The 57,671-nt window shown below is 33.4% G+C and carries 49 protein-coding genes, 1 pseudogene and 1 riboswitch (1 of these 51 cut by a window edge); of the genes and pseudogenes, 5 read left to right on the plus strand and 45 right to left on the minus strand.

The genetic code is table 11. The features are described 5' to 3' along the window. Positions 1–162 precede the first annotated feature (162 nt). The 15 genes from HMPREF2864_RS10190 to HMPREF2864_RS10255 form a co-directional block, all read right to left on the minus strand. On the minus strand, positions 163–1,455 hold the full coding sequence (locus HMPREF2864_RS10190) for an anaerobic C4-dicarboxylate transporter family protein (protein WP_037543327.1): 1,293 nt from the start codon (positions 1,453–1,455) through the stop codon (positions 163–165). A gap of 168 nt (positions 1,456–1,623) precedes the next feature. Further along, positions 1,624–1,746: a hypothetical protein gene (locus HMPREF2864_RS12350; protein WP_002460586.1), complete on the minus strand. Its 123-nt coding sequence runs from the start codon at positions 1,744–1,746 to the stop codon at positions 1,624–1,626. A gap of 65 nt (positions 1,747–1,811) precedes the next feature. Continuing rightward, complete coding sequence (gene nrdG, locus HMPREF2864_RS10195; protein ID WP_002478539.1) at positions 1,812–2,348, minus strand: anaerobic ribonucleoside-triphosphate reductase activating protein; 537 nt, start codon at positions 2,346–2,348, stop codon at positions 1,812–1,814. Position 2,349: 1 nt separating this feature from the next. Further along, a complete protein-coding gene (nrdD, locus tag HMPREF2864_RS10200; protein ID WP_002492375.1) occupies positions 2,350–4,197 on the minus strand; it encodes an anaerobic ribonucleoside-triphosphate reductase in 1,848 nt (615 codons plus the stop codon). Between the two features lie 197 nt (positions 4,198–4,394). After that, a complete protein-coding gene (locus HMPREF2864_RS10205; RefSeq protein WP_002478537.1) occupies positions 4,395–5,165 on the minus strand; it encodes a CHAP domain-containing protein in 771 nt (256 codons plus the stop codon). Between the two features lie 387 nt (positions 5,166–5,552). Beyond that, the gene (locus HMPREF2864_RS10210) at positions 5,553–6,773 is read right to left on the minus strand and encodes an ArgE/DapE family deacylase (RefSeq protein ID WP_070545601.1); all 1,221 of its coding nucleotides are present in this window, start codon (positions 6,771–6,773) and stop codon (positions 5,553–5,555) included. A gap of 304 nt (positions 6,774–7,077) precedes the next feature. Then, positions 7,078–7,677, minus strand: coding sequence for an adenylyl-sulfate kinase (cysC, locus tag HMPREF2864_RS10215; RefSeq protein ID WP_037545793.1), 600 nt, complete (start codon positions 7,675–7,677; stop codon positions 7,078–7,080). 14 nt (positions 7,678–7,691) lie between these two features. Continuing rightward, positions 7,692–8,870: a sulfate adenylyltransferase gene (sat, locus tag HMPREF2864_RS10220; protein ID WP_037545796.1), complete on the minus strand. Its 1,179-nt coding sequence runs from the start codon at positions 8,868–8,870 to the stop codon at positions 7,692–7,694. Between the two features lie 22 nt (positions 8,871–8,892). Then, the gene (locus tag HMPREF2864_RS10225) at positions 8,893–9,792 is read right to left on the minus strand and encodes a sulfite exporter TauE/SafE family protein (protein ID WP_002460596.1); all 900 of its coding nucleotides are present in this window, start codon (positions 9,790–9,792) and stop codon (positions 8,893–8,895) included. A gap of 17 nt (positions 9,793–9,809) precedes the next feature. Next, positions 9,810–10,421 carry an NAD(P)-binding protein gene (locus HMPREF2864_RS10230; protein WP_070545604.1) on the minus strand — a complete coding sequence of 204 codons (612 nt, stop codon included), beginning with the start codon at positions 10,419–10,421 and terminating at the stop codon, positions 9,810–9,812. Positions 10,422–10,441: 20 nt separating this feature from the next. Next, complete coding sequence (gene cobA, locus HMPREF2864_RS10235) at positions 10,442–11,221, minus strand: uroporphyrinogen-III C-methyltransferase (RefSeq protein ID WP_002460598.1); 780 nt, start codon at positions 11,219–11,221, stop codon at positions 10,442–10,444. 23 nt (positions 11,222–11,244) lie between these two features. Further along, positions 11,245–12,963: an assimilatory sulfite reductase (NADPH) hemoprotein subunit gene (gene cysI / locus HMPREF2864_RS10240; RefSeq protein ID WP_012990699.1), complete on the minus strand. Its 1,719-nt coding sequence runs from the start codon at positions 12,961–12,963 to the stop codon at positions 11,245–11,247. Positions 12,964–12,983: 20 nt separating this feature from the next. Continuing rightward, entirely contained in the window at positions 12,984–14,828 is a 1,845-nt protein-coding gene (locus HMPREF2864_RS10245; RefSeq protein WP_070545606.1) for an assimilatory sulfite reductase (NADPH) flavoprotein subunit, read from the minus strand. Positions 14,829–14,960: 132 nt separating this feature from the next. Further along, positions 14,961–15,692, minus strand: coding sequence for a phosphoadenylyl-sulfate reductase (locus HMPREF2864_RS10250; RefSeq protein ID WP_002460603.1), 732 nt, complete (start codon positions 15,690–15,692; stop codon positions 14,961–14,963). Between the two features lie 314 nt (positions 15,693–16,006). Then, a complete protein-coding gene (locus HMPREF2864_RS10255) occupies positions 16,007–22,453 on the minus strand; it encodes an SdrD B-like domain-containing protein (protein ID WP_070572216.1) in 6,447 nt (2,148 codons plus the stop codon). Positions 22,454–22,948: 495 nt separating this feature from the next. After that, positions 22,949–23,051: riboswitch (TPP riboswitch) on the plus strand. 122 nt (positions 23,052–23,173) lie between these two features. Here HMPREF2864_RS10255 and HMPREF2864_RS10260 point away from each other — a divergent pair. Both HMPREF2864_RS10260 and HMPREF2864_RS10265 read left to right on the plus strand, forming a co-directional pair. Beyond that, on the plus strand, positions 23,174–23,923 hold the full coding sequence (locus HMPREF2864_RS10260) for a 3-oxoacyl-ACP reductase (protein WP_002460605.1): 750 nt from the start codon (positions 23,174–23,176) through the stop codon (positions 23,921–23,923). Positions 23,924–24,014: 91 nt separating this feature from the next. Then, the gene (locus HMPREF2864_RS10265; protein WP_070545620.1) at positions 24,015–25,325 is read left to right on the plus strand and encodes an LLM class flavin-dependent oxidoreductase; all 1,311 of its coding nucleotides are present in this window, start codon (positions 24,015–24,017) and stop codon (positions 25,323–25,325) included. A gap of 96 nt (positions 25,326–25,421) precedes the next feature. Here the strand turns inward: HMPREF2864_RS10265 and HMPREF2864_RS10270 are convergent, their stop codons facing one another. The 8 genes and pseudogenes from HMPREF2864_RS10270 to HMPREF2864_RS12355 all read right to left on the minus strand — a co-directional run. Continuing rightward, on the minus strand, positions 25,422–26,096 hold the full coding sequence (locus HMPREF2864_RS10270) for a DUF4064 domain-containing protein (RefSeq protein ID WP_070545623.1): 675 nt from the start codon (positions 26,094–26,096) through the stop codon (positions 25,422–25,424). A gap of 272 nt (positions 26,097–26,368) precedes the next feature. Continuing rightward, positions 26,369–26,848, minus strand: coding sequence for a DUF4064 domain-containing protein (locus tag HMPREF2864_RS10275; RefSeq protein ID WP_070545626.1), 480 nt, complete (start codon positions 26,846–26,848; stop codon positions 26,369–26,371). An 86-nt stretch (positions 26,849–26,934) separates the two neighbouring features. Then, a complete protein-coding gene (locus tag HMPREF2864_RS10280; protein WP_002460612.1) occupies positions 26,935–27,384 on the minus strand; it encodes a membrane protein in 450 nt (149 codons plus the stop codon). Between the two features lie 41 nt (positions 27,385–27,425). After that, the gene (locus tag HMPREF2864_RS10285; protein WP_237449015.1) at positions 27,426–29,387 is read right to left on the minus strand and encodes an FtsX-like permease family protein; all 1,962 of its coding nucleotides are present in this window, start codon (positions 29,385–29,387) and stop codon (positions 27,426–27,428) included. Positions 29,388–29,409: 22 nt separating this feature from the next. Continuing rightward, positions 29,410–30,159 (minus strand): ABC transporter ATP-binding protein, encoded by a 750-nt coding sequence (locus HMPREF2864_RS10290; protein ID WP_002478514.1) that lies wholly within the window; start codon positions 30,157–30,159, stop codon positions 29,410–29,412. Positions 30,160–30,264: 105 nt separating this feature from the next. Further along, positions 30,265–31,173 (minus strand): sensor histidine kinase, encoded by a 909-nt coding sequence (locus HMPREF2864_RS10295; protein ID WP_037545648.1) that lies wholly within the window; start codon positions 31,171–31,173, stop codon positions 30,265–30,267. Between the two features lie 5 nt (positions 31,174–31,178). Continuing rightward, a complete protein-coding gene (locus HMPREF2864_RS10300; protein ID WP_070545632.1) occupies positions 31,179–31,844 on the minus strand; it encodes a response regulator transcription factor in 666 nt (221 codons plus the stop codon). A gap of 212 nt (positions 31,845–32,056) precedes the next feature. Then, a pseudogene (locus tag HMPREF2864_RS12355) lies at positions 32,057–32,164 on the minus strand (hypothetical protein); the annotation flags it as partial. A gap of 218 nt (positions 32,165–32,382) precedes the next feature. On the opposite strand from HMPREF2864_RS12355, the gene HMPREF2864_RS10310 reads away from it, so the two are divergent. Next, positions 32,383–33,831 (plus strand): alkaline phosphatase, encoded by a 1,449-nt coding sequence (locus HMPREF2864_RS10310; protein WP_002478511.1) that lies wholly within the window; start codon positions 32,383–32,385, stop codon positions 33,829–33,831. 185 nt (positions 33,832–34,016) lie between these two features. Here HMPREF2864_RS10310 and wecB (HMPREF2864_RS10315) read toward each other — a convergent pair whose 3' ends face one another. From wecB (HMPREF2864_RS10315) to HMPREF2864_RS11955, 17 genes are all read right to left on the minus strand, one after another. After that, positions 34,017–35,156, minus strand: a complete 1,140-nt coding sequence (gene wecB, locus HMPREF2864_RS10315) for a non-hydrolyzing UDP-N-acetylglucosamine 2-epimerase (protein WP_002460620.1) — start codon at positions 35,154–35,156, stop codon at positions 34,017–34,019. Between the two features lie 42 nt (positions 35,157–35,198). Beyond that, positions 35,199–36,470 (minus strand): nucleotide sugar dehydrogenase, encoded by a 1,272-nt coding sequence (locus tag HMPREF2864_RS10320; protein ID WP_002478509.1) that lies wholly within the window; start codon positions 36,468–36,470, stop codon positions 35,199–35,201. Positions 36,471–36,531: 61 nt separating this feature from the next. Next, positions 36,532–37,401, minus strand: a complete 870-nt coding sequence (locus HMPREF2864_RS10325) for an NAD-dependent epimerase/dehydratase family protein (protein WP_002460622.1) — start codon at positions 37,399–37,401, stop codon at positions 36,532–36,534. Next, positions 37,401–37,958 (minus strand): sugar transferase, encoded by a 558-nt coding sequence (locus HMPREF2864_RS10330; RefSeq protein ID WP_002478507.1) that lies wholly within the window; start codon positions 37,956–37,958, stop codon positions 37,401–37,403. The genes HMPREF2864_RS10325 and HMPREF2864_RS10330 overlap by 1 nt, the downstream gene beginning before the upstream one ends. Position 37,959: 1 nt before the next feature. Then, positions 37,960–39,168: a glycosyltransferase family 4 protein gene (locus tag HMPREF2864_RS10335; RefSeq protein WP_070545637.1), complete on the minus strand. Its 1,209-nt coding sequence runs from the start codon at positions 39,166–39,168 to the stop codon at positions 37,960–37,962. Positions 39,169–39,205: 37 nt separating this feature from the next. Continuing rightward, positions 39,206–40,441, minus strand: a complete 1,236-nt coding sequence (locus tag HMPREF2864_RS10340; RefSeq protein WP_070545640.1) for a lipopolysaccharide biosynthesis protein — start codon at positions 40,439–40,441, stop codon at positions 39,206–39,208. 3 nt (positions 40,442–40,444) lie between these two features. Then, positions 40,445–41,002 (minus strand): acyltransferase, encoded by a 558-nt coding sequence (locus HMPREF2864_RS10345; RefSeq protein ID WP_002492526.1) that lies wholly within the window; start codon positions 41,000–41,002, stop codon positions 40,445–40,447. Next, a complete protein-coding gene (cap8I, locus tag HMPREF2864_RS10350) occupies positions 40,999–42,399 on the minus strand; it encodes a type 8 capsular polysaccharide synthesis protein Cap8I (RefSeq protein WP_070545643.1) in 1,401 nt (466 codons plus the stop codon). Before cap8I ends, HMPREF2864_RS10345 begins: the two co-directional genes overlap by 4 nt. Beyond that, positions 42,392–43,471 (minus strand): glycosyltransferase family protein, encoded by a 1,080-nt coding sequence (locus HMPREF2864_RS10355; RefSeq protein WP_070545645.1) that lies wholly within the window; start codon positions 43,469–43,471, stop codon positions 42,392–42,394. Before HMPREF2864_RS10355 ends, cap8I begins: the two co-directional genes overlap by 8 nt. Positions 43,472–43,473: 2 nt before the next feature. Next, positions 43,474–44,598, minus strand: coding sequence for a non-hydrolyzing UDP-N-acetylglucosamine 2-epimerase (gene wecB / locus HMPREF2864_RS10360; protein WP_070545648.1), 1,125 nt, complete (start codon positions 44,596–44,598; stop codon positions 43,474–43,476). A gap of 4 nt (positions 44,599–44,602) precedes the next feature. Further along, positions 44,603–45,712 carry a polysaccharide biosynthesis C-terminal domain-containing protein gene (locus tag HMPREF2864_RS10365; protein WP_002460631.1) on the minus strand — a complete coding sequence of 370 codons (1,110 nt, stop codon included), beginning with the start codon at positions 45,710–45,712 and terminating at the stop codon, positions 44,603–44,605. Between the two features lie 11 nt (positions 45,713–45,723). Continuing rightward, positions 45,724–46,746: a nucleoside-diphosphate sugar epimerase/dehydratase gene (locus HMPREF2864_RS10370; protein WP_002492483.1), complete on the minus strand. Its 1,023-nt coding sequence runs from the start codon at positions 46,744–46,746 to the stop codon at positions 45,724–45,726. 10 nt (positions 46,747–46,756) lie between these two features. After that, positions 46,757–48,556, minus strand: coding sequence for a polysaccharide biosynthesis protein (locus HMPREF2864_RS10375; protein WP_070545651.1), 1,800 nt, complete (start codon positions 48,554–48,556; stop codon positions 46,757–46,759). 34 nt (positions 48,557–48,590) lie between these two features. Then, the gene (locus tag HMPREF2864_RS10380) at positions 48,591–49,358 is read right to left on the minus strand and encodes a tyrosine-protein phosphatase (RefSeq protein WP_002460634.1); all 768 of its coding nucleotides are present in this window, start codon (positions 49,356–49,358) and stop codon (positions 48,591–48,593) included. Further along, entirely contained in the window at positions 49,359–50,054 is a 696-nt protein-coding gene (locus tag HMPREF2864_RS10385; RefSeq protein ID WP_070545654.1) for a polysaccharide biosynthesis tyrosine autokinase, read from the minus strand. Positions 50,055–50,065: 11 nt separating this feature from the next. After that, positions 50,066–50,728, minus strand: a complete 663-nt coding sequence (locus tag HMPREF2864_RS10390) for a Wzz/FepE/Etk N-terminal domain-containing protein (RefSeq protein WP_070545658.1) — start codon at positions 50,726–50,728, stop codon at positions 50,066–50,068. 266 nt (positions 50,729–50,994) lie between these two features. Then, a complete protein-coding gene (locus HMPREF2864_RS11955; RefSeq protein ID WP_002478498.1) occupies positions 50,995–51,096 on the minus strand; it encodes an SE2200 family small protein in 102 nt (33 codons plus the stop codon). A 243-nt stretch (positions 51,097–51,339) separates the two neighbouring features. Between HMPREF2864_RS11955 and HMPREF2864_RS10395 the strand changes: the two genes are divergently transcribed. Further along, positions 51,340–51,966: an FMN-dependent NADH-azoreductase gene (locus HMPREF2864_RS10395; protein WP_002492456.1), complete on the plus strand. Its 627-nt coding sequence runs from the start codon at positions 51,340–51,342 to the stop codon at positions 51,964–51,966. A 31-nt stretch (positions 51,967–51,997) separates the two neighbouring features. Here HMPREF2864_RS10395 and HMPREF2864_RS10400 read toward each other — a convergent pair whose 3' ends face one another. The 4 genes from HMPREF2864_RS10400 to arcA form a co-directional block, all read right to left on the minus strand. After that, positions 51,998–52,840 (minus strand): poly-gamma-glutamate hydrolase family protein, encoded by an 843-nt coding sequence (locus HMPREF2864_RS10400; RefSeq protein WP_002478496.1) that lies wholly within the window; start codon positions 52,838–52,840, stop codon positions 51,998–52,000. A gap of 174 nt (positions 52,841–53,014) precedes the next feature. Beyond that, positions 53,015–54,154, minus strand: a complete 1,140-nt coding sequence (locus HMPREF2864_RS10405) for a CapA family protein (RefSeq protein WP_070545662.1) — start codon at positions 54,152–54,154, stop codon at positions 53,015–53,017. 369 nt (positions 54,155–54,523) lie between these two features. Beyond that, a complete protein-coding gene (locus HMPREF2864_RS10410; RefSeq protein ID WP_002478494.1) occupies positions 54,524–55,285 on the minus strand; it encodes an alpha/beta hydrolase in 762 nt (253 codons plus the stop codon). A gap of 294 nt (positions 55,286–55,579) precedes the next feature. Then, complete coding sequence (gene arcA, locus HMPREF2864_RS10415; protein WP_002492452.1) at positions 55,580–56,818, minus strand: arginine deiminase; 1,239 nt, start codon at positions 56,816–56,818, stop codon at positions 55,580–55,582. Between the two features lie 173 nt (positions 56,819–56,991). Between arcA and HMPREF2864_RS10420 the strand changes: the two genes are divergently transcribed. Beyond that, positions 56,992–57,390, plus strand: coding sequence for a YolD-like family protein (locus tag HMPREF2864_RS10420; RefSeq protein ID WP_070545665.1), 399 nt, complete (start codon positions 56,992–56,994; stop codon positions 57,388–57,390). Between the two features lie 69 nt (positions 57,391–57,459). On the opposite strand, the gene HMPREF2864_RS10425 is transcribed toward HMPREF2864_RS10420, so the two are convergent. Then, positions 57,460–57,671: the 3' portion of a hypothetical protein gene (locus tag HMPREF2864_RS10425; protein WP_062078204.1), read on the minus strand. 103 nt of this gene lie beyond the right edge of the window; only the last 212 of its 315 coding nucleotides appear in the window; its start codon lies beyond the right edge, outside the window — the gene reads right to left on this strand; the stop codon is at positions 57,460–57,462.

The raw sequence follows: 57,671 nt of genomic DNA on the forward strand, positions 1-57,671 counted from the left end.
TATATTGGCAGTAGTTGACTGGATTGAAAATACGTTTATACCAAGCTTTTTTCAATCCCAGTCAACCTTGCCAGGGCGAGACTAGGAATTCATCATGAATTCTGTCTCGCCCCCTATTTTTCCTAGGAATGATGTTCTAGATTCGTAAATAATTTACTACTATTAATAACCTAATATTGCTTTAATTGAAAAACCAATAAGCACTGACACCGTAATCATAAAGAATCCAGGAATAATAAAGCTGGTCACTTTAGTGCGCTTCGTTTCATCTAAATCAACTGCAAAGAGTAAAGTAGGTTGTGCTGGGATGACAAAGTTCACATTTATCGTTTGCACCATAGCGACAAAAAACATTGGTGGGATACCTATACTAAGAACAATAGGAAACATAATCGAAGCTGTTGCAGTCTGTGATATAACAACTATCGCTACAATAGAGACTAAAAGAATAACTAACCATGGTGCTACTTGAATCACAGCACCTACATCTTCCTTTAAAATTTTTAAATTTTGAGGTGCATTAAATACCGTGGCACCTAACCATCCAGGTCCAAGAACCGCAAATAAAGCACCTATAGCTGATTGTGTAATGTGTGATGATAAGATATCCGTCGTATCAATTTTATTTAATAATAGATTGATCGCAGCAGCTAAATACATAAAGAATTGAACAATTTCAGTCATCGTTACTTCTACTGACTTACCATCTATATTAAAGCTTGGCATCAATTGCGGAAAAATTCCAAATGTTAATATCCCGACTACACATAATAAGAAACTAGCCACACCAATTTTTACTTTTGATGGAAACGTGGTTGGTACTTTGACTTCTAAATCTTTCAATTCAAAACGTTGTGCTTGTTCTTTTTTGCGTCCAGCCAAAGTACAAAATACACTTAATAGCAACATTGTCAAAATTGCTGTAGGAAAAACAACACTTAAATATTTGCCCATACTAATGTCATAACCTGCTAACACCGAGATGATATAAGCTGTAGCTGCAGCTGCAGGACTACATAGTAATGCTAAGTTTGCTGTCAATACAGAGGCAATCAAAGGGCGTCTAGGTTGAATACCTGCTTTCATTGCTGTTTTCGCAATAATCGGTTCTAATGATAAAGCAATATTCGCAGTACCAATACCAAAAACAAAGATAAAGACAATAATCGGTGAAATAAAAATAATAGATTTTGGATATTTTTCAATCACTTTAGAAGCTAAATATACTAAATAATCTATACCGCCTGTTGACTGGAGTGTACCCCCAGCAATACCAATAGAAAGAATAATTAAGACTGCTGTAACTGGAGCAGATCCAGGGGGTAATTGAAAAACAAATATCATAATGAGTTGCGCCACAATTGCGAAAATACCACAACCTAAAGCGCCTGCAGTTCGTAATCCTAATAAAATAGCTGCAATCATAATTCCTATTTCTATGGCAAAAAGAATCATAATCTTAACTCCTAACACAATTTCTTTGTGATATTTTTAACATTAAATATTTTATCACTATAGAATGCAAAAAGTATACAAAAATGTATATATATTTGTCTTATAATAACTTAAATTGTGACAAAAATAAAAGAGATGCGTCACTTCGACGCTATCCCTCTTAAATATTTATTTATTTTGTGATGATTGTTTTTTCTGGCGCTGTTTGCGATAGTGACGTTCTTCTAATATTGAACCAACAATCAAACCAATAGCTATGAGCCATTGCCCGATGATGATGATTAACTTCATATACATCACTCCTATGCACCTTAAGTCATGCACTTATACTATTTGTATTCCCTATTACTTTATGTTTAATCTTCTACATAAATGACTGGGGTTCCTTTTTTTAAGGATGCTGGAACATTAATGACACGTTGATTTAATGAACCTTTATAAGCTAAATTAGGCTGAAATAGCGCTTGTATAAATGGACCGTCTACTAAGACATCAATCAAAGATAATAGTTGATGTCTTATTCCTGCATCATGACTTAAATATTCATACAAAAATCCTGTCCATACCCACAATGATTTGCGGTGTCCAAACTTTTGACGAAAGGCACGAGCAACTTTCAAGGTAATATCAACATTACAAAATGGTTCACCACCGAGTATACTCAATCCAGCAATATAGTCCGGTTCACAGTAGTGCAAAATTGCTTCAAGCGTTTCATCATTAAAGGGTTCGCCGTAAGTAAAACGTTGAGCAGCTACATTGTAACATCCTTCGCATAGAAAGGGACAACCTGATACATACATGCTGACGCGAACGCCTTCACCATCAACAAAACTATGTTGTTCAATTTTGGCAATATAACCACGACCTTCTGTAACGTCAAGTACACTCATTTTATTTTGGTTCCTTCATATGTTTAACTCTTGCGCAAATTTCTTTTTGACGTCCTTCAATCACAGGTCGTTGTACTGGATTTCCTAAATAACCACATGTTCGTTTGACCACATCTACTGTTTTAGGATCATGATTACCACAATGTGGACATGTATATCCTTGAGCAGTTGTTTCAAAATCTCCTTCATAGCCACATTCATAACAACGATCAATTGGTATATTTGTTCCTAAATAACCAACTTTATCGTAGGCATAGTCCCAAACCGCTTCAAGCGCCTTTAAATTATGATTTAATTTTGGATATTCGCAATAGTGAATAAATCCACCGCTTGCGTAGTATGGATAATCCTTTTCGAAATCTATTTTTTCAAAAGGTGTAACATCTTTTCGCACATCATAATGAAATGAATTTTGATAGTACCCTTTATCCGTAATATCTGGTATAGAGCCAAATCGTTCATAATCTAAGCGGCAAAAACGGTCTGTCAATGATTCGCTCGGTGTACTATAAATACTGAACCAAACGTCCGTCTCTTCCGTCCATTCTAATTGATAATCCTTCATTTCTTTTAATATATCTAATGTAAAGGCCTTGGCATCTGGATTTGTTTCCCAGTTTGGACCATAAAATACAGTAGCTGCTTCGTATAACCCAATATAACCCATAGAAATCGTAGCACGGCGATGTTTAAATAAATCTGTAACATCTTCACCTTCTTGTAATTTATATTTAAAGGCGCCACTTTTATACAAAATCGGAGCATTTTCAGGAACCGCTTGTGCAACACGCTCAATACGATAAAGTAAGGCTTCATGTAAAATATCCATACGCTCATGGAAAAGTCGCCAAAACGTTAACTTATCGCCTTGAGACTCAATCGCAATACGCGGAATATTTAATGTTACGACACCTAAATTACATCGACCACTATTCTCAAATTGTCCTTGAGCATCACGCCAAGCTGGTAAAAATGAACGACAACCCATAGGTGCTTTAAAATCACCTAAAATATCAACCAGTGTATCGTAGTTTAAAACATCTGGGTACATGCGTTTCGTTGAGCATTTTAAAGCGAGTTGCTTAACATCATAATTAGGGTCTTCTTCGCTAAAATTAACGCCTTTTTTTATCGTAAAGACTAATTTTGGAAAGATTGCAGTAATTCTATTTTTACCTAGTCCTTTGATACGTGTGTTCAAAATTGCCTGTTGAATTTTTCGACTTAGTTTATCTGTTCCTAAACCAAATCCAAGTGTTACAAATGGCGTTTGACCGTTTGATGTGTACAATGTGTTTATTTCATACTCTAAACTTTCTATAGCATCATTAACATCTTTAGTTACTTGTTGATCTACATAATCTTCTATAGCATCTGCTCTAACAAATGTTTCAGCAACTTTGCGGTGATGTGCTTCATTATGTCGTGCATATGTACTAAGTAATTCATCAACACGGTCGACCGTGCAGCCACCATATTGGCTACTAGAAACATTGGCAATAATTTGTACAAGTTGTGCGGACGCCGTTTGAATTGATTTCGGTGTAGTGACATTGGCGTTCCCAATCTCAAACCCATGCTGTAACATTGATGTTGCATCAATTAAGCAGCAGTTTGTTAAAGGTTGGAATGGGTGATAATCTAAATCATGAAAATGTATATCTCCATTCTTATGTGCTTGTGCGACTCTTTTAGGTAATAAATGTTGTAATGCATATGACTTTGAAACGACACCTGCTGTTAAATCACGCATCGTTGAAAATGTATTGCTATCTTTATTGGCATTCTCATTTACAATTGCTGGATCTTTGGTAATGAGACCTTGTAATTCAGCTTCAAGTTGTTTCATAAAAATCATTCCATTTCTATATATAGTACTTATATTAAACTTATAACACTATATATAGTATTTCAAATAAAAACCCACATGTTAACATAACTGTCAAAGAGTTGTTAATAATCCTTGAACTTTGAGCAGCAGACAATAAAAAATCCTACAATATTGTTGAAGCACAATATTGTAGGATGAACCGTTCAAATAGTTGATTATGAGATGTAATTGTAAGAGCTTGCTTGACTTGCTGAAATTGTACGTGTAGAGACAACGCCAGGTCCGCCATTGTAATTCATTTCTGATACTTTAACTGAACCATCACTATTGACTTTTTCAACATAAGCGACATGACCATATGCACCTTGAGATGTTTGCATTACCGCACCTTGTTTTGGTGAATTGCTAACATTATAGCCTTCTGATGCAGCTGCGCTAGCCCAGTTACTTGCGTTGCCCCATGTAGAGCCAATTTTTCCGCCTACTTTATCAAAAACGTAATACGTACATTGACCTGCTGTGTATAGGTTCGAGCTTGATCCTGATTTACCTGAAAATGCTGAACCACCACTAGTATTTGAAGCATGACTTGATGGTGCTTGTGTAGTTGTTACTTTAACATTTCTATCAGAAGTTGAATAGCTAGCACCTAATCCGCCACCATTGTTTGCGTGATATGCTTGAGTTTGTGGCTGATAGTTTTGACTATATTGCGTATTGTAGTTGTAGTTTTGAGTGCCTGCTGTGTTTGTATAATTATATGAATAGTATTGACCTTGTTGTGCTTGGTTTGGACTCCAATTACCTTGCCAAGTGTAGTGATAATTACCTTGTTGGTCAATTGTATATGAATAGCTATAAGAATATGGATCATTTGGATTATAACCATTATTGTTTTGTTCAGCAGCGTGTGCGTCATGACCTCCTGCGAGTGCAATTGTTGCAAATCCTGCTGTTGCGATTGTAGCTGTAGCGATCTTTTTCATAATTAAATATCCTCCTAAATTCATTTAAATAATGATTTCTTTATCTCGTGGCTACCTTCAAGTTACAAAACATGATTAATTTTTTCTCGTTGTTTCAACGACAAATCACACTCTATCAGAAAAATAAGCTGCTGTGTGCGTTGTTAATATTTTGTAAAAGAATCATAATAAACAGTCGTTCGATGTAAAACTCATAGCTATTTTGTAACAATCTCTAACAACGATGATGTTGGGAATGATAGACATCATAATCAACAGATTATTACATTTGTTGTAATAAAACTGATAATTGATTTCACGTTAATGACATCAAAAACAATTAAATTTATTCATAAAAAAACTATGAAGACATTTATTATCAAATGTTTCTTCATAGTTAAGTTTCTTTTAATTACTCTTTTTGTTTAAATAATCAACAATGACATGTTGATACAAATCAATAAAATCTAAATAATGCTGTTTATCTATATATTCATTCGCTCGATGTGCTTGTCGCATAAAACCAGGACCGATAATGGTTAAGTCTACATTATCTATACCTTTTAATAATTCTGATGCATCTGTCGCACCGACAAGCGCTGTAACTGTTAAATCATCTTTATATTCAGTAAATGACTTCACTAACAAATTATCTTTGTTGCTATAAACAGGGGCATGATTCGTAGTGATTTCCATTGATAATTGTGCCTGATCCACTTCATACAAAGTTTCTTCAAACAATTGTATGATTGCTTCATTATCATATTCTGGAATTGTACGTATATTAAATTCTGCATATGCACTTTCAGGTACTGTATTAAACTGTTCCCCACCATAAATAATTGAGTTAACTATAACTAAACCCTCAGCAACATTTTCTAATTTTCTAAGCTCCTTATCATTAAACTTATCACCAAAGTAATCTTTAATTAGCGGTGATACGTCTAATGAATGTTTATTATCATTATTTTTAATATCTTCATATTTTTCTTTGATTTTTTGTATATATCTAATTATGTCATCTATTGCATTATGTCCTAAATTAGGTAACGAACTATGCGCGGCAACACCCTTAGCTTTAATTTTAATACCCATTGAACCTTTGTTAGCATAGTTTATATAATGATCACTTGGTTCACCAATAATCAATCCATCCAAATCATCAACGTAACCTTTATCACGAAATAACATTGATCCTGACATTTCTTTTTCTTCAGCTGCTGTTGCTAAAAGACGGATGGTACCTTGTTGTAACAAATTAGAAGCTTTTATTTCTATCATAGCAATGACTAACGCAGCAAGGCCACCCTTCATATCAGATGTACCACGCCCATATAATTTCCCATCTTGTTCATGTAATTCAAACGGGGGGTACATCCATTGCGCTTCATCACCTGCGTCTACAACATCCATATGTCCAGATATACCAATGACAGGTCTACCTGACCCAATTTCAGCTACTAAATTTGAACGTTTACCTTCAATTTCAATTATTTTTGATTCAATATCATAACGTTGTAGTAATTCTTTCAAATAATAGCAAATCTCGATTTCATTATTATTCTCTGTATTGATATTAACGATGTCTGCTAAAATATCTATTCTTTCCTGTTCAGACAAAACAGTCATTCATATCGCCTCTTCTAACTTTAATTTAACGTTTCTTAAATTATTCACACTATACTTTTTTTCTAAACATTTTTCATGTGCGTCTCACTTATATGACAACACGTTTTGCAACAATCTTATTTCTATAATTCATTATCTTTGTAATTTACAGATTTTCAATTTCATCACATGTTCAGCAATAATGCATTTTTAAACACGTTAGTACAAATGAATCCATCAGTAAATGATAATACTTTATGTGTTATTTCTCGTTCCATAAACAAAGCATAGAAAGTAAATTGGCTTACTCTCTATGCTTCACTTATTAAAGATATTTATTATCTGTCAAATAATTAAGAATGTGTGCTACAGCTTGTTCCACACTTTGCTGTTCAGTATTAATTGTAATTTCTGGATGATACGGTGCTTCATAAGGCGCGCTAATACCGGTAAATTCTTTGATTTCCCCTGAACGTGCTTTTGCATATAAACCTTTAGGATCTCGCTTTTCACATTCTTCAACACTACATTGGGTATAAACTTCAATAAATTCCCCGTCTTCTAATATATTCCTTACGTCATCACGGTCGACACGATATGGAGAAATAAAGGCTGTGATTGCAATCGTCCCTGCATCAACAAGCAGTTTACTGACTTCACCAATGCGTCGAATATTCTCTTTACGATCCTCTGGACTGAAGCCTAAATTCTTGTTTAGACCGTGTCGCACATTGTCTCCATCTAAACGATAAGCATGTTTTCCTAATTCAAACAAAGCTTGCTCTAATGCGACAGACACTGTTGACTTTCCAGAACCAGATAGTCCTGTAAACCAAATGACTGCACTTTTATGACCATTTTGCTTTTGTCTATCTGCTTTTGTTACTTCTGAATCGTGCCATGTAATATGACTTGATTGACTCATGTTACTTCCCCCCCTTAATGTTGTTGTAACCCTTTGATTAATACTTCAGCAACTTCTGGTCGTGAAAATTTGGTTGGTAATGCTTCTCCATTGCGTAATTTTTCTCTGACTTTTGTACCACTTAAATGAACATGTTGTGTCGCATCATGTGGACATGTTTTAGCCGTAGCCATATTGCCACATGCCTCGCAATAAAACGCATGCTCGAATTTTAAAATTTGAATATCTAATTCATCTTCAAATTGAGAAATAAATTGTTGGGCTTCATATGTACCATAATAATCGCCAACACCAGCATGATCACGTCCAACAATAAAATGTGTACATCCATAATTTTTGCGTACAATAGCATGTAGAACTGCTTCTTTTGGCCCTGCATAACGCATTGCTGCTGGATAAATAACTAATCGAGCACGGTTTTTAGGATAATAATGTTTTAGTATCGTTTCGTAACTTTCCATACGTACATCTGCTGGAATATCATCTGCTTTTGTTTCACCTACCAATGGATTTAATAATAAGCCATCTACAATTTCTAAAGCAGATTTTTGAATATATTCATGTGCGCGGTGCACTGGATTTCTTGTTTGGAAACCGACAACCGTCTTCCAACCTAAATCATGAAAAAGCTGACGTGTTTCGTGCGGATCTAAATGGTAATCCGCAAATTTATCATGCTGTGGACGCTTTAATAATTGAATTGGTCCCGCTAGATATACATTTCCTTTGTCATAAACTTTCTTCACACCAGGATGTTTTACATCGGTCGTACCATAAACAAGCTGAGCCTCTCTTTTCTTATCATACGTGTACTTTTCGGTAAGCTTTAAAGTGCCATATAGTGCTCCATCTTCACCATATAAAGCAATATGATCACCAATTTCAAGCTTTGATGCAACATCTTCTGTAACTGGTAATGTAATAGGAATACTCCATACTGAACCATCTGTTAAATGCGTCTTTTCAATAACTTGATTATAATCTTCTTGCCCCATAAAACCAGTTAAGGGGCTAAATCCGCCAATAGCAATTAATTCTAAGTCTGAAATTGCCCATGGATTTAATGTAATTGCTTTATACGATTGTGCTGCTTGACTCAACTGTGTTCGTTCTATACCTTCAACGACTCGATTAATAAGTACGCCACCATGTGGTTTGATTGTATAATGAAGTATATCTTTTGAGACTGACATAAAACAAAACTCCTTTATCCAATTAATTATATTTGTTTACTCGGTTTTTCTTGTAAGAAAAAGATAACAATCTGTTGCGAATGGCAACAAAAATGATAAGTACTAAAATACTACAAATAATTGCGAATCTTATGACATTTATGATTGTGCTATTGTCGACAAAATAACTTAATAAAGCATTACTATTGGTAAAAATAATCAAACCACCTACGCATATCGCTAATATATTAATGGGCAATATTTTTGTTAAGTATGCTGAAATAGGTGCAGCAGCCATGCCACCAATACTTAATGCAACAACAAGCCACCAATTAATTTGTGTTATTCCTAAAAATAAAATAAATGATAGCGATGTGGCTAATGTTACGAAAAATTCACTGGCTGATACGGTACCAATCGCATAACGAGGTTGTATCTTTTTACTAGATAATAATATGGGTGTGTTGACTGGTCCCCAGCCACCGCCACCAATCGCATCTAATAAACCAGCAATCGCACCTTGCGGAATTAATTTCCAGCCACTTAATTGACCAACATGTTCATGTGTTTCATGCTGACGACGAAATAAAAATTGATATAAAATATAAAATCCCATTGCTAATAAAAATATTGCAATATATGGCTTAATAACACTACTGTGAATATGTGTTAAAAATGCCGCGCCTAAAAATCCAAAGATTGCACCTGGAATTGCTAACTTTAACATGGTCGATCGATGGACATTATCAAACTTCCAATGCGATGTTCCTGACGCTGCTGTTGTTGCTATTTCAGAAAAGTGAACCGTTGCTGACACAATCGCTGGTGTAATACCATATGTTAATAAAATGGAGGACGATGACGCACCGAACCCCATGCCTAATGATCCATCTACAAGTTGGGCCAAAAATCCAGCTAATGCAAAAATCAACAATTTTTTCATAAATTAAGTGCCCCCTATTATTCAGCTTGTGCTTGGAGCCATCCTAAAAATGCTTGTTGCTTATCAAGATCTAAATAGTCGTCAGAGACGATCTTTGCCAATAATGCTTGTCGATAAGATGGCTCAATATTTATTCGTTTGAGCGTCTGTCTACATTGATATAAAAATTCAACGTATTGCTCATAGCGTTCATCATACGTGTGGCTAAGTTGTTCAATTATTTGTATCCCTAACTTTGGACTTGCGCCTTGCGTGGCTACGCTTAGTGTTAATTTACCTCTTTTTAATATATTAGGAATAGTGACATTGCCAGACGTTGCATCTTCAGCATTATTGAATAAACAGCCTGGAGGTACCAGCGCTTTAACTTGTTGATTAACAGCCTTATTATTTGTCGCAGCAACGACTAAAAATGCACCTGCTATATCAGCGGCGTCAAATTCTTTTTGATGCCAGGTGATTTGTCCAGCATTTATTAAATATTCTAATGACGAATGAACTTGAGGACTAATGATATGAATATCTTGGCAGTAGTCGATAAAATTGGAAGCTCGTCTGGCAGCAACTTGCCCACCTCCGACAATTACAATGCGTTGTCCTGCTAAATCAACCATAAGTGGCATATTCATATCTTTATCCTCCTGTTAATTTATTTAGAATTCACTTGTGAATAGTCCATTCTCATCTGTTCAGTTTGTTCCGTAAACCATTGAATTTTATCATGCATCTGTACGACTTGACCAATTACAATCATAGCTGGATTTTTAATATTTTTAGCTACTTCTGTTATTGTACTCAATGTGCCAGTGACCGTTTGTTGATATGCTGTTGTACCTAAGTGGATTAATGCAACAGGGGTATCAATAGGTTTACCGTATTTAATTAATAAACCACAAATTTCAGACAAACGTTTAACACCCATATATATACATAACGTTTCCGGTCCATGTGCGAGATGTTCCCAATAAGCAGCTTTAGTCATTCCTGGCTTATTCACTGCAGTCACAAAAGCGACAGATGAACTAAAATCTCTATGCGTCACTGGAATCCCCGCATAAGCTGGCGCAGCAATTCCTGCTGTAATACCAGGTATAATTTCAAATGCTATATGATGTTGCGCTAATATTTCCGCTTCCTCACCACCACGGCCAAAAACAAAGGGATCTCCACCTTTCAAACGTGTTACTGTATGACCTTTTTTAGCTAAGCTCACAAGCATTTTGTTCGTTTCTGACTGTGGCAACGACTGTCTATTAGGATCCTTTCCGCAATAAAACAATTTTGTACCTGCCGTTGCGTAATCCAAGAGTTCCCTATTGACTAAACGGTCGTATAAAATAACATCCGCTTGTTTAATTGCCTTTAAACCTTTTACTGTAATCAGCTCCGGGTCACCTGGACCCGCACCAACTAAGTAGACTTTCCCCATATTAACACCCTCTTTTTAGCTGATTAGCTATGAAAATCTTGACCAGAATGCACTTCAGCAATAACGCCTGAACGAATGACGAAATCACCGAAATGTTCGCCCTCTAAACGTGACTTACCGTAATCCATTAATATTGGTCGCAAACTTGCTAAAATTTGTTGTTCATCAATATTTTCTTTATACAGTTTATTCAAACGTTCTCCTTTGAAACCACCACCTAAATACATATTGTATTTTCCTGGTGCTTTCCCAATAAATGCTATTTCTGCCAATGCCGGACGTGCACAACCATTTGGGCAACCTGTCATACGAATTGTAATGTCTTCTTCACTAACACCTGCTTCATCTAGTAAATCTTCTATTTTACCAATCAATGAAGGTAGGTAGCGTTCTGACTCAGCCATAGCTAAACCACATGTTGGAAATGCAACACAAGCCATAGAGTTACGTCGTAAACCTGAATAGTGTCTACCATCTGTTAATTGATAACGTTCAATAATATCTTGTATATCCTTTTTATGTTCTGGAGACACATTAGCAATAATTAGATTTTGATTGGGTGATAATCTAAAGTCTCCTTGATGTACTTCAGCAATTTCTCGCAAAGCAGTTTTCAATTTATAATCTTCTAAATCTTTAATACGACCATTTTGAATAAACAGCGTAAAATTCCAATTGTGTTCTCCTTGAATCCAACCAAGACGATCACCGTTATGCTCAAATTTAAAGGCTTTTGGTTCTTGAATTTCCCATCCAAGACGTTGATTTAATTCTGTTTTGACTCTCTCAAGCCCTAAACGATCAACGGTATATTTAAAGCGTGCATTTTTTCGGTCTACACGATTACCATAATCACGCTGAATCGTTAAAATCTTTTCACAAACATCGACCACTTCTTCTTTAGGTATATAACCCAGTAAACGCCCGATTTGTGGATAGGTATTTTTATTGCCATGTGTCATACCCATACCACCACCAACTAAGACATTAAATCCTATCAACTCATCATGGTCAACAATAGCTATTAAACCAATATCTTGTGAGTAAACATCAATATCATTGCTTGGCGGTAAAGCAATGCCTATTTTAAACTTACGTGGCAAATATGTTTTACCATACATCGGTTCAACTTCTTCACTTGAATCCAACACCTTTTCACCATCTAACCATATTTCATGATATGCATTGGTTTGCGGTAATAAATGATTACTGATTGCTGCTGCATAATCATTCATTTCTTGATGAAAACGTGATTGATACGGATTAGGATTACACATTGTATTACGATTGACGTCCCCACATGCAGCAATCGTGTCTAGTAATGCATCATTTATATGGCGCATAGATGCTTTTAAATTACGCTTTAAAATGCCATGAAATTGGAATGTTTGGCGTGTTGTTAATTTCATTGTGTGATTACCATATTGATTTGATATGTCATCCATGGCTATCCATTGTTCTGGTGTAGCTGTCCCTCCAGGAAGACGTACACGGATCATAAAGCTATACGCTGGCTCAAGCTTCTGTTTTCGCCGTTCGTCACGCAAATCCCTATCATCTTGTTGATAGCTACCATGAAATTTCAGCAACTTAGTGTCATCATCGGAAATAGCACCAGTTAACGGGTCTGCTAAACCTTGTTCAATCGTGCCACGTAGATAATTACTATCATCTTTGATGTATTCTAATTGATCGAGTTTTTGATTTAATTCTTGCTCAAGTTGCTCATTCGATTTTGCCATTGAATCCCCCTGCCTTTCTTTTAATATACGTCCCGTTGATAACGCTTATCTTTCTTAAGTTGTTTTAAATATGCTTCTGCTTCATCTTGACTAAGTCCCTGTTCTTTTACTAACACATCTTTGATGGCTTGATGCACATCTTTTGCCATGTGTTTTTCATCACCGCAAATATAGATAGATGCTCCTTTTTCTAACCACGCATTAAACTGTGCACTGCGTTCCATAATACGGTGTTGGACATATATTTTGTGGTCTGTATCTCTAGAAAAAGCCACATCCATTTTTTCTAAGTATCCCTCTTTTAACCATGCTTGCCATTCAGTTTGATATAAGAAGTCTGTTGTAAAATGCTGATCTCCAAAGAATAGCCATGTATTACCTTTAAATCCAAGCTCTTCACGTTCTTGCATACAAGCTCTAAAAGGTGCGACTCCTGTTCCTGGACCAATCATAATAATAGGCGTATCCGCTTCTGTTGGAAACTTAAAATTTGGATTACGTTTTAAGTAAATTGGTACCGTATCTCCTGGCTGAAGACGCTCTGCAAATTGAACTGAACAAACACCTGAGCGATTTCGTCCGTGAGCTTGGTATCTCACTGCACCTACCGTAATATGTACTTCATCCGGCGTTGCTTTATAGCTACTTGAGATGGAATATTCTCTTGGTGGCAACTTACGTAAAAGCTGTGACAAGTTTACAGGTAGCAACTCATCCGTTCCAAAATCATTAAGTAAATCAATAAAATCTCTACCATTGATATACTGTTGAACCCATTCATTATCTTGAACTTTGTCGCTCAAGTCATCATTGTCAAATATGGCTGCTGCTTGTTGTAGCAATGGCTTCGTTAACTTAGTAATTTCAAAATGACGTGTTAATGCATCGGATAACGTTAATGTATCACCATCTTCAGATACAGGAATCTGTTCTTCTGGATCCCATCCTAATGTTGCGATAAGCAAATCAACGACTTGCGGATCATTTTGTGGTAATACTACAATGCAATCGCCAGGTTCATATTCTTCTCCAAAATTATCTAGCAACAATTCAACATGTCGTGTTTCTTTATTTGAACCTTTGCCATTTAAATTAATATTGTCCAAAATTTCTGCTTCATATGGATTACTCTTAGAATACTTTCGTTCTTTAGCTGCTTTAATTGATTCACTTATAACTTGTTCACTTTCTGTACCACTTGACTCAGTATCAATGGCTTTAATGACGTTAGCCATCCATTTTTCCGCATCTTCGTCATAATCAATGTCACAATCAATACGTTCATATAAACGTTCTGCGCCTAATTCAGCTAGTTTTTTATCAAAATCTTTACCTGTTTGGCAGAAAAATTCATAAGTTTGATCTCCTAAAGCTAGGACTGAAAATCTAACACCTTCTAACTTAGGTGCCTTTCTACTATGCAAGAATTCATGAAATTCTAGCGCATTATCTGGCGGGTCACCTTCTCCATGTGTCGATGTGACAATAAATAAATCTTCTACTTTCTTAAGTTCTTTTGTTTTGAATGTGTCCATACTACTTATTACAACGTTATGACCAAGATTCGTTAGACGTTCGCTAAAAATTTCAGCTACACCTTGCGCATTCCCTGTTTCTGAACCATAAAGTACCGTAATACTGCGCTGTGTTGGTTCTATCTCCGGTTCATTGCTTTGAATAACTGCTTCAGCTTTTGTTGAGAGTTGTTCACTTTGAACCGATGAATTGGTTTGTATTGTCTGTTGATTGGCAATTAAATAGCCACTAAGCCATACCTTTTGTTCAGGTGTTAACGTAGCAATAACTTCACTAAGTTGTTTGGCTTGTTCTACAGTAAATGGACTGTTTGTTACACTTAAACTCAATCGTTCCACCTCTTATCAATAATTACTATTTTATTTATCTACCCTTCTATTATGAAATAACCGTGTATAACTTTCCAATGTTAATTTTATTTAAAATTCATATCAGAATAATAAGAATAAGTAGTGAAATTTTTATGGCTTATCTGCTACGTGTAAGCCACATTCTGTTTTGGAAAAGCTCGACCATCTTCCTGCACGGGAATCATCTGAATCAAACACTGGAGAAGTACAAGGAATACATCCAATACTTGGGTAATGCTGATCATGTAAAGCATTGTAAGGTAAATGATTATCATTGATATAGTCCCAAACTTCTTCTTCCGTCCAATAAATCAAAGGACAAATTTTTATTGATTTAAAACGTTCATCTTTATTAATGAAATTCGTGTGTGCTCTTGTTGGGGATTGAGCTCTTCTTAATCCAGAAATCCAAGCTACTGCGCCAGATAAAACTTCTTCTAGTGGTTTAATTTTTCGTATATAACAACATTGGTTGGGATTTGCTTTCCATAGTGCGGGTTGATATTTTTCTGCTTGTTCTTCAAGTGTGAGGTCTGGTTTCTTCATTTCGATACGTAATTGAGGAAAACGTTGTTTTACATCTTCTATTAAATCGTATGTTTCTTGAAAATGTAAATCTGTGTCTAAAAATACGATTTGGGCATCAGGTTTAATCTGACTAATAATATGAATGAGCACCATGCTTTCTGCACCAAAACTACATGCATACACGATCGACTCACCATATGTGTCATACGCCCACTTTAAAATGTCATATGCGCCTTTTGTTTCTTCATCTAGTGTTAGCTTTTCTATAAAAGGGTCCTCAGAAAATACATCGTAAGTTATTTTAGGTACTGACATCGTATTGTGATCCCCCCTCCATTTTTGCAACAATGCAGTTAATACCTATCTGAATTGTCAGAATTATATGCTAATACTTTAACGATATTTATAACTAAAGTCAAGCTTATCTCTAATATTTATTTGTAATTATTTAAAATATTTCTATATCTAAATAGATATGACTTCTCTCTTAAAAACGAACTGAACTCATTTTATAAAAAACAGGCATGGGATAAAAGATTTTCAACCTTTAGTTTCCCATACCTGTTTGATCACTTCAGAAACTACTATACTATAACGAATCTCATATAATTAACGCTATTTAATGATTGTTATTGATGATGATGTTTACGACGTCTTGCTAAGAACAATATTGTTCCTGAAATTGCAAATAATGATCCAAAGAATGGAGCTTGATAACCATTGTCATCAACAGCACCTGTTGCTGGCAATTCTTGCTGTTTTTTATCATTGTTTGATTGTGTCGTATCATGAACTTGCTGTAAATGACTCGTTGTTTTATAGTTCACATGTTTCATTGTACTAGTATGAACTGATTTGTTCGGTTTGCTTGGTTCACTTGGTTTGTTTGGTTCGCTTGGCTTGCCTGGTTCGCTCGGTTTGTTTGGCTCGCTTGGCTTGCTTGGCTCACTTGGCTTGTTTGGCTCATTTGGTTTGCCTGGTTCACTCGGTTTGCCTGGTTCACTCGGTTTGTTTGGCTCACTTGGTTTGCCTGGTTCGCTTGGCTTGCCTGGCTCATTCGGTTTGTTTGGCTCACATTTACAAATACAAGTTGTTCCATCTTTGAAGACAAAGACAATGTTGCCTTCAACGTTAACATAAATATTTGTGATATTAGATGTATTGTATATGTTTTGACGACTTACTTCTTTGCCATTACCATCTTTAACAATAATCGTGATGCCAATTTGCTTACCATTTTCGTCTTTAATTGGCTGTTGTTCAATGCTTGGTGTTTTACCATCTTGGCCGTCTTTGCCATTTACAATAACTTGGCGACTGATTTCTTTACCATCACCGTCTTTAACAATGATAACAACACCAACTTGATTTCCTTTTTCATCTTTAACTGGTTGTTGTTCAATGCTTGGTGTTTTACCGTCTTGGCCATCTTCAATAAAGGTTTGACTAATTAATTTGCCACGGCTACCGTCTGAATTCATTTCATAGATATAGATGTAAGAACCAGATTTACCATCTTTTGTACCACGTTCTGTTATGGCAGTAATTGATTTACCATCTACACCATCTTTACCGTCCTTGCCATCTTTACCTTTTTCACCGTTATAAATATTTTGACGACTGATTTCTTTACCATCGCCATCTTTAATAATCACAGTAATACCAATTTGTTTTCCATCTTTATTTAAAATTGGTTGCTGCTCCACATGTGGAGCCTTACCGTCTCTGCCATCACGTCCATCTTGACCATTTAAAATCGTTTGACGACTGATTTCTTTGCCATCACCATCTTTAATGATCACAATGATACCGTTTTGATTGCCTTCTTTGTCTAAAGAAGGTACCTGCTCTATCGTTGGGGTCTTACCGTCTTGACCATTGTGAATATCTTGACGACTCACTTCTTTACCATCACCATCTTTAATGATCACAGTAGTACCGATTTGTTTACCATTTTTATCTAAAATTGGCTGTTGTTCAATAGATGGTGTTTTGCCATCTTTACCGTCTTGGCCATCACGTCCATTATAGATATCTTGACGACTGATTTCTTTGCCATTTCCATCTTTGACAATTACTGTCACACCAACTTGTTTTCCGTTTTTATCCAAAATCGGAAGTTGCTCAATTGTTGGGGTCTTACCATCTTGGCCATTTTTACCTTTTTGGCCATCAGCAATAAAGGTTTCACTGATTAATTTGCCACGTGTACCATCTGGATTGGTTTGATAAATTCGGACGTACGCTCCAGTTTGACCATCTTTATCTCCACGTGTAGTTTCGGCAGTTACTGACTTACCATCTTGACCATCAACACCATCTCGACCTTTTTCGCCATCAGCGATAAATGTTTCACTAATCAATTTACCACGTGTACCATCTAGGTTCATTTCATAAATTCTAATGTATGAACCTTTATGGCCATCTTGAGTACCACGTTCTGTAATTGCAGTTACAGATTTACCGTCTTGACCATTAGCACCTTTTTGACCATCTTGACCATTTAGAATTTTTTGACGACTAATCTCTTTACCGTCTCCATCTTTGATAATGATAGTTACACCGATTTGTTTTCCGTCTTTATCACGAATAGGCTGTTGCTCGATTGTTGGTGTTTTACCGTCTTTGCCATCAACACCGTTTTTACCGTCAGCACCTTTTTGACCATCAGCAACGAACGTTTCGCTAATTAACTTACCACGTGTGCCATCTGGATTTACTTCATACACACGTATCCATGAACCTGTCTGATTATTTTGTTCTCCACGTGCCGTTACTGCAGTAATAGATTTACCATCTTGGCCATTCGTCACTGTTTGACGCCCAATTTCTTTACCATCACCATCGCGTGTAATAATAGTTACACCGATTTGCTTTCCATCTTTATCTAATGCTGGCATTGTTTCAACTGTTGGTGTTTGACCATCCTTACCAGGAGTACCATTTTTACCATCTTGGCCATTTAGAATGTTTTGACGACTGATTTCTTTACCGTCTCCATCTTTGATAATAATTGTGACTCCGATTTGCTTTCCATCTTTATCTTGAATGGCTTGTTGTTCTACAGATGGCGTCTTACCATTTTCACCTTTTGCACCGTCTTTGCCATTTAAAATATTCTCTTTACTAACGACGTTCCCATCACCATCTGTTACCGTGATTGTTACACCAATTTGGTTACCAGAACTGTCACGTATTGGAGTTTGTTCGATTTTTGGTGTCTTACCGTCTTCGCCTTTTTCACCTTTTGCGCCATTTTTAATAAACGTCTCACTGATAAGTTGGCCTTTAGTGCCATCAGGATTCAACTCATAAACGCGAATCCATGCACCAGTGTTTCCATCAGCATCTGTACCAGGACGTGTTTCCGCTGTTATAGATTTTCCATTCATGCCATTTTGTCCATCCTTACCATTCTGACCATCTGAGATAAAGGTTTCACTGATGAGCTTGCCACGACTACCGTCTGGATTTCTTTCATATGTTCTAACATATGCGCCTGTTTGATCATTTTGTCTACCACGTTCTGTAATGGTTGTCACAGATGTTCCATTTTGACCATCTTTACCATTTAAAATATCTTGATGTGAAACTTCTTGACCATCTGGACTTAGAATAGTAATCGTCGTTCCGATAATCTTACCCTTTTCATCTTTTATAGGCGTTTGTTGGATTGATGGTGAACGTCCATCTTTACCATCTTGGCCTTTCACACCATCTTTGATGAATGTTTCAGAAATCATTGTGCCGCGACTACCATCTGGATTGACCTCATAGATTCTAATATATGCGCCTTCTTGACCATCTTTTGTACCACGTTCTGTATTTGCAATGACTGACTTACCATCTTGACCATTCTGACCATCTCGACCTGCAGCGCCTGTATCTCCTTTTTCGCCCTTGTCACCCTTCGTTCCTGGGTCTCCTTTTTCGCCTTTTTCACCTGGATTTCCTTTTGCTCCATCTTGACCATTAAGTACTTTTTGCGTATTTATTACTTTACCATCACCATCTTTAACAGTGATTGTAACCCCAATTTGTTTGCCTGAGCTATCGGTAATTGGTGTTTGCTCAATTTTAGGTGTTTTACCATCTTCACCTTTTTTACCATCGACACCATCTTTACCTTTAGGAATCGTAATAGTTGTACCATCACTAAATTCCACAATAGTATCTCCATTTTGATTAATATAACTATTATTTATTGTTAATCCTTTAGGCTGTTGACCTGGTAGTTCCTTTGTTGAACCATCTTGATATGTCACAGTATACGTATTTGTTGTTGGATTATACGTTATATTTTTAACACCTGTGTTATTATCCAAGTTATATTCAAAAATAGCATCTTGTGACTGGTATATATGATCTCGGCGTACTTCTTCAAAATAATAGCCGTCTATTTGCAGTAATTTTGAAGCATCTTTCCCAGTCAAATCTGGATGATAGCCTAATTGTTTATAATATACACGATCACGACCATCTTTACCTTGTTGTGCAAGTTGGATTGTATTCTTAGGTAACTTAGTGTTAACACGAACAGTATTTTCATAACTTTTATCTTCTACTGTAATTTCATAGTCATCTAATTTAGGTGCATCCGGCTTGTATAAACCTAAATCATTAGAATAATCATTTTCAGTTAATTGAATTGGTACTTCATCGCCATTAGAATCTTTAGTTACATCTGTACCTACTTTTGATGGTGATAATGTATAACCATCAGGTGTAATAAATTGAACTGTATAGTTACCAGATTCTAATTCGTAAAAGCCATATTTGCCATTTTTGTCGGTTACAGTAGTTGCAATTGTACGTCCCTGTTCATCTTTCAATAATACAGTTACGCCGGCAAGTCCTTTTTCTCCGTCATCTTGAATGCCGTTTTTATTCGTATCATTCCAAACGAAGTCTCCGATGTTATAAACAGATTTATAAAATCCGGCATCAACTGTCATGTTGTCATCATCTTGAATTGTAGCTTTAGCAACATATTTTCCATTGACTAATTGTGCATCTGAGTCGACTGCATCATTGTTACTTTGATCTGCTTTGGTTAACGAATATCCTCCATTAGGAGTTGAATATTCTAAAGTGTACTCTCCATTTTTTAAATTTTTAAACTTATAGTTGCCGTTCTCATCCGTTGTCACTCTGTCAATTTCATTTCCGTTAGCATCTTTTAAAGTAACATAAACGTTAGGTATGCCTTCTTCTCCTATATCTTGAATGCCATTTCGATTTTTGTCATTCCAGACAGTGTCGCCAAGTGAATATTTACCTGTTTGTTGACCACTACCAGTTGAATTGTCTCCAGCAGAACCTTGTGTAGTACTTGCTGCCCAAATTGTTGGATTATTTTTATCATCGTTAGTTATTGAAAACGTTGAACTTAAGTTACCATTGTCAGTTGTAGGTTCTACTTTTTCAGCAATAATATAACGTGTTTTACCGTCTAAATTTCCTAAAGAAACATTTACAGTTGAGCGATTATTATCATATGTAATTGTTTTTGATGATGTAACATCTGTTACTTTACTTGAAGTTAAATCGGGTGCGAAACTGTTGACCATTGCTGAAGGATCATTCACTTTATAAACTTTTATTGCATCTGTGCCATCTATGAGTTTTCCATTCATTGTTGTACTATGATATTTCACATTTTTATATGTTTTGCCTGGCTCATTAATATAAATGATTCGATACTGTTGGTTTGTTTTTGGATCTCTGTAAAGCGTTGATGCATTTAAAGGGTTATTCTTATTATCACCATAATCAACAATAATATTTTTATTGAAAGAAACATTTCCAATTTTTACGTCCATATTATATGATCCTTTATCATTGATGGCATTCTCTCGTTTAGCAGTTGCAGCTATTTTAAAAGATCCCTGAATATTATCATATTGGTCAACGTAATTTGTAAACGTGTAGGTTGTTTTATTCGTGTTACTATCATATTTACCTTTAGCTATAATTGCACCATTTGCATCTCTTAATTCTGTGTCCGATGATGGTAACGAAAATCCTCCAGGTCTAATATATTGTCCATAGCCTATCGTAAATGTATCTCCACTTTTAACGCTATTGTCAACGGTATAATCTGCTTTTAAAGATAAAATATCTCCAGAAGTCACCCATAATTCACGTTGACCACTAGCATTTGTATGTGCAGTTCTACCTTCCACTGCTATATCTATATTTGAAAATTTAATTTTGTCACTCACATCTTTACCTGTTGGTGTAGCTGCCGCTAATGCTCTTACTCTATAATTACTACTCAATGCACGCGTTGTTGGAGATGTTGAAGCAGCTGCAGTTACAGGAGTTGCAGGGGTTCTAACACCATAGTCAGGGTTTGTAATGTCTGCTTTTAAGGCTTCTGCCACAATTGTATTATCTAAATCTCGTTTAGAACGTGGCTTAAAAGCTTTCTTAGTAACTAGTGAAGCTTTAACTTGTTCTTTCGTTTGATGGTTCACGCCAATTTGGCTCAATTTTTTATCAGCATATTGTACATGTGTCTCATTCGTATTGATGGATACAGCTTGGTTTGTAGCTGATGCATTTTGAGCAGCTGTTGCTAACTTTTCTGAACTTTCTTGTTGTTGAATTGTCGATTTATGATTTTGATGTTGTCTAGCTTCTTTTTCTGTTGATTTGTTTGCAGTATCTTTATGCGAGACATTGTTTTGATTTGATGTTTGTAAATCTTTTGCATGCAGTGATTGATTTTCTGTTATCTGCTGGTTTGTTGAAGATGGATTTTCAGTGTGATCTATCGTTGTTTTATCTTGAGTGCTTGGTGACGTGGCGTTAGTTTGAGAAGAAACATTATTATTTGTTGTTTGTTCTGTGGTTACTGTTGTATCAGCTTGAGAACTTTCTTGTTCATCGCTATGGTTTTGAGATATGGATTGTTGTTTTTCAGCTGCTTCAGCTTCATGATGCCCTAAGAAAAGTGTGGCACCTACTAATATTGAAGCTGTACCTACTGTAAATTTTCTGATTGAATATTTGTTTAGTTTGTTTGGGATAAAATCCATGCGTTGTGACGAGTTTCTCTTTCTGTTAGTCATTCACTGACCTCCTATAGTTGGTTAAAATAGTTGTCATTGCATATCAAACTCTATTTTATTTCCTAGATGTATATGAGAATTTTGATATATAGTACAAAATAATTATAATAATACATTTTAATCTATATAATTAGAGTAATAATACAATGATATATGAATTATAACAGATTTATCACTATTTAATATTACGCATTTTAATTATATCAAATGTTTTTTAATCATAATTTCTCTTAAATATTCTTTTCAAGTACAAAATGTATATTAATAGAAAGTTTATAGTTACATTATTTATCTTCTAATATAAATTTTTTATATTCTAAGCAGAGATTATTCCTCTATTTTCTCGTTACAACTTAAAAAGCCTCAACAATTAGTCATAAAATCCTACTTGCTGAAACTAATATTGTTCTTCTTTCCTTAAATGTTTACGTGATTACTAAATTAATGTATCTTGACAATGTGAATGAAAAGTTTTAAATTGAAATTAAAGTTAAATATATGCACTAGGGGTGTTTTTATAACTGAGAATAGGCGTGGCCTTAAACCCTTTGAACCTGATCTAGTTGATACTAGCGTAGGAAAGTGTGTGGAACCTAATATTAATATGTCTAATGGCCTCTTTTATTTTGAGTCCGTTATTTATGATAGTTTTACGTTGCGCAACTTTCCTAGTGAAGGTTGCGTATTTTTTCTTTAATATTCTTTATAAGGAGGTTCACAATGGCAAAAACTGTATTAGTAACTGGAGCTAGTCGTGGCCTTGGTTCTGTTATAGCACGCACTCTAGTCGCTAAAGGATTTCAAGTTGTGATTAATTATAATCAAAGTCAAACAGCGGCCGAACAGTTAATGCAAGAGCTAGGAACTCAAACTATTGCATTACAAGCAGATGTTCGTAATCGTGAGCAAGTGAATGCGATGGTAGCTAGTGCAATCGATCATTTTGGACATATCGATGCTGTTGTTAACAATGCATTAGTTAACTTTAAATTCGATCCTGACGCACAAAAATCCTTCAAAGATTTATCTTGGGATGATTATCAAGCACAACTAGATGGAACCTTGAAAGCAAGTTTTAATGTTATTCAAAGTGTACTACCTCAATTTATTGAGCATAAACAAGGTTCTGTAGTAAATATCGGTACAAATTTATATCAAAACCCAGTTGTTCCTTATCATGAATATACAACTGCAAAAGCGAGTATTATCGGTTTTACTAGAAATATTGCTGCTGAACTTGGTCAATATGGTATCACTGCTAATGTCGTCTCAGGGGGCTTACTTAAAACAACAGATGCCAGTGCAGTTACGACACCGGAAGTATTTGATTTAATTGCAAGTACAACACCGTTACATCAAGTTACAAGCCCGCAAGATGTTGCCAACATGGTTGTCTATCTATGTTCAGATGAAGCTAAACAAATTACAGGACAAAATATAACTGTAGATGGTGGCTTAACAATGAATTGATTGTCCATTTGAACGCCATTATTAATTTTAAGAGTTGGACACTTCTAACCCAATAATCGTTATAAATGTAGCTGTATTGGAGTGTATATATATGTATCAACAGCAACAACGTCAAATGCATATTGGCGTCTTAGTTTATGGTTGCGGTCATCATCAAGCAGCTTGGCAAATGCCTGATTCTGCAGTTGAACGGCTTGGTGATGTTTCATACTACCAAGAGTTAGCACAACTTGCTGAACGAGGTTGTTTAGATATTGTCTTTTTCGCAGACAATCAATCCTTTAATGCCAATGACTCAAGCGCAATGCCTGCCTTTTGGTTTGATCCACTCATAAATTTAACAGCCATATCACAAGTAACTCAGTACGTCGGTCTGGTCCCAACTATTTCGAGTACATTTTCGGATCCTTATACTGTTGCCAGACAATTGCTTAGTCTTGACCATATGACAGGTGGACGGGTTGGTTGGAATTTAGTAACATCGATGACTGATATAGAAGCACAAAATCATAGTATGACAGAGTTACCTAATCATGAAGCTCGCTACGCTCGTGCACAAGAATTTGCTGCAGTCATGCAACACTTATTTACAAACTGGAAGGCAACAGATATTGTTGCCGATAAAGAGCGTGGTGTTCTCATGAATGCGTCTCAAATTAAACCGATAGAATTTAATGGTAACTATTTTCAAGTGAGAGGCCCAATCTCTACACCTCAGAGTCCACAGGGGCGACCGGTTAATATGCAAGCTGGTGCTTCTAAACAAGGCATCGCACTTGCCGCAAGATATGCGGATGCTGTGTATGCAGTATCATGGAATTTAACTCAAGCCAAAAGGTATCGTGAGCGATTAAAGCAGGCATTATCACAAACGGCTGAACCACAACGTCATATGAAAGTATTTCCTGGTTTAGTTACTTATGTAGGACAAACAAAGGAAGAAGCTTTAGCGAAGAAAAAACGTTTAGATGCACAACTTCCTGTGAAAACAGCGTTAAAACAACTTAGCTTTTTCATTCAACAAGATTGTCAGGATTGGAACTTAGATGGTCCGGTTCCAGAGTTACCTCCAATTGAGACTTTTGAAGGTCCAACTGGTCGTTATGAAACAGTACTTGAAATCATTAAAGATAAACAACCTACTGTTCGAGAACTGTTGGGTTATCTCAATGCAGGTGGTGGACATCTTACATTAATCGGTACACCGAAAGAAATTGTAGATGAGATGGAGCTTTGGTTTAATGAAGGCGTAGCAGACGGTTTTAATTTAATGCCACCATCTCTGCCGCATAGTTTGAACGATTTCGTGACTTATATTGTCCCGGAATTACAACAACGAGGCTTATATCGTAAAAGATATCAAAGCCATACTTTAAAGTCACATTTAGACATTAATTATTAATTCATTTATCCATACCTAATATTTTATCCATATAATAGAAAAAGAACGTAAGAAACCCTGATGCAAGAATATATCCTGCATCAGGGTTATTATCATTTAATATTTATATGGATCATCGTTTTTTTCTTGTTGACGACGCTCAGCAGCATCTCGCACAAAATCATCATGCTGATCATCATTTGATAATCGCGTATCATCTGATAGATCCTTATCGTTAGTAGAATGTGATTGATGATGGTCATGATTATCAACTTTTACATCTTGCTGTTGATGACGATATTCGTCATTGTGGTTCTCACTATAATTATTGTATCGCTCATTCTCTTCTGGTGGGATATCAGTTGTTGTACCACTGTTATACGCATATTGATTTTTAGGTCTTCTAACAAGCAACATAATCGCAGCAATTAACCATAAAATTCCTGCTACCCAGCTGACATTAAATACGCTTAATACTACAGCAATAATAAGTAGTATTGCAGAAATCGTAGGATGTTTGCTCAACATAATCGCAGCAACTAAAGTTAAGCCTAAGATAACAATTCCGATCATAATCCAGCCAGAAGAATTTGTGGCTACTGAATTAACAGCTTCTATTGTCTGGTCTCTCGAAACATTTGAATCTGGATTTTTTTGTAGTTCGTTAGCCAATTGTTCTTTAAAATCACTATCACTAACCATCATTTGAATTAAAACTAAAAAGATAACGTATAACGTATGTAATATAAATCCAATCCAAGTTAAAACTTTTTCACCTGTTCTTTTAATCATAATAATCCTCCTTTTATTTTGCTTTACCCACGAAATCCTTACTTTACACTTATTTATGACAATAAATATGCTCAATATTTATAATATAACTATATTACATGATAATTTAACTTTATTTTGCTCTTATTGACGACGCTCTATACCATCTTGAAAATAAAACCCTCATATGATTCATTTTGTATAGAAATAACACCAATTGAATACTTACAATCATATTGTGATGATTGACTTTGACGATTGTTAGCTTCTAAATCTATTAACTGTCAAGTATTTTAACTCTGACTATGTTCATTATCGTTTGCGTCTTCCTGAGATAGATTAGACATGTTGTTGTAACTGTAGTCATATTGCGTTTTTGGTTTTCTCGCAAATAACATTATACTTGCGATAAGCCACAAGACAAACGCTACCCAACTCGCGTTCAACAAACATAATGCTGCTGCAATAATAAGTAATATCGCTGATACATTTGTTCTTCTATGAATAAAGATTACTCCAATAATTGCTAAAACTAATATAACGATGTTTATTATAGCTTGAATCGTTACAAGTGTTGAAAGAACATTAACAGACATTACCGCTTCAGACAAGGTTACATTTTCATCTGGTCTTTGTATTTCTTTCATAATCATAAATTTTTTAAAATCATCATTTGTAAAAATTAATGACATAAGTAATAAAATGAAAAAGTATACCGCATGCAAAATAATTCCAGACCATGTTAGAACGGTTTCTACAGTTCGTTTAATCATTATTAACCTCCTAAAAGTTGACTTTACTTTTAAGAATGGTGCTTTACACTCAATATTTGTCAAAGATATGATGTGATAATGAATGGTTATTGCAACCTATCTATCGTTTGCTGTTTCTCCTGTTGCAACGCATATTGCCGTTTTTTGATATCTTTAGGCTTTCTTGAGAGTAGCATTATCGCAGAAATCAGCCATAATAATCCGGAAATCCAGTTCATATTAAATAATGCTATTAGCGTCGTAAAAAATAAAATGGCGCTTGCAAATTTAGGCTTTTTCGCAATAATAAACACAGCTATAAGCGATAAAATAGTTATGATCATTCCCATAACAAGTAAAGAGTTAGCTATGTGTTCGACACCGTCATTAAACCCATCCCAGTTATTATATAATAATAAGTAAAATGGAAGTAAAAATATTAAAATGCTGCTCAAAAATAATGGTAGTACAGCTTTGATTAGTAATATCATTAGCATATACAATATATGTAGCACTATACCGATACTGGTTAACGTTGTCTCAGCAACTCGATCCATAAAAGTAAATCCTTTCTTAATCTTTTTATTAAAGTATTCCTTTAAATTTTAATCATTTTATAATATATTTTTGATGTTATACGATATATTATGCCATAAATTCCAACAAAAACAACTAAAACTGCAACATAACTTGTGGCAAAGAGGTCCCAACCTTCAATACCTATTCCGGTCATTAGTTGCTTGATTAATCTATACGCAATTAATGTATGAAACGTACCAACAATGAGCGGCACAATAAAAATATAACGCATTTGTTGTTGAATCGTCTGTTGAATACGTTTATCTTCAATACCAAGTTGCTGCATAGTTCTAAAATCTTCGCGATCTTCATAACCTTCGGCAATTTGTTTAAAATACATCATTAAAAATGTACCTATTAATAGTATGATTGATACAACAATACCAATAAAAACTAATCCCCCGTTGACTTGATAGAATATGTTGGTAAACTCATCTTTACGTTGAATCGTTGCATTTTTGTATTTATGTTCTAACTTAGGAATCATTTGATTAAATTGTGATTTATTATCAGTAAGCAAATTAAACTCAATACTAGTGGTTACGTCTTCGGTTGCTGGTGCGTGATAAGATTGTTTATTTTTAGCTAATAAGTTGACTATGCTATTGAATTGTCTTTCATTTTTAACAATAATATTATAACCATCAGCAATTCTATTTATACCGAACCCATTTAATTTTACGTGTTTAACTTGATATGTATGACCTGCAATAGTTAATTTCTTTTTCTTGATTAAAGGCCCCATACCATCAATAGCAATCTCATTATCTTTAAGTGTTATCTGTTGCTTTGTAAATCGATTGAAATCAGATAACTGAGCAATTGTGAAGCGTGAAATTCCATTTTTATACACATTTTTTTGCTGATTATATTCTATTGTGTCCTCATTGACTTTCACATCTTGCATACTTGAAACGATTGGTTTAAATTGATCTACCTTTGCCTTTTTCCTCACATCTTGTTCAAAGCGGGTCACAGTATCTTTTATTTTTTCACTTTGATACATATCTCCAAGGAAATCGACACGATATTGATTTGTCATCAAACTATCTATGCGATCTTCTACACCTCGATATGCTGCTACACACATCGATAACGTCGCTAATAAAAAAGTACATAATAAAGTCATGCTCGCTAAACTTACTGCATTAGAGCGCATTCGTACTACTAAGCCTGACAACGTAAAGAAATACTTTTGCTGATAATACAGTCGTTTATATCGTTGCAAGACTTGTAAGATTAATGGCATAAGTGACAAAAATAAGCAATACATTGAAATAATCAAATAAATGATAGCAATGAATATTCGGTTAAAAGAACCTAATAATGTTTTAGGTTCGAGTACACTATAGTAGCTTAATCCTAACGTTAAAAGACCAATCAAGAGCAAAATGAATGTAACAAATTTGGATAATGGCTTTTCTCTCTTATGCTGAGCTTGTATTAATTCGATAGGGCTTTGCATCGTTAATCTTACATTATTAATAATGAACAGTAGTATCATTGTTCCTATTAAAACCACTAACATATACGACATTGCCGTTATATCAAATGGATAGATGATAAGACGTGTAGTCGTCTGTTTCATCAATTTATTCAACAGCATAAATGAAATGGCACCAAAGAGATACCCACCTATAATACTTAGTAGTGCAATGACAAATGTCTGATAGATGGCTTCAATAAACAATAAGACACGAATGTGTTTCTTTTCCATACCTAGAATCATATTTAATGCAAATTCATGTTGACGATGGCGCATGACAAATCGATTGGCATAAAGTACAAATATTACGATGAATATTGACATAAAAGCATTGCCTATATAAATAAAATAAGGTAAGACTGAATGATGACGTCGAACATCGTCATTAAATCCTAATGATAATAATATAAATTCCATACCGAACATTGCGCTAAGTGCTAGCATATATGGAATAATCATATGACGTTGTGCCTTAAACTGTCGAGTCGTCATCATGACCAACATCTTAAACGTCAAATCATTCACCTCTTTCATTTAACATCGCCAAGCTATCAGCAATACGCCGTTGAAAATCTGATTGTGTTTCTTCACCCCGATATATTTCATGATAAACACGGCCATCTTTAATAAAAAGTACTCTATTGGCATATGAGGCATCAATATTAGAATGCGTAACCATCAGTATGGTTTGCTGACGTTGGTTAATCTTTTGAAATAACCTCATAATTTGTTTAGATGTTTTGGAATCCAAAGCGCCAGTGGGTTCATCAGCAAGTAGTAGCTTAGGTTGATTTATTAATGCTCTAGCAATTCCGACACGTTGCTGTTCACCACCTGAACTTTGATAAGGAAATTGATCTAATATATGCTCAATACCTAATTGTTGACTTAACGGCGCAAGCCGAGCATCAATCGTTTTGTGTGAACGATTGGCTAAGACAAGCGGCATAATAATGTTATCTTTATTTGACATAGTTGGCAGCATATTAAAATCTTGAAACACAAAACCTAATGTTTCTCTTCTAAAATGAGCAACTTCTTTATGACGAATATGATTGAGTTGCCGATTATCAATTCTAATACTACCTTCGTTAATTTTATCAAATGTAGCAATCACATTGAGTAACGTCGTTTTTCCAGAACCTGACTCACCCATGATTGCTACAAATTCTCCTTGTTGAACATTAAAGGTCATACCATTTAATGCAGTCGTTTTGTGAAGACCTTTGCCATAAATTTTCTTTACATTTTTAACCTCAAGTAACAACTTGAATCCTCCTAAAATACCTGCATAATTGCTAATTTCATTTACTTTAAATGCATCATTAAACACCTCTGAACTTACAGAAGTGTAGATATGAATTATTCTGTGCTATAGTTCATTCATTTTATCTACCTTAGGAAAATAAATCTTAAATGTCGTACCTTGACCTAGCTTAGAATCTACTTCTACTTGATGATGAATATGATTCGATATATGTTTTACTATAAACAATCCAATACCAGTTGATTGCTCATTTAAACGACCATTATAACCAGAATAACCTTTATCAAAAATTTTCGGTAAATCAGCAGTACTAATACCCACACCATTATCTTTGATAGACAGTACGTTTATATCTTTATCAAAAGTTAACCAAATATCTTTACCACGAGCATATTTTAGTGCATTATTCAAAATTTGCTCTATCATAATGGAAGCCCATTGCACATCTGTCAATACTTCTTCATCTGAGCGATCATAATGTATACGTGTATGTTGATCGATAAATTGTATTGAATATTTCATTATTAATGGCTTAACCAATTCATTGACAGTTACTTTAGTAAAGCTCATGTCAGTTTCATGATTCATTAATTTTAAATAGCTTAAAGCTAAACTAGTGTAATTATCAATTTGAATTATTTCTTGTCGGACACGGTTAACAACATTGTCTTCATTACGTTCGAGTAATAGTTTGGAGGCAGTGATCGGTGTTTTAATTTGATGTACCCAAGTAAGAAAATAGCTTTCGATGTCATTTTGGTATTGCGTTTGCTTGCTTCTTAATTGTTGAACTTCTTGTTCTAACACTTTAAGTTGAGATGTCAATCGTTGTTGTTTTTTAAACTCGCTCAATGCGATAAACCAATAAATAACCATGATAAATAACATAATGCCACTTCCTAAAAAGTAGGCATAGTAGGGCAAATTAAAGACAAAAAAGATTACTAAAAAAACAACTAATGCCATTGCGGTGATGATCAGTTCACGCTTAATTGTGTCAAAGAACGTTGTCATTGGCGTTAAACCTTATATCCTATATTCTTTTTTGTTTCAATAAAATCTTCAAGCCCTATAGAATTAAGTTTTTTGCGTAAGCGTGTCATATTTACCGCAAGCGTATTGTCATCAATAAAGTGTTCAGACTCCCAGCATTTTTCAATTAACGTTGTGCGACTGACATATTTACCTTGATTATCAAACAGCATTTTAATAATTTGTAACTCTGTAAATGATAAATGTACCGATTCTTCTTTGTAATAAAGCGTTGCTTCATCAATAATCAACTTACAGTCACGAACTGTCGTTTCATTATGATTCACAGTTAAATCATAAGTTCGACGAAGCAAAGCTTGAATCTTTGTTATGGTCAATGACAGATTAAATGGTTTTTCTATAAAGTCATCTCCACCCATTTGTATCGCCATAATCTGATCCATATTATCCGTGCGTGAGCTAATAAAAATAATTGGTACATTTGACGATTTGCGAATTTCTTGGCACCAGTGAAATCCATTCAATGTAGGTAAATTAATGTCCAACAACACTAAATCTGGTTCATACTTTACGAACCAAGACACAATATCATCAAAGGTATCTACAGCAACCACATCATAATTCCACTTCATCAGTTCACCAGCCAAACTCTCGCGAATCACAACATCATCCTCAACAATCATAATCCTCATAACAACACTCCTTTATAAGCAAGAACTCAACTGGTATTGTAAATTTTTATTCTCTTTCTATTAGAGCTCCGCTATTTTTCTTGATTTTTTGTGCTTTCTTCTGGTTGATTTTCTTCTTTATTGTGAGCAGTTTGTGTTGTTTCTTCATTTTTATAATATCTAGAGGCAAATTCTCCATCTTTTGGTGGTGGTCCTTGCTCGAATTTGGATACAGCTTTATCTTGCTGTTCCTTACGCTTTTTATTACGTCTACGTTCTTCGAAAATACCCATTACAATAAATAATATGATTAAAATGGGTGATAGCATAACAAGAATCATAATGATTAACCCCTCTCCTAGTGAGAAATATATTTTTCTTCATCCCACATTTTACATCTTTTAATCAAAAATAACACGCATGTCATCCCCTTTTCTAACAATGATCCCCCTATACAATTTACATTTTCTTAACGATAAACCCACATAAACTCAACGTTAATTTCATACACTGAATTTGTAGTACACCTTTACATATAAATTAGGAGGATAATCAAAGCATGCGAGTATTTAATAAAATAGGAAAAGCTACATTAGCTACAACAATAGCAGCTGCCGCACTCTTAAGTACGAGTCAACTATCCGAAGCATCTGGAAGTGGTGAAGGTCCAGCCAATCCCCAAAATGATATGATGGCGATGGGTAACACGAAAAACCCTAAAAACGTCATCTTTATGGTCGGCGATGGTATGGGACCCGCTTATAACACAGCTTACCGTTACTATGCAGATAACCCAAAAACAAAAGAGTTAGATCAAACTGCCTTTGATAAATATCTTAAAGGGACTAACCGTACAAATCCCGATGATCCAAAAGAAAATGTTACAGACTCTGCCGCTGGTGGTACAGCTTTCGCTACTGGACATAAAACTTACAATGGCGCCATTTCAGTTGACACGAACAAAAAACCACTTAAATCTGTACTAGAACAAGCTAAAGAAAATGGCAAATCTACAGGCTTAGTGACAACAGCTGAAGTTACAGATGCGACACCAGCCGTTTATGCTGCACACATTGACAGTCGAGATAAAAAAGACGAGATTGCGCAACAATTTTATAATGATAAAATTAATGGCCAACACAAAGTAGATGTCATCTTAGGCGGTGGTTCTAAATACTTTGGTAAAAACAATGGTAATTTAACTAAAAAATTCCAAAATGATGGCTATGATTATGTCACAAATAAAACAGACTTAGCACATTCTCAAAGCAATCAAGTATTAGGCTTATTTGCTGAAAAAGATATGCCCCTACAAATAGATGCACCTCAACAAAATCCATTATTAGTTGATATGGAAAATAGTGCATTATCTAAACTTGAAAAAAATAATAAAGGGTTCTTCTTAATGGTTGAAGGTGCCTCTATTGATAAATCTGGTCACCCTAACGATATTACTGGTGTGATGTCTGAAATGAGCGGATTTGATAAAGCATTCCAAAATGCAATCAACTATGCCAACACACATAAAGATACATTAGTTGTAGCTACAGCAGATCATTCAACTGGTGGTTTATCTATTGCAAAAGGTAAAGACTATGTGTGGAATCCGGAAGCAATACGTAAGATGAAACATTCTGGTAGCTATATGACAAAGCAGATTGCTGATGGCAAAGATCCTGAAACCGTCATTAAAGAAGGCTATGGCATCAACTTCCCAGATAATCAATTAGACAAAGTCAAAGAAGCAGCAAAAGAACTTAAAGAAGTTAAATCAAAAGTGAAAAATGAAAAAGATCCAAAACTTGCTGCAGCAACGACGAAGTTACAAGATGCAATTCAAAAACCAATTAACGATGAATCACATACTGGTTGGACAACTTACGGTCATACTGGAGAAGATGTGAATACTTATGCTTACGGCCCAGGTGAGGACAAATTCTTAGGTAATAAAGATAACACAGATAGTGCGAAAAATATTTTCGCCTTCTTAGCTAATAATGCTAATTAATGAGATTAGGACAGAATTCATTATGAATTCGGTTCTATAATAAATAAGGCAATTTCTATTAACTTTCAATAGAAATTGCCTTATTCAACTTGTCAAAGACATTTATATCGCAACCTGATTTTAATATTTATATATCAAATATCGTTCTATTTAAAAATTTTAAACACTCACATTTAGCAATGTGCTTAATAAATACTTTTAAAAGGTGCAGGAAGTGCTTTTCTTAATCCAAAATAAAATTCTATATTTTCACAAATCCTTCTTGAAGCTTCTCCATCACCATATGGATTGCTTGCTTTACTCATTTTAATGTATTCATCTTTGTTTTCTAACAAATTTTTCGTTTCCTTTAAAACAGAATCAAAAGTAGTACCAATCACTTTTAATGTTCCTGCACTCACACCTTCAGGACGCTCAGTTGTATCTCTTAATACTAATACCGGTTTACCTAAAGATGGTGCTTCTTCTTGAACACCACCTGAATCCGTAAGAATTAAATATGCTTTATTGGCAAAATTATGGAAGTCAATGACATCAAGTGGTTCAATTAACTCAATTCTTGCGTTATTTTTTAAATATTGATGAGCAATTTCTCTTACTTTAGGATTTTTATGCATTGGATAAATAACAACAATATCTTCATATTCATTAACAAGCTGTTGAATTGCTTTAAAAATATTATGCATCGGAGTGCCAATATTTTCTCTTCTATGTGCCGTTAATAAAATTATCTTTTTATCACTATGTCTTTCGATAATTTCTGACTGATAATTATCTTTAATTGTAGTCTTCATAGCATCAATTGCAGTGTTACCTGTTACTACGATACTTTCTTCTGTTTTATTCTCTTTTTTCAAATTCTCTGCTGCTTTGTCAGTAGGCGCAAAATTTAAATCTGCCATATTTCCAACCATAACCCGATTCATTTCTTCAGGAAATGGCGAATACTTATTCCATGTACGTAAGCCAGCTTCAACATGACCTATAGGTATTTGATTATAAAAAGCTGTTAATCCACCTACAAATGTAGACGTCGTATCTCCATGCACGAGCACCATATCTGGTTCTTCTTCTTTGATGACTGCATCAAGTTTAGTAGTAATTCTAGAAGTAAGCTCAGCTAATGTCTGATTCGATTTCATAATGTTTAAATCGTGATCAGGTATGACATCAAATATGTTTAAAACGCTATCTAACATTTCTCTATGTTGCGCAGTAATGACGACTACCGGTTTTAAGTTTTTACTTTTTTGTAATTCTTTAACTAATGGCGCCATTTTTATCGCTTCAGGACGAGTACCAAAAATAGTCATTATTTTTTTCATTTACATCCACCTTATTAGTTGAATTATTAAATTACAATTCGCTTAATTATTTAGCTCTATATCTCTTGCTTTATATAGATTACCATAGTTAAAGTAAGATAAATCATTAAAGTTTGATTTAACAACATTTTTAGTATCAAATATGATTTTGTTTTTCATAAGTTTGAAATCATCATCGCTAAGTTCTTTAAATTCTGAATGGTCACTAAGAATAAGTACAAGTGATGCGTCTTCAGTAGCTTTGTTAATATCTCTTTCAACAAAGTCCAATTCCACATGTGGATCATAAGCCGTAACTTCAAAATTTTCCTCTTGTAATAAATGATAAATATCTAGTGCTGGAGATTCTCTTATGTCATCAACGTCACCTTTATATGTTAACCCAAACACGGCAATTTTAGCGTGATTAATACCAGATAATATTCTTTTGACATGCTCAACAACATAATGAGGCATTGAACGATTTACTTTTCTTCCAGTTTGAATTAATGGTGAATGTTCAGGGTCTTTTGCAATAATAAAGTATGGATCTACTGCTAAACAATGTCCACCCACGCCTGGTCCCGGTGAATGAATATTGACCCGAGGATGTTTATTTGCCATTTCAATTACATCTAATACATTAATATCTAAATGATTACTAATCTTTGTAATTTCATTAGCCAAAGCAATGTTTAAGTCTCTGTAAGTATTTTCCATTAATTTACTCATTTCAGCTGTACGTGCATTTGTTTCAATCAATTCTCCTTTAACAAAGGTACTATATACACGTTTACCCGCTTCAACACAATTCGGCGTTACCCCACCAATAATTCGATTGTTGTAAATTAATTCTTCTAATATTTTCCCTGGCAACACACGTTCTGGACAATGTACCAAGTATATATCTTCACCAACAGTAAACCCTTTATCTTCTATTAAAGGTTTAACATGGTCGTCCATTGTACGTGGTGCAATTGTTGATTCTACTATAATCGTGTCACCTTTTTTAAGATACGGTAAGACACTATTTACTGCATTTAACACGATTGATATATCACATGATTCATATTCATCATCATTGTTTGGGGTTGGCACTGATATGATAAAAGCATCTGCTTCCGCTGGTTTTGTAGAAACTTTTAAAGTCCCTTTTTCAAGTACTTCCTCAAATACTTCTTGTAAACCTGGTTCTTCAATGTTTACTTTACCTTTTTGTAAACTATCAATTGTTTTGTCATTGATATCTACACCTAATACATCTACATCGTGTTTAGCAAACATAATTGATGTTGGCAATCCAATATATCCTAATCCTACAACTGTTAATTTCATTTTAATACCCTCCATTAAACACAGATTTTTTATATGTTTCACACGTAAAATTTACAAAGTATTAATCTTTATTCATGATATCTTTGATAATATTTTCAAACTCTTGTTGATTAATATTTATTTTCTCTTCACTTAAATATAAATCTTTGCCATACACCAAATTGCCATAAAGTTTGGTAATAAATTTCACTTTATTTAATAAGGGATAAATCATTTTTGGAACTGGTAATAAAATCGTGCTTTTATTTTCATTTTTACGAATCTCTTTTATGACATTTGTTGTATTAAATTCAAATTCATCTTTAGGATGATAGATGCCTGCTTTTTTATGCGTAATAATTTCGTTGACAAATTGTTCTAAATGTTTGATATATAGTGCACTTCTATAGTTATGAATGTTAGGAACTATTGGTAATAGTTTTGCCACTTTTTTTAGTTTGGTGAAATTACCTGGTGAATCTTCCCCATAAATCATCGGTGGTCTGATAATTACAACTTTAAAGCTAGAACTAGAGATATTAAGTAGTTTCTCTTCTGCTTTAGCTTTTGATTTACCATAATCTGTTATAGGTTTTATCTTCATTGGATCAGTAATTTCAATATTTTTACCGATTACTCCATCTTCTCCAAATACAGCCATTGTACTCATGAATATAAACTGGTTAACTCCATCTTTTTTAGCTTTATTTGCTAATTTATTTGGTAAATGCATATTTATTCTAAAATAATCTTCAAGTTGTGCACTGGGATCATTATTATGAACTAATGCAGCAGTATGAATAATGACATCATAGTCTGTAAAACTTTGATTTTCCCATAGTGAATTTCTTACACTTAACCTACTTACTTTATTTCCTGATTTTTCTAAACTATTCGCTAAATGACTGCCAACATATCCACCAGTTCCTGTAATTAAAATGTTTTTACTCATTAGTGAGAAACACCTTCTGATGAGATTGTATTAATGACTGTTTTATAAATAATATACATGTCTAATAAAAATGATTGGTTTTCTAAATAGTATTTGTCAAACATTACTTTTTGATCGTCAGTATTATTATCTCTACCCATTACTTGCGCTAACCCAGTAACACCCGGTCGTATTGTATGAACATTTACTTTTGTTCTTTTTTCAATAAGTTCATATTGATTATAAAGTGCTGGTCTAGGGCCTACAATGGACATATCACCCTTTAACACGTTTAGTAATTGAGGTAACTCATCAATTGATGTTTTTCTAATAAATTTACCAGTTTTAGTAATAAAATCTGCTGGATCCATTAAATCTGTTGCTACATTAGGAGTATCCATTTTCATCGATCTAAATTTATAGATATTAAAAAGCTCATTATTTAGTGTTGGTCTTTTTTGCTTAAAAATAGCTGGGCCTGGTGACTCTAATTTAATTAGTAACGCTATAATAAGTAAAAAAGGCCCTGCTACAATTAAACCATATATTGAGCAAAATAAGTCGAAAGCTCTTTTCACATTAATTTCCTCCATTCAATAAGTTATAATATTTTGTTGTATTATGTTCTCTTGTATATTTATCTTTAAACAATTGATACGCGTTGACCCCTAATTCTTTTAATTCCTCTCTTGAATGCCTTGTTACAAAGTTATATATATCTTGTGCTGCTCCGTTATCTATTTGAATACCTGCATTGTAAGCTTCAACTTGCTTAACAATGTCTGATTGTTTATCCATAATTAAAATTAAAGGCTTCTTATTTGCCAAGTATCCATAGTTTTTACTTGGCACACCTAAGCCAACACCTTCTTTAACTAATGAAGCAAAGCACGCATCGGCAATTTTTAATACATCTGTATAATCAGTGCCAGTTAAAAATTTATAAATTTTGACATTTGAGATATGATTGAATTCAATTGAATTTTTAACTTTTTGATATTTCTTACCATGACCACATAAAATTGTTAGTGTTTTATTATCTTCCTTATTTAATTTAAGAAAATCAATAATAGTATCCATATCTTGAAGTTGTCCCATATTTCCACTGTAAAGCAAAATTTTGTCATATTGATTTCTTAAATCACGGAATTCTATATTATGAACTTTATCGTCTTCTGATTCTGTATACCAATTAGGAATGACATGTATCCGATCAGGCTTACTTGAAATCTTATTTTGTAATAAATAATTTTTCATTTCAGTTCCTAAAACAATAACGTTTTTCGCATTGCTATACACATGTTTATTGATATATTTCATTAATCTATCAATTAAACTACCCGGTCTAGTAGTTCCGGTTTTCAAAGCATTATCAGGTGCAATATCATACACTACAAATGAATACTGCTTTTTAAATACGCGATGCAAAATATCCGGGATTAACGGTAATATTGGAGGATTGGAATACACTAATATATGATTATATTTCAACATCCTGGGCATTTTAAAAATAAACATTAGAAATAGTGAAAAGAAATTACATATTCGTCCAAATTTGGACTTATTATTAAATTTTGAGTATCTTAATCTTTTTATATTAATGCCTTTGTAATTCTCATTCTTTTCAACTTGCTTCTCATTGCTATATTCATACGGCCATCCACACATAACATCTACATACATACCTTTTTTTACTAAATCCTCAGCCATTTGCGTTGGTAAAGTAGCAGAAGAAACGTATTCAGGATAAAAATACTGACATAATATTAATAATTTTTTCTTTTTCATTTAATCACCTGAAATTTTAATATTTATTTCATAATTATCATGATTGAATATTTTTGCTTTTTGAGAAATGATATAGCACTACATAAAATAGGCTATAAGACGCAATTAAAACAGCTGTATTTAATTCAACAAATTGCATAAATTCTAAGCTCGCAATTTTACTAATATAAAATGTAATAACTGTGCCTATAACAAAAGAAGCTTGTAACATTAATTCAATCTGTTGCTTTTTAATAACAACTACGGATAGTGATACTGTTGAAACTAATAATCGAATAGCAAACAAAGGTATAGTAATCTGCATCACCGTAATTGTTCCTAACCATTGACTTCCTAAGATTAAATTCACTATATTCTCACTTAATAAGTAAAATGGTATATATAAAGCAATTGACAATACTATTAGAGCACCTGAAAACTTTAATAATAGATTTCGAAACGTACCATATTTTAAATAATAATCATTTGCTCTTTGCATAAATATTTTAGATAAGCCTAATGAAATAATTGTCACAGGTATTCCTAAGATTCTAATAGTCATTCCGTATATGCCTACTTCTTCATTTGTATAAAGTATTCCTAAGAAGAAAATAACTATAGAAAAAGACAAACTATTTAATAATATTGACGGTGTGGAATATATAAGTTGATTTTTGTGTTCTAAAAATTCATTTCTAACTTCTTGTTTATCTGTAATGATATAAAAATATCTCTTAAACGTTCTGTATCCAATTCCAATGCCAGAGATATAAGAAAAAGCAAACCCAATTATTAGACCCAAACTTCCAAAATGTAATATGCCTAAACCAATTTGTATAAGAGTCATAGAAGCTGACCTAAATATATTAATAATACTTAGTGCTTTATAATTTCTTTCCCTATTCAAATAATTAGTAAATATATTAGTAAAACTTACTAGTACTAAAGTTATAATTACAAAAATTATATCTAGTATGTATTGAGGGAAAATAATTAAAAATATAATCGATATAGGAATTAAACACAAAATAATGACCGCAGATATTATGAAACTTATTTGTGATAGAACGTTAGCTTTATGTTGATTCTTAGCATTAATAATTAGTAAATCATATCTGGCGTTTATTATTGGAATTAGTATCATAGCTATATTTGAAAATATAGTGAATTCACCAAATTGAGATGGTGAATATATTCTAGAAACAACAGGCGTAGTTATAATTAAAATAAATTGACCTATTCCACTACTAATTATCATTAATAGCGAATCATTTAAAAATTTACTTTTTTTCATAATTTATCCCAACTTTTTTATAATTCTAGCTGGATTACCTGCTAATACTATATTACCTTCTTCAAAACTTTTAGTAACAATCGAACCTGCTCCAACTATTGTTTTTTCACCTAAAGTAACTCCTGGCAAGATTACTGAATTCATTCCAATCCAACTATTTGCTCCAATAACTACATTTTTTCCATCAAGATGTTTTTTTAAATTATTTGTATCGTGATTAGAAGTTATAATACCAACATTAGGAGCAATATAAACTCCACTTCCTAAAATAATTTGAGCAGAAAAATTATTAAAATAAGTTCCAGGAGACTGAAATATGTGTAAGTCATTTTTATCAAATATCAAATTTTTAGCATTATGAATTCTAACAGTTGAATCTGCTGGAAAAGGTAACTTTGTATTAATTCCTAAAAGTTTAAAAGGAATAGCTTTCCATGCCCATAGCCAACCCATCACTTTTTCTTCAAAGTAATATCCTTCTAAATATTTTTCATCATAAAAAAGTCTTAATGGCCAATTAATTATTCGAAAAACTTTTGATTTCATAATTTTTCTGATCATTTATAACCATCTCCTTTACTAAAAGCATTTTTAACTATTACCGCAGCAATAATTACAAGAGAATAAACTACTATTATTGATGAAATTAAAGTTATTATAGGGGTAGTATGTCCAAAAATATTAGTTGCAACTCTCATGTATACATATGTTCCAACAAATATTAATTCTAATGATTTAGTTTTATGTAATACCAACTCAAATATACATGCTAAAAACAAATTAAAAGCTAGTACTAAAAAGAAAAGTATTGGACCAAAATATATATATCCATAACCTGCACTAGAGATTAAATGACCCGTTAATTGTTTACTACCATAAATTATCTGATTAAATAATTGACTAGTGATTAAATGATCATGATCTATTAATAAATTCAACCCAAATATTGATCGTACATTATCAAATAAAAATTGTTTAAATGTTCCTTGATAATAGTTTGAATAATCTATAGCACTTGCAACATTGGTTGGCCCATAAAAATATGATTGTATCTGATCTACAAAATTAATTTGATCAGTACTGCTGGCTTCAAGTGCAGCACCATAAGAAGAGTAGTTAAAGATATATAATTCCTTATATAATGTCATTAATATTAAAATGAACGCACCTACTAGTAAAATTAATATATTTATTTTTTTACTATGGTACTTAAATAAAATTGTAATAATAACTAATACTGAGATAAGAGTATAAAGTTGTATACTTCTTCTCTCCCCAACTATCAAACTAATATTTATTAAACCTAAAATTAGTGGTAAAAATAGATAATAGATTTTTGGTTTTATTTTATATTTTTTATACGATAAAAAAGAACTAATCACAAAACTCAATGCTAGTGCTAATTGTAGTAACATTCTAATCAAAACAACCATTCCACTAGTAACTTCTGTTCCTCTACCATTATCATGTGTTTTTATCACTAAAAAAGAGATACTTTCTCTTGCGCTTGGACTTAAAATAAATATTATAATTACTATAAAAATGAACAATCCATAAAAAATCTTTGATCCTGAAATTTTGTAATCTATTTTTGGGGATGAAACTTTATCAGTAAACAACTTCCCAAATATATATAAGATAACTGAACCAATTATATATTCTACAGATATCAAAATCACAGCTTGATTAAAATATTCTCGACCTAGAGGTAGATTATTTATAATTTTATCTTCTGTTGTTCCTATTAATAAAGGAATTAAAATTAACCTAATAATTCCAAAAATATCATATATTAGTCTCGTATATTTAAGGTTCTCATTAGAACTAAAGAAAAGAATAGTTTTAGCTATTAAGTAACTTAAGGGCATTATAGCTAGTAACATCTCGTTTTTTGATATTAAAATAATTACTGTACAAATAAAAAGAAAAGTAATAACTAAATTAAATATTTTATTCATTCAATACCTCATCTAATTTTTGATAAAAATTTTCATTTTGCTTTAAAACATATTTGATATACTTTCTTCTTTTCTTATTTATTTGTGCATTATCAACGCAATGATAGTAATCGATGATTTTATTTCCTAATCCAGATAAATCATCTGAATCTACTTGAATTCCTAATCCAAATTCTTCAGCCTGTGAAGCAGTATAAGTATCTTTAGAAGTAATAATCGGTTTATTTAGAAATAATGAATAATACATTCTAATAGATAACGCTGTGTCAAGCGCTATATTTTTATTACCGTACAAATTATTAATTATATCTGTCTGATTTAAAAATTTTGATGTTTCCTTAATATCAAAGCCCCCATAAAATTTCACGTTTTCTATTTTAAATTCTTTAGCAAATTCTTCTAAATTTTCAGCACCAGTTCCAAAATATTGAATCAAAAATCTAGAATCATTTTTTAATTCTTTTAATATCTTTTTATTTATATCTAAGAATCTCACATTACCAATAAAACTAATTTTCAATGGCTGTTGGAGGACAATATTTTTTTCAGATTTAGCTTGATTTATTATCTTAGAATTATAACTATATACAACTCGGTATTTTTTTGATTTAGGTAGAAATTTTAAAAAACCATCTGATGAAATTGTAGACATATAACTAAAATTAACTAATTGAGTCATTCTAGCAAAGACTACCCTATTTTTTTCATAAAAATAATCTCTTATATTTAAAATATACCTTCCTTTATAATATTTAGTTAAGAATTTTTTGAATAAATGTCCCGTGTAACTTCCCCATACAATCAAAAAATCATAATTATTATGCTTTATAATATCTATTGCATAAGACTTGAATGAGTAGTATTTCAATGCCTTTCTTGCTAATGACCAATTTGAATCAATATTAACTGTGTACTTATAATAATTCGTCAATCCTTCAAATTTTTCATCTATTCCATATTTATCTGTATATAAGATATCTACTTGATTATTTTTTAAATCAATATAATCAAGATAATGAGATATCAAAGACATATGTTTGATATTTGTTGCACCTAAAATAGCAATTTTCATAGCTACTTCCTCCAAGTATTACGGTTAATGATATCTTTGTAACTTTGTATAATTTTAACGACTTTTGTTGACACGTTTGTATCTTTGTAATCAATCGCATCAATCATAGGTTCGTTGTTTTCTTCCATTGCTTTTGCAAGCTCTACGGATTGTACTAAGTTATTAAATGCAATGCCTCCAACTATCACGGTACCTTTGTCTAAAACTTCTGGTCTCTCTGTTGATGTTCGAATAAGCACACCTGGGAATTTTAAAATTGATGATTCTTCAGATAGTGTGCCACTATCAGATAGTACGACAAAAGCATTTTTTTGTAGCGCATTGTAATCAAAAAATCCAAATGGCTTAAGTTGTCTTACTAATGGATGAAATTTGAATTCTCTTTCTTCAATCTTTTTCCAGCTTCTTGGATGTGTTGAATAAATAACTGGTATTTGGTAATTTTCTGCAATATCATTAATCGCATTCATAAGTGATAAAAAGTTTGCTTCATTATCAATATTTTCTTCTCGATGTGCAGATACTAATATATAATTTTGAGGTTCTAATTCTAATTTTGTTAAAATATCACTTTCCTCAATTTTATATAAGTATTCTTCTAATACTTCTTTCATTGGAGATCCTGTAACAAAAATGTTTTGCTTTGGAAAACCTTCATCTAATAAGTAGCGTCGGCTATGTTCTGTATAAGGTAAATTAACATCACTGACATGATCGACAATTTTACGGTTAATTTCTTCAGGTACATTTTGATCGAAACATCTATTCCCCGCTTCCATATGGAATACTGGAATTTTTAATCTTTTGGCTGATACCGCTGCTAAACAGCTGTTTGTATCGCCTAAAATAAGTAATGCATCTGGGCGTTCTTTTGCTAACACTTCATATGATTTAGCTAAAATGTTTCCCATCGTTTCACCTAAATGATTACCTACCGCTTCAAGATAATAATCTGGCTCTCTTAACTCTAAATCTTCAAAGAATACTTGATTTAGTGTGTAATCATAATTTTGCCCTGTATGGACTAATACTTGGTTAAAGTACTTATCACATGCTTTAATTGTTGCAGATAATCGAATAATTTCTGGTCTTGTACCAACAATTGTCATTAATTTTAATTTTTTCATTCAACTAGACCTCCAAAAAGTATGTGTCTGGATTATTTGGATCAAAAATTTCGTTTACCCACATGATAGTCACCATATCTGTATCGCCTAAGTTCTCGATATTATGTGTGTAACCAACTGGAATATCAACCACTTCCAACTTATCTCCTGAAACGTAATATTCAATAACGTCATCGTCGTCAACTTTTCTAAAACGAATCACACCTTGCCCCGAAACTACTAAAAATTTTTCATTTTTAGTATGGTGCCAATGATTGCCTTTTACTATTCCAGGTTTAGAAATATTAACTGAAACTTGGCCTCTATCTTTTGTTTTAAAAATTTCTGTAAAAGAGCCTCTGTGGTCTACATTCATTTTCAAAGGATAACTAAAGTCTTCTTTAGGTAAATAACTTAAAAATGTGCTATACAATGCTCTTTCAAACGGATCTTCGGTATTAGGAAGTGCTTTATCGTTTGGAATTTCTCTATACTGAAATAAAAGTTCAGCAATCTTACCTAATTTAACCTCATAGACATTGGCAACTTTAGGCTCGCCATTTTCTATATTTGGCTTACCATTAATCGCGTTTTCAAATTCTTTGACAACATCATCAATGTAGTTAAGCTTAAGTATTACATTTTTATCATTCACTTGAATCTCTTCATCTCTAGCGATTTTGTAACAAAATGTTGCAATAACAGAATTGTAGTTTGGCTTACACCACTTACCAAATAAGTTAGGCAAACGATAAATTAACACATTATTACCATTATCTTTGGAAAATTGTTCAAGTACTGCTTCGCCTTGGCGTTTACTGTTTCCATATGGATTATCATTTTCCGCTTGAACAGACGAAGATAAAATAATATCTGGCTTCTTCGGATTATCTTTTAGGATGTCTAATACTTCTTTCAGAAAATCAACATTGCCTTCTTTAAATTCAACTTCATTTTGTGGTCTGTTGATACCTGCTAAATGAACAACTGAATCAGCTTCTAACAAATATTTTTTTACATCTTCTGCGTCAGTCTGTCTATTAATTTCAAGAATGTCATTATCTGTAGTTGCTTTCAAATCTGCTTTTAAGTTCTTTCCTACAAAACCATTCGAGCCAGTTATAACGATTTTCAATGTAAACCCACCTAACCTTGTTTATAGTTACTTAATTCAGTTCTTACATATTCTAAAGATAATAATTTTTCCTTAATTTCTTCTACTGTTAATATATTCGTATTATCAGAATTATACTCGTATGCCTCTGTAATCTCTTTATTACCATCTTCATAATAGTTACTATAATTTAAGTCCCTAGAATCTGCTGGGATACGGAAGTAATCTCCCATATCTTCACATTGTGCATATTCTTCTCTAGTTAAAAGTGTCTCAGCTTTCTTTTCACCATGTCTTGTACCAATAATTTTTATTTCATTATCCGCTTCAAACAATTGTAATAGCGCTTCAGCTAAGTCGCCGACTGTTGAGCTTGGTGCTTTTTGAACCATAATGTCACCCGTTTTGGCATATTTAAATGCATGTACTACGAGTTCAACTGCCTCTTCTAAACTCATTAAAAACCGTGTCATGTTAGGATCTGTTATTGTTAAAGGCTCACCAGCTTTTATTTTTTCAATAAATAATGGAATAACTGACCCTCTTGATGCCATAACATTGCCGTATCTCGTACCACAAATTAATGATTGCTCACCATCAACATTTCTAGATTTGGAAACAAAGACTTTTTCCATCATTGCTTTTGAAATACCCATCGCATTAATCGGATAAGCAGCTTTATCTGTTGATAAACAAATGACTTTTTTCACTTTATTACGAATTGCATTTTGAAGTACATTTTCTGTTCCAATAATATTCGTTTTTACAGCTTCCATAGGGAAAAACTCACAAGATGGAACTTGTTTCAATGCAGCGGCATGAAACACATAATCAACATCTCTCATTGCAGTTTCAACACTATGCGAATCTCTTACGTCTCCAATATAGAACTTTAATTTAGCATTGTTGTATTTTTTTCTCATGTCATCTTGCTTTTTCTCATCTCTGGAGAAAACTCTTATTTCTTTAATATCAGTATCAAGAAATCTTTCCATAACTGCATTTCCAAATGACCCTGTTCCTCCAGTTATTAGTAGCACTTTATCTTTAAACATATTAAGTCTCCTAATCATTAGCAATTTTGATTATTTTTTCTTTCTTAAAATCTTTCACTAAATCATTGATGATTGCTTCTACTTCGTCTTTAGAAAAGTTTCTTACTTTGCCTCTATAAATCTTTTCATAAACTTGCTCAGGATGTATTTCATTTTCATTCAGTAATTCTTCGTACATCTTTTCACCTGGACGAATACCAGTAAATTTAATTTGAATATCATCTTCGGATTTTCCACTTAATCTAATTAAATTTTTTGCTAAATCAACAATCTTAACAGGTTCGCCCATATCTAAAACAAATATTTCTCCACCTTGTGCTAAGGCACCAGCTTGTAACACAAGTCTTGAGGCCTCTGGAATCGTCATGAAATATCTCGTCATATCAGGATGTGTTACTGTAACTGGACCACCAGCTTCAATTTGTTTTTTAAATAATGGGATTACTGAACCACGTGAACCTAATACATTACCAAAACGAACAGCTACGAAATCGGTTTTACTATTTTCTTCATTTAAACTTTGAACAACCATTTCAGCTAAACGTTTTGACGCGCCCATCACATTTGGTGGATTTACAGCTTTATCTGTAGAAATCATGACGAATTTTCTGACCCCTGCAGTTTTAGCAGCTATCGCGACATTTCGTGTACCTAAAACGTTATTTCTAAATGCTTCAATTGGATTGTATTCCATTAAAGGTACGTGTTTATGCGCAGCAGCGTGATATACGGCATATGGCTTATACCGATTCATCACATCTTGAATGCGTTCTGGATTTTGTACATCGGCTATAATCGGAATAATTCTAATTTTATCTTTGTAAATTGCATTTAATTCTTGATGAATAAGATAAATACTATTTTCGCCGTGCCCTAATAACAGAATACAATCAGGTTCAAACTTACAAACTTGTCTACATATCTCAGAGCCAATCGAACCACCAGCACCGGTAACCATTATCGTTTTATGCGTTAGTTCTTTTGAAATCATAGCCATATCCAATTCAACTGGTTCACGCCCAAGTAAATCTTCTACCTCTACACGTTTTAATTGATTAACTTCTAGTTCACCAACTAATACTTGTTCAATGCTAGGCATTTTAAACAATTCTATGCCAGTGCTATTACAAATATCGTTAATTTCTTTTAGGCGATTAGGCTTGAGTGTTGGAATAGCAATAATAATACGCTTAATGCGGAATTTATTTACTAAATTAGGGATATCATCAATTGTCCCTCGTACTTTTACACCGTCTGCTATGGTGAGTTTTCTTTTTTGAGGATCATCATCCACTGCCAATACCGGTTCTAGCCCCATTTCAGGACTTCTTAACATTTGGCGAATAAGTAAAGAACCACCTCGTCCAGCCCCAACAATAAGGGTTGGTTTTTTCTTTTGATGTTTGCCAACGACAAATTTTCGTGTCACTCTCCATGAAATACGGGAACCTCCGATTAATATTAACACCATCATCCATGTAATAAGATATAATCTAAAGAACGGTGGGTGCCCCGTAAATACTGGAACTAATATGACTGTAGCTAAAATAGAACAAGTCACTGACTCTACTATGATTAATAATTCATTTACACTGGCATACTCCCATGCACGATGGTATAAGTTAAAAATATAAGCAAATACATGATGCGCGATTAATAGCAATATTGAAGTCAAAATTAGAATTTTATTGGCGTATCCTTTGAAAAAAGGCTCCAAAATGTTATAACAAATAAAAACTGAAAATGCTACAATCAACGAGTCTATTATAATTAAAGCAAAAAGCCTTACTCGAGCATTTAATTTGTTCACATGTTTTCATCTCCTCATCCATCATGCGTATAAATTAAAATAAACCAAACAATTTTTTATGCTTATATTCTTGAAGTGGTTGTTTTTTTACTATATTTTCATTTTTGATGACAGATTTTGCATTATTCATAAAATTTTTTATGTTTTCTTCATATTTTTGTAAATTTTTATTGCTAAACAAACTATTCATGATAAAAGGTCTTTGGGTGACATGGTGTGCATCTGAAGCTATGAAATGGGATAAATTATTTTCAATCATTTGAATGGACAATTTTTGCACTTTTTTTCCAAGTTTTCCCATTAACGAGGCTGAAGTAAGCTGGCTGAACGCACCCGAATTTATAAGTTCATATAAAACATCTAAGTCTTGGGTGATGACCTTATTCCTCTCTGGATGGGCAATGATGGGGATATAACCATTCGACTGTAAATCAAAGAAAAGACGTTTTGTATAGTGTGGAACACTATTTGACGGCAACTCTATTAATAAATAGTTAGAGTTATTTAATCCAATGGCATCTCCTTTTTGTAATAAGGACAGTATTTGATCTGTTATTCTTATTTCTTGTCCTGGATAAAGCTTGATACCTAAATCTTTGACTTCATCCATATCTAAGAGTTGTTCTAAACTTTCTTTAACCTGACTATAACTGTTATCATATTGGGGACTTAAGTGATGTGGTGTCGCAACAATCTCTGTAACCCCTTCATTCTTCGCTTGAGTTAATAAAGTAATGGCATCTTCTTTAGTTTTAGGACCATCGTCCACATTAATCAAAATATGATTATGTATATCAATCATTTATTCATCATCTCCGTAATAATAATAACTAGATGATTTTTCTTTAGGTGTTTTATTTAACACTGCTCCTAGTACACGTCCTCCTACTTTTTCAATTAATTCTTTTGCTTTCTTCACTTCATTTTTATTATTATTCTGTACATCAATGACCATGACACAATTAGGTACGAATCTTAAGTATACCTGTGCATCTGTAACTGAAATGATTGGCGGTGTATCAATTAAAATGAAGTCATATATTTCATTTAAATCACGTAATATGTTTTCAAATGCGGCAGAACCAATTAATTCAGATGGATTAGGTGGTGTGGGACCTGCTGTCATTAAGTCAAGATTCTTTACTCTCGTCTTGATAATCGATTTATCAAAGTTAGACTTTCCTATGATTAAATTTGATAATCCATCATAATTCGTCGTTTCAAAATGATAATGTTGCGTGGGCTTTCTCATATCTCCATCTATGATTAATGTTTTATATCCTGCTTGTGCATATGTGATTGCAATATTCGCTGAAATAATACTTTTACCTGCAGCTGGCTTTTCAGAAGTAACAATGATACTTTGAACTTCTTCTACACCTGAAAACATGATATTAGAGCGTATACCTCTAACTTTTTCACTCACGATTGATTTAGAATTATCTTCAGTAAACAATGGCGTATTTAAATTTTTTCGTTTCTCATTCTTTTTAGTCATACTTTCGTCTCCTATTTCAATTTATGGATTGAACCTAGAACTGGAATGTCCAACTCTCTAATAACATCTTCTTCTGTTTTAATTCTTCTATCAAATAATTCTTTAAAAATGATAATTACAATAGTGAGTACTAAGCCTAATACAAGTCCTATTGCTAAGTTTTGCGACAAATTAGGTGAAACTTTGGATGCAGTTCCATCTGCTTTCGATAATATCGAAACGTTATCTATATCCATGATTTTCGGCATATCTTTACTAAATACACTTACAATTTCATTTGCTATGCGTTCTGCGTCTGCCTTGCTATGATTTTCAACACTTACATTTAAAATTTGTGAGTCAGCTTGTTTTGTGACTGTAAGCATGTTGTCAATTTCACTTGCAGAGAGATTTTTATCTTTTTTCGCTACGTCTTCTAATATACGTGGACTCTTAAGAATTTCAGAATACGTATTAACAAGTTGAATATTACTTTGAACTTCTTGAGCCCTGTATTGTTCATTGCTTTCTTTTTGGTTTACTAACACTTGTGTATTTGCCTCATATTTAGGCTTCATTAAAAATATAGTTATTAATAAGCTTATAACTACAAAAACCACAGGTATTAAAATAAATAACTTCCAATTCTTTTTTAGTGCAGTTATAAACATCGATAAATCAAGCGTTTTTTCCATTTTGACCTCCAGCAGTAATTTGAATTTTTGTATTTATTTGTGAAATTATCTAGTATGTTTAGAATTACTCTTTATATCTAAGTATTATAAACTTTTTTAAGAAATATACAATTACATTTAATCCTACAATAACTTTTATAAATTAAATTTAATTTTTTGTAAACATCATGTAAATTTTCACTATAAAGTTGCGATTTACACTGCCCATCCTATAAAACAAAAGCCAGGATATTTTCTAGATGTGAAAATATCCTGGCTTGTTGTTTTTAATATTCAATATTTGGCATTTTATTTACTTTCTCTTGATATTTTTTGAAAGCTACAAAACCAACTGCACCTAATATAATTGTAATGAATAGACCTTTCATTCTTGTCACTCCTTTTGGTAAATCAAAATTCAAACTCTTCACGTGTCGTGTGAAAGCTTCATATACCTATTATACACATTTATCTTCTATTTTTAAAAATAAGAATTCTATTTTATGCATCACTTATCAATAATATCAATCATACATACGCCATTAGTATGATTTTAAAACAAAGTGCTTGCGCTATATGCAATTAGAAGTATAATAATTATATCTAAATCACAATTTAAAGGAGCTCAACTCATGTCTAAATTACTCTATATTACTGCACATCCATTAGATGAACTGGCATCTAACTCTATGGCAGCTGGTAAAGCCTTTTTAAACGCTTATAAAGAACAACATGCTCAAGATGACATCGTGCATATCGATTTATTCAATACTTACATTCCACTCATTGACAAAGATGTCTTAACAGGATGGGGTAAAGCAGCAAACGGTGAAACACTTAACGGTGATGAAAAAGAAAAAATTGAACGTTTAGCTGAAATTCTTGATGAATTTTTAAGCGCTGATAAATATGTATTCGTGTCACCAATGTGGAATTTATCATTCCCTCCTGTATTAAAAGCTTATATTGACGCTATTACTGTTGCCGGTAAAACATTCAAATACACAGCAGAAGGCCCACAAGGTTTATTAACAGATAAAAAAGTACTACATATCCAATCTCGTGGTGGATATTATAGTGAAGGCCCCGCAGCTGAAATGGAATCTGGTGACCGTTACTTGAAAACAATTATGACTTTCTTAGGAGTGCCATCATATGAGAATGTCATTATTGAAGGTCACAATGCAGAACCAGAAAAAACAGAAGAAATCAAAGCAGCTAGTCTAGCAAAAGCTACAGAAGTTGCTAAAAACTTCTAATAAATTTTATTTAAAAAGCACGTCCGACCATTTAATCTGAGTCAGACGTGCTTTTCTTATGTTCTATTTCATCTATTGCGCGATCAATAGCGTCTGCAAAAACATACATACGCTTTGTAAAATCTTGATGCTTATCCTTAGCGATATGATTAAAATTATCATTGACGAAAAAAGATTTGCGCAATGCAGTGGTGAGCTCCAATTGTACTCCTGCATGCTTTAAATCCTTGTTGACAAAGTTACCTGTCAGTTCGCCACCAAGATATGTTGGCGCAGGTTTAACAACAAAATGTGACTTAATCAATTGCTTTTGAATGGCTAATTTTAAAGGTGTGTCCAATCCCCCAATATAGACAATCGGGTGATTCCCTTTTGCGCCATGTATCGCAACGGCATATTCTTGCTTTTGAAGCATCTTTAATAGTTGAGGATCATTATAATGCGCCGACGTTACATGTAAACGTTCTGCATGATGACGCAAAGCTATAAATGAATAGAAATTATAATGGTTCTTTCGTGCAACAAGTCGCGATAATTCCGTTGTTCCTTTTTCAATATTACCCCCGTGCGGTGCAATAATGATTGCATCGCTCTTTGTATGTATGACTTCTTTCTTCCAATCTCGCCCTTCTTTAGTATGAGCAAATAATTGAGTCATTGATTTAAAGTAATCTGGACGTCTCACATCTGGGACAGGAACTTTATCTGGTGCTAATTGTGCTAGTTCACCACGATTAAATACTCCGTGATGTAACTCTGCCGTTGTCCTATGATAAAAAATTGCTAAACATACGCATATAATGGTAATGAGTATCATAACAAACAGAAATATTTTTTTATTATTTGTGCGTTGTTTGGCTTTTTGTGGTGACATATTTTATCTCCAATATCAATTTATAGCTTTTATATTAGCTTATTCACAAGAAAAAACAAATCTTTCCTGTTATATTTAATGAAAACGTTAGACCTTTTCACATATACTTTAACATGATTTTACGTTAGCTCAATGGTTGGATGACAAGCGATGTTTCTCGTGAAACGTGACGCACTAAATACTTTGTGCGTCTAAAAATTCATCATCAATAATGCTTTTAGTCATTTGCTGTAAGTGTGGGATGTCCCATTGACTTTGTATATTTTGGCGTAAGGCATGTTTCTCAGCCAACGCCGGTGTATAATCGTGTAAATTATATAATACAAAATGTTTGCGCGTACGTTTATCCATAGGCTTACTTTGTTCATAATGGTTAACCATGCTGCGCCATTTTACGTTGTTCACGGTAACACCTTTAGAAGTTTTTTCTAAATTAAAATTCAACCGTCCTAATAATTGGTTCCATTCCGTTGAAGTATATTGCCCGTTTAAGAAATTACCAAGTGAATATGCCACTAACGTTTGATGCTGATTTTTTCCTTTTACCCATTTAACCGGTTGAATAACATGTGGATGCATTCCTAAAACAACGTCAACACCTTCATCTGCAAATAACTGCGCATACTTTTGTTGCTTCTCATTCGGCATTGTATGATTCTCATTGCCCCAATGTGCTGAAACAATTACCGCATCACTATGTTCCTTTGCTTTGCGCACATCTTTTTTGATCGTTGCTTCATCAAAGGTTTTTACTGTATAAGGATATTGAGATATTTGGCCATTTGTACCATATGTATAGCAAAGTAAGCTTACAGTAATACCATTTCTCGTAATTGTATGTACCGCTTCGCTTTCTTTTTGAGACTTGAAAACACCAGAAAACAACACGTCATGGCGATAGGGTTTCCAAGCATTTATATGATTGGTTACTCCTGAATCACCTTGATCCAGTGAATGGTTGTTTGCACCATTTATGATGTTAAACCCACTATCTACAATGGCTTTAGTTACATCACTCGGTGTATTAAATTGTTTAAATCCTGAGTACGGCTTATCATCTCCACCAATCGGTGATTCTTGATTCACATACGCGAAGTCTGCTTGTTGAATATTTGATTTCACATGCTTGTACATAGGTTTAAAATCATATTTATTCGAATCTACTTTAGCATCGTTATAAACAACTGGATGTATTAAATTATCACCAACAGCTACGACAGATGCTGAGGCATTAACCTTTGTGGTTAAAGTTAAATAACTCATTATCAACATTAAAACTAAGGCAATCACACATACAATACGATACTTCTGCATACGCATACCTCCTAACATGCATTTTTAGCGGCTCAAAATCCAATTTATCTACTTTTTAATTCTATAATATATTCTAATTACATTCAATTTTAATAATCGTAATAAAACATCACTATTATATAATACAAATAATGATAAATTGCAAAGTCATGTTTATGATATGATTACTATTTTTAATTTTGATGAATTAATTTAGTCGTATATTTCAGTAGCACGCGCTAAGGAATGTAATGCCTTAGTAGCTTTTCGTAGCATGACATCTTTGCATCATGATGACAATAAACTTAAAACTATATATATGACCAATGCAATATAAGCGAAATATAAAAAAATACCCTCCTATTTTACTATGGAAGGTATTTTAATGGATTAATCATTAACAAACCATGCTAAGGCACGCGCAATACTTTTATCCCAATAAGTGTAATCATGGGCGCCTGGACTAGGTTCAAAACGATAAGGAATCTGTTTATCTGCTAGATAGTCAATAAATGTTAAGTTATCTTGGTACAGAAAATCTTCGGTTCCGCACTGAATAAATAATTCTGGAAGTGTTTCTTCTCGTGCCACTGCTGCATCAACCAAATGATATGTATCTAAATTTGTGCCTTTAACATTAGTATGTTCACCTGTAATTGCTTGTGGATGATAGTCTGTCCATTCTAAATCAATCAAGGTTTGTGCTTGAAAGACGGCAGACATTGGTGCTGCTTTGGAAAATAAATGACTTTGTGTCAGTGCAAATTTCATCGTTCCATAACCACCCATAGAATGACCAGCAATAAAGTTATCCTCACGACGCGTTGATAGAGGAAAAATTTGATGCACATAATGATACACTTCTAAAATATAGTCATAATAACGATGGCCATACGCCATATTGGCATAAGCACTATGATCAGCATTAGGCATAATAATGGCCAATTGATGTGATTCTGCATAGCGTTCAATGCTTGTAAATCTCATATATGATGTGGCATCACTTGATAATCCATGTAGCAGCATAACCGTTTTAAGTGGTTTAGCAATTCCATCACTTTTAAAAAAACTCGTATCTTCTGGTAGAATAACTGTTAAATTTTGATTCATGCCAATCGTTGGCGATTGATAATTTAATGTAATATAAGCCACCTTGATGTTCATTCCTCTCATTATCAATAGATTATTCTAATCATATCATTTTACACTTTAGCACGCTATTTGGTCTCTTTTAAAATCAAACAATGCTCAGACATTCATATCAATTAAAATCTGTATACAGCTCAAAAAATAAGGCCCTATCGTATAGTCTAATAAACTTTATTAAACCAAAATAATGAGGGGCCTTATATATTACAATCATAATCTTGCTCATATTGCTATACATGATTTTCCAATATTTTTCCGTGTTATAGCATTATAATCATATCAGAAAGAACCACTTTGCTAATCTATCTCTTCTCTATATAAAGGCTGACTCATACATCTTGGACCTCCGCGACCACGCACGAGTTCACTACCTCTAATTTCAATCACTTTAATCCCTTTTTCACGTAATAATTGGTTAGATACATAATTGCGATTATATGTAATAACCACTCCTGGACGAATGCATAATGTGTTAGAACCATCATTCCATTGTTCTCGAGCACCATCGATAATATCTCCATTACCTGTAGGAATAAATTCAATTTCTTCGATACCAAGTGCCTGCTCTAATGTCGCTTTTAAATCGCTTGACCGTGTAATTTGAATATCATCACCTTGTGTGTTTTGCTCAATAGTAAAGATATTCATATTTTGTTCTTTCTTGAAAATAGCTGCATGCATCGTAAATTTATCATAATCAATCATTGTAAAGACAGTATCCAAGTGCATAAAGGTACGACTATTAGGAATTTCTATCGCTAATACTTTTGTGAATGTTGCATCTGCATTAAATAAGACTTGCCGTGCTAAACGTTCAATCGCTTGGGCAGACGTGCGTTCGGAAATTCCAATAGCTAATACTTCTTTAGATAATACGAGTTCATCCCCACCTTCAATATTAAATGGTGTCTGTCGATCCAACCATACTGGAATATCTTCATCTTTAAAACGAGGATGATACTTTAATATATATGACATAAAAATAGACTCTCGACGGCGTGCACCAAAATACATGCGGTTTACTGTCATCCCATGTCCAATAGAAGCTTGTGGATCACGTGTAAAGTATAAATTTGGCATTGGGTCTAAATAAAATGGGTATAAATCATCAATATATTCCACTAAATGAATTGATTTTAATTTAATTTCTTCTTTGCGAACACCAGACATGATTTTTTCAATCAATTCCTCATTAGTCAATGTAGCAAAGTAGGCTTTAATTTCTTGTTCATGTCCGAGAATCGTTTCTGGACATTCTGTCAACACCTCTTCAATAAATTGTGCACGTACGTTCGGCTCTACAATTGCTTCGGCTGCTAATTGCTCCAAATATAGTACTTCTACACCTTCATCCCGCAATGTTTGTGCAAAATGATCATGCTCTTCTTGAGCCACTTTTAAATATGGAATATCATCAAACAATAGACCACTTAAATGATCCGGTATTAAATTTTCTAATTCTTTCCCCGGTCGTTTTAGCAATACAGTTTTTAATGTTCCAATTTCACTATTCACTTGAATAGGACCATGTGACATAAATTCATTTCCCCTTTGTTCAATCAATCATGATATGCATAAAGTCTTTCTACGAATTACCTATACCCTATTAATCCACTTCTATGTCCTGCGATTATTTATATTTTTGAAAATTGTAGTTTTCTATTTAAATTTACGAACATATGTTCTATAATGAGTTCGAGGTGATAACTATGATTCCTAAACAATATCGACATGAAACCGATTATCGAAAAATACCAAGAGAATACTTAGACAGTAATATTCCACAAGGTCGTGGTATCGTCAAATGGGCACCGTTTGCGACAATGCCAGAGCAATATCAACAGCTGCGTGACTATATCGAAGAACAAAATAAAATTGACATGCCCAGCTTATCTGAAGACCAATTAACACTCATCAATCGCAATTTAACAACGAAATTCGTCCACCAGCAACTCGCTATTATTAGTTATTGGCGCAGTGGTTATATCCATTCAATCTCTGGCTATATTAAACATATTGACACGCAACAGCAATATATTGTTATAAGTAATGAGCGTGGCAATGAAACAATGAACTTGGATTTTAATGTCTTATGTAATGTGGAATAACCTCAAATGTCTAGACGAAAAAATAGCTATGAAGACGTCTTTTATCACTGTCTTCATAGACTACTTATATTATTTACTTGTTGTAAATCTCGCATCGCTCATATCTACTTCAACTACTTTGCCATGTTTAACAAAGCATGTAACTCCTAAACCCTTTTTTGTTGATTTATAGACGAACAGGCTTATATCTTTTCTATTTGTATCATCTTTAACTTTTTTCAAGTTGTTACCATAAGCTTTAACTAACTTGTCATATGTTAAGTTACCTTTAACGACAAATT

It is taken from the genome of Staphylococcus sp. HMSC059F04 (assembly GCF_001812565.1).
Taxonomy (GTDB): domain Bacteria; phylum Bacillota; class Bacilli; order Staphylococcales; family Staphylococcaceae; genus Staphylococcus; species Staphylococcus lugdunensis.

Bases quoted from the DNA above. Each gene is read 5' to 3' on its own strand.
- HMPREF2864_RS10395 (WP_002492456.1), top strand. From the start codon at position 51,340: ATGTCTAAATTACTCTATATTACTGCACATCCATTAGATGAACTGGCA.
- HMPREF2864_RS10370 (WP_002492483.1), bottom strand. From the start codon at position 46,746: ATGTTTAAAGATAAAGTGCTACTAATAACTGGAGGAACAGGGTCATTT.
- HMPREF2864_RS10205 (WP_002478537.1), bottom strand. From the start codon at position 5,165: ATGAAAAAGATCGCTACAGCTACAATCGCAACAGCAGGATTTGCAACA.
- nrdG (WP_002478539.1), bottom strand. From the start codon at position 2,348: ATGAGTGTACTTGACGTTACAGAAGGTCGTGGTTATATTGCCAAAATT.
- HMPREF2864_RS10250 (WP_002460603.1), bottom strand. From the start codon at position 15,692: ATGTCAGTACCTAAAATAACTTACGATGTATTTTCTGAGGACCCTTTT.
- HMPREF2864_RS10420 (WP_070545665.1), top strand. From the start codon at position 56,992: ATGATTCCTAAACAATATCGACATGAAACCGATTATCGAAAAATACCA.
- HMPREF2864_RS10285 (WP_237449015.1), bottom strand. From the start codon at position 29,387: ATGATGACGACTCGACAGTTTAAGGCACAACGTCATATGATTATTCCA.
- HMPREF2864_RS10255 (WP_070572216.1), bottom strand. From the start codon at position 22,453: ATGACTAACAGAAAGAGAAACTCGTCACAACGCATGGATTTTATCCCA.
- HMPREF2864_RS10260 (WP_002460605.1), top strand. From the start codon at position 23,174: ATGGCAAAAACTGTATTAGTAACTGGAGCTAGTCGTGGCCTTGGTTCT.
- HMPREF2864_RS10320 (WP_002478509.1), bottom strand. From the start codon at position 36,470: ATGAAATTAACAGTTGTAGGATTAGGATATATTGGATTGCCAACATCA.
- HMPREF2864_RS10380 (WP_002460634.1), bottom strand. From the start codon at position 49,358: ATGATTGATATACATAATCATATTTTGATTAATGTGGACGATGGTCCT.
- HMPREF2864_RS10210 (WP_070545601.1), bottom strand. From the start codon at position 6,773: ATGACTGTTTTGTCTGAACAGGAAAGAATAGATATTTTAGCAGACATC.
- HMPREF2864_RS10405 (WP_070545662.1), bottom strand. From the start codon at position 54,154: ATGCAGAAGTATCGTATTGTATGTGTGATTGCCTTAGTTTTAATGTTG.
- HMPREF2864_RS10295 (WP_037545648.1), bottom strand. From the start codon at position 31,173: ATGACAACGTTCTTTGACACAATTAAGCGTGAACTGATCATCACCGCA.
- HMPREF2864_RS10345 (WP_002492526.1), bottom strand. From the start codon at position 41,002: ATGATCAGAAAAATTATGAAATCAAAAGTTTTTCGAATAATTAATTGG.
- cobA (WP_002460598.1), bottom strand. From the start codon at position 11,221: ATGGGGAAAGTCTACTTAGTTGGTGCGGGTCCAGGTGACCCGGAGCTG.
- HMPREF2864_RS10230 (WP_070545604.1), bottom strand. From the start codon at position 10,421: ATGAATATGCCACTTATGGTTGATTTAGCAGGACAACGCATTGTAATT.
- HMPREF2864_RS10335 (WP_070545637.1), bottom strand. From the start codon at position 39,168: ATGAAAAAGAAAAAATTATTAATATTATGTCAGTATTTTTATCCTGAA.
- arcA (WP_002492452.1), bottom strand. From the start codon at position 56,818: ATGTCACATGGTCCTATTCAAGTGAATAGTGAAATTGGAACATTAAAA.
- cysI (WP_012990699.1), bottom strand. From the start codon at position 12,963: ATGGCAAAATCGAATGAGCAACTTGAGCAAGAATTAAATCAAAAACTC.
- HMPREF2864_RS10225 (WP_002460596.1), bottom strand. From the start codon at position 9,792: ATGAAAAAATTGTTGATTTTTGCATTAGCTGGATTTTTGGCCCAACTT.
- HMPREF2864_RS10400 (WP_002478496.1), bottom strand. From the start codon at position 52,840: ATGTCACCACAAAAAGCCAAACAACGCACAAATAATAAAAAAATATTT.
- HMPREF2864_RS10275 (WP_070545626.1), bottom strand. From the start codon at position 26,848: ATGATTAAACGAACTGTAGAAACCGTTCTAACATGGTCTGGAATTATT.
- HMPREF2864_RS10300 (WP_070545632.1), bottom strand. From the start codon at position 31,844: ATGAGGATTATGATTGTTGAGGATGATGTTGTGATTCGCGAGAGTTTG.
- HMPREF2864_RS10190 (WP_037543327.1), bottom strand. From the start codon at position 1,455: ATGATTCTTTTTGCCATAGAAATAGGAATTATGATTGCAGCTATTTTA.
- wecB (WP_002460620.1), bottom strand. From the start codon at position 35,156: ATGAAAAAAATAATGACTATTTTTGGTACTCGTCCTGAAGCGATAAAA.
- HMPREF2864_RS12350 (WP_002460586.1), bottom strand. From the start codon at position 1,746: ATGAAGTTAATCATCATCATCGGGCAATGGCTCATAGCTATTGGTTTG.
- HMPREF2864_RS10270 (WP_070545623.1), bottom strand. From the start codon at position 26,096: ATGATTAAAAGAACAGGTGAAAAAGTTTTAACTTGGATTGGATTTATA.
- HMPREF2864_RS10340 (WP_070545640.1), bottom strand. From the start codon at position 40,441: ATGAAAAAAAGTAAATTTTTAAATGATTCGCTATTAATGATAATTAGT.
- HMPREF2864_RS10280 (WP_002460612.1), bottom strand. From the start codon at position 27,384: ATGGATCGAGTTGCTGAGACAACGTTAACCAGTATCGGTATAGTGCTA.
- HMPREF2864_RS10325 (WP_002460622.1), bottom strand. From the start codon at position 37,401: ATGAGTAAAAACATTTTAATTACAGGAACTGGTGGATATGTTGGCAGT.
- HMPREF2864_RS10390 (WP_070545658.1), bottom strand. From the start codon at position 50,728: ATGGAAAAAACGCTTGATTTATCGATGTTTATAACTGCACTAAAAAAG.
- HMPREF2864_RS10355 (WP_070545645.1), bottom strand. From the start codon at position 43,471: ATGAAAATTGCTATTTTAGGTGCAACAAATATCAAACATATGTCTTTG.
- wecB (WP_070545648.1), bottom strand. From the start codon at position 44,598: ATGAAAAAATTAAAATTAATGACAATTGTTGGTACAAGACCAGAAATT.
- HMPREF2864_RS10310 (WP_002478511.1), top strand. From the start codon at position 32,383: ATGCGAGTATTTAATAAAATAGGAAAAGCTACATTAGCTACAACAATA.
- cap8I (WP_070545643.1), bottom strand. From the start codon at position 42,399: ATGAATAAAATATTTAATTTAGTTATTACTTTTCTTTTTATTTGTACA.
- nrdD (WP_002492375.1), bottom strand. From the start codon at position 4,197: ATGAAACAACTTGAAGCTGAATTACAAGGTCTCATTACCAAAGATCCA.
- HMPREF2864_RS10385 (WP_070545654.1), bottom strand. From the start codon at position 50,054: ATGACTAAAAAGAATGAGAAACGAAAAAATTTAAATACGCCATTGTTT.
- sat (WP_037545796.1), bottom strand. From the start codon at position 8,870: ATGTCAGTCTCAAAAGATATACTTCATTATACAATCAAACCACATGGT.
- HMPREF2864_RS11955 (WP_002478498.1), bottom strand. From the start codon at position 51,096: ATGAAAGGTCTATTCATTACAATTATATTAGGTGCAGTTGGTTTTGTA.
- HMPREF2864_RS10265 (WP_070545620.1), top strand. From the start codon at position 24,015: ATGTATCAACAGCAACAACGTCAAATGCATATTGGCGTCTTAGTTTAT.
- cysC (WP_037545793.1), bottom strand. From the start codon at position 7,677: ATGAGTCAATCAAGTCATATTACATGGCACGATTCAGAAGTAACAAAA.